A 49,473-nucleotide genomic window follows, 5' to 3' on the forward strand; every position below is an offset into this window, starting at 1 on the left:
GATCGCCGCCCGAACGGCGTCGTGAATGCATTCCCCGACTGCATCGTCTTCTACCTTTCAATAGGCAAAAGAAATCCATCCGCCCAAACGACGCCAAAATGTCTTGACACTGATTCCCGGAAATGCGATTCTCAAGTTACCACACTGTGAGAAGGGCTTCCGCGACGGCAACGTTCGGGAGCTTTTTTCTTTTGCGGTGTCTAGTCTCCTGTTTCCTTCCGGAATTCTTCAAACAAAGTCAGCAGCTTGCGCTCAACAAAAGCGCCGAACTGCGCGCCACTCCGTTTGTCGAAAGCTATACTAAGCGCCGTATCGGTCTCCTTGATCTTCGCCGGAGATGTTCCGTCAGGCGCAGTCCAGGCCGTCACACGCGGCTTGTCTTTGCTGATCTTGAGGAGATCAAAGATAATCTGAAAGCGGGCATCGCTCCTGACTGCGAGAAAATCTGCATCTTCGACGTGCTTGAGGGCCCGCATGCGCTTGGCCCTGTCCTCGACCATATCAGCGATCTCTGCCCATCGTTGCCGCCCAAAAGACGGAGCCGGGCCGATCGCTTCGATAAGTGGCGATGGCACACGCCTTACCAGGGCAATCATCCGCGACAGTGCCGCTTTATCCACGCCCAGTGACGACATGATCGTCTCGCGGCCGAACCCCTTGGTTTCCAGCTTTGCCGCAAAATAGCACCGTTCAATGAACGACAAGTCCGTGCGGGCGTTGTTCTCCTGGCCCTGCGAGACGATCAGTTGCTCGTCGGTGAGATCGCGTACAACAGCTTTGACCGTCCCGCCGATCTCCTTGATGGCAGCCAGACGCCTGTGACCATAGGCAACCTGAAACCTCCCTGCCCTTTCAGGATGCGGGCGCACCAGGATCGGGACCTGCTGGCCGTGTTCACGAATCTGGTCGACCAGACCGGATTGATCCTCCGCATCAACGCCAAGACGATCAACAACGAACGAGGCATCAACCAGCGAAGGATCAAGCTCGATGATCGCCTGCCCCTCGGCAAGGCGCTTTTCAATTTCTTCCGCGCGCTGCGCTTTGGCGGATATGCCGTCCAGCGATTGGGAGATTGCACCAACGGGGCTGGCCGGGCGCAATGGACGATCAAGGCCCAGCAAAGGCCGGCCGAGCGTTGTCCTCACAGGTGCCGCAGCTTCCGGTTCAGCGGTATCGGGCGTCATTTCAAACAGGTTCTTGCGCGCCATGGGTTACTTCCTTCCCCACGTTCTACGGAGCAGTTCTTCGATTTCACCATTGACCAATGTCAGGCTTTCCAGTGCGCGATCGTAGGTGCCGCGCGTGAACAGCGAACGGTCCACTTCGTAGAGCGTCTGCTTGGTCAGGCCGGCATCGGAAATCGCCGTGGATTTCAGCATTTCGTTCTCAAGAACGCGATTGCCGAAAATGGAACGCATGAAGCCCGCCATCTGGTTCTGCGGGCCATCATTCGGTTCAAAGCGCGTCACCAGATAGCGCATCCAGTCATAGTCGGTCTTGCCGCCGGCATTCTCCACCACGGCAAGCAGATCGCTGGTCATGTGCAGGAACTGCGACATCGACATCACATCCAGCATCTGCGGATGAACCGTGATCAAGATGGCGGTTGCCGCACAAAGGGCCGACAGCGACAGGAAGCCCAGCTGCGGCGGGCAGTCGAGGATGACCACGTCATAGGCGGATTCGATATCGGCAAGACATTCACCGATCCGCGAGAAAAACATCGTATCGGGGCGCTTGTCCGCCAGAACTTTCGGCGTTTCATGCTCGAATTCCATCAATTCCAGATTGCCCGGAATGATGTGCAGGTTCGGCGTATAGGTTGCACGAACGATTTCGGTGATATGCCTGCGGTCGGAGCCGTAGCGGATGGCGCCGTACAACGTCTCGTTCTGATCCACATCCAGTTCCGGCTGGTGCCCGAACATGGCGGAAAGCGAAGCCTGCGGATCGAGGTCGATGGCAAGCACGCGATATCCCCGCAGCGCCAGATACTGCGCCAAATGTGCGGATGTCGTCGTCTTGGCGCTTCCGCCCTTAAAGTTCATGATCGAAATGATCTGCAGCTTTTCACCGTCGCGACGATGCCGCACATATTTGGCAGCACTCTTGCCGTTGGCATCAAGCAGACGGCGCAGTTCTTCCAGGTCATTGACGGAATAGAGCCTGCGACCATTGGGTTGCGGCGCAGGGCCATGACCCTCCGCCACGATTTGGCGCAGATACCCCTCATGAATGCCGATGAAGTCTGCAGCCTCGGCCGGCGTGAAAAGACGAATTGTCTTCTGCGCCGTGGGCGGGAAAATGCGTGATTGATGAGCTTGCAGCTGCCGCGCCAAATCTTCAGCGTCAGATGCGATCAACGACCGCAACGTCGTTGCGGGCACATCTGCCGGGTTCTGATCAAGCATCTCAACCTCTCATCCGCGCATTTTGGTCCAAACTTTAAAAATATGCGCTGATTACAATATGGAGAGATTCTCTTTTTGTGGCAAACTGTTTTAGGTTAACCAACAGTTAAGTGGGCTGACGCCCCAGGAAGCCACCGCTGTTGTACGCGTACAACCAATTCCAGGAATGCTTGCCCGCGATTCCCCCACTGGCAGATGGCCGTCGTTGCCGATAAGTTGTACGCGTACAACGCCGGACAATCGCAACATTACCTGATCTTCGACAAATGAAATGGAATCACCATTCCTCGCATCATAACAGGTATCAGGCAATTCACCTCCCATGCAAAGACAACGGAGGTGAATTGCAGTTTCATCGCATCACAGGCAGCTTTCTTGCCTGCGGCCTTGCTTATGTAATTTTATCCCATACCGGAGCCAGACCGCTCGGGCTGACGATACGGCCGTCCGTGCGCGCAAGTCCATGGATGGCCGCCATATCCGCATCACTGAGCGCAAAGTCGAAAACGGCGAAATTTTCGATCGCACGTGCCTCGCTCACGGTCTTGGACAAAGCAATCACCCCACTCTGCTGCGCCATCCAGCGCAGCACAATCTGGGCAACGGTTTTTCCTTCGCGCGCAGCGATATCCTTGAGCACGGAATCGGCAAAGACAGCGCCGTCTGCCATCGCGTAATAGCCGGTCACCGACAGGCCAGCCTTTCGCGCCGCATCGATGACGGGCTTCTGGTCGAGATAGGGATGATACTCTACCTGATTGGTCACCAGCGGTGCATCGGTCAGCGCCACCGCTTCGGCCATCAGCGCCGTACTGAAGTTGCTCACTCCGATATGGCGCACTTTGCCCTCCGCCTTCACTTCGTTCAGGGCGCCGATCTGTTCGGCAAGCGGCACTGCACTGTTGGGCCAATGCAGCAACAGAAGGTCTACATAGTCGGTCTTCAGTTTTTTCAGACTCTCTTCGACCGAGACAACGAAGGCATCATGCCGATAATTGTCAACCCAGACCTTGGTTGTCAGAAATACATCACGGCGTGCAACACTCGAATTGAGAAGACCTTCGCCGACCTCGGCTTCGTTCCCATAGATCTGCGCAGTATCGATGTGGCGGAAACCCAGTTCGAGCGCATGCGGCACCATGCGCAGAACATCGGCACCGGGCATACGGAACGTGCCAAAGCCCAGAGCGGGTATCGAGGCACCATAGGCTGAAACGGAATGCATTGTATTCTCCTGTGTTATTCTACGGTTACTGACCGAGATATGGCGCAAACCCATTGCTGTTATAATGCAGTAAAATAAACTATGGTCTGTGAAATGAATTCATATGAATGGCCGAGGTGTTTGCCGTGAACAATCGCGCAGGCGAGATGGAGGTTTTCGTGGAAGCCGTTGAGCGCGGCAGTTTCACCGCCGCGGCCGAACGGCTTGGTCTGTCGCCCTCTGCCATCAGCAAGCTGATCACCCGGATCGAAGAGCGTCTCGGCACGCGCCTGCTTGTTCGCTCGACGCGGGCACTGCAGCTGACGCCCGAAGGCGAGGCCTATCATCAGCGCGCGGTGCGTATCATTGCCGAAATCGAGGAGACGGAACGGCTGATGACCTCGGGCGGCGCGGCCGTTCCGCGTGGTCTGTTGCGCGTCAACTCGTCGGTGGGTTTCGGGACGCGCTGCATTGTTCCCCTGGTGCCGGCTTTCCTGGCGCGTTATCCCGATGTCGAGTTGGACCTGTCACTCTCGGATGGTGTCATCGATATCATCGAAGAGCGCGCGGATGTGGCCATCCGCACCGGCCCGATGCGCGACTCGGGTTTGAAGGCGCGCAAACTGGGCGAGAGCCGCCGCGTGATCGTGGCTGCGCCGGACTATCTGGCCAAGCACGGTGTTCCGCAGACGCCGGACGAGCTGGCACAGCACAATTGCCTGACGTTCAACTTTCGCCGCAGCATGGATGAGTGGGCGTTCCGTTATCCGGGGGAGGAGCGCATTCGCCCCATCGCGGTGAAAGGCAACTTCAAGGCCAATAACGGATCGAGCGTGCGCCAGCTGGCGATTGCAGGACTGGGACTGGCGCGCATTGGCCAGTTTCACGTGCAGAAGGATCTGGATGCTGGTACACTCGTACCGGTTCTCGATGATTATAATCCGGAAGACACGGAGTTTATCCATGCCGTCTTCGCCGGACATGAGCATATGGCTGCCCGCATTCGCGCCTTCATCGACTTTCTAGTGGAAAGTAACCCCGCGGACATGACCGTATAAGAACTATCTTGTTTTAAAATCATATAGTTAAATGGTTAACCGAAATATGGGTTCAGCCGTGTGAGAGAATATTGACGATATTTCCGAAGGGATCGCAGACATAGAAGCGGCGCACGCCCCATGGCTCAATGGTTATATCGTATGGAATCTCCAGTCCGGCTGCTTTTGCCCGCTGATAGATGATGTCGACATCATCGACCTCGATGGAAAGGGAGGGGAGGGGGGTGCCTGAACCGCCTTCGCTTGCCACACTTACTTCCGGCCTGGAGGTCACGTCAGAGGCGAATGTCAGTATCCAGCCGTGATCCATGACCACGTCGAGATCGAGCAATTCCTGATAAAATTTCCTGGCAAGTTCAGGATCGGATGCCTTGAGATTTGGCACTATGCGTCGAACGGCCATCGCTTCCTCCCACGTATCGCCAGCCGCCTTCTTAGCGTTCAGCGCCGACTTGATCTATACGCCAAGTTCATTAAAAACTCTGCCCATGCGTGGCTCAACAATCGCCAAACCCGTTTTTCTCGCCGTGACGCTGATTCTCTTCGGAGTTTCAGGTTATTTGGCGATACACGCACATCGTTTCATCGTTCACGCGCAACAGGCTCAGGGGCGCGTCGTTGAAATGCTGATGGAGTCGCCCGGGAATGGGGGACCTGCTCTTTCTCGGCCCATGGTCGAGTTCATGACAACGGATGGCACCAGAATCGAATTCAAGTCGACAAGTGCTTCCTATCCACCATCCTTTGCTCGCAACGAAATCGTTACCGTCTTCTATGATCCCGATGAACCGCAATCGGCCGAGATCGATAGTTTCTTCTCCTTGTGGGGAGGGGTGGTCATCACAAGTGGGCTCTGCGTGGTCTTTGCGGGTTTTACGACCGCGTTCTATCTGCGCGTGCAAAAGTCTCGGCACAAGCAAACATCACAAGCAAAATCTTAACTGGAAAAAGAAAGCCCCCTCGATCCAGAGCGGGGAGGGGGCTTCATCTGCTACTCAGCTGGCGCCGTCGCCGGTTGCGTATCGGGCAGGGATGATTTCTTCTTGCCCGGGTCTTTCCAGGCGATAAGCCGATAGAACATCGGGATGAAGAATGTCGCGATAAAGGTCGCCGCCAGCATGCCGCCGATAACGCCCGTACCGATCGCATGACGGCTTGCCGAACCGGCACCTGAACTGATGGCCAGCGGCACAACACCCAGAATGAACGCGAGGGAAGTCATGACAATCGGCCGGAAACGCAGCCGTGCGGCCTCGATGGCAGCTTCTGCCGCCGAATAGCCTTCCTGGCGTTTCATGACGGCGAATTCGACAATCAGGATGGCGTTCTTTGCCGCAAGACCGATCAGCGTCACCATGCCGATCTGGAAGTACACGTCATTGGTCAATCCGCGCAGCATGGTCGCGGCCAAGGCACCGAAAAGTGCGAAAGGCACCGCCATGATGACCGCCAGCGGCAGGCTCCATTTTTCATACTGGGCCGCCAGGATCAGGAACACCATGATGATGCCGAAAATCATCGCCTGCGAGCCTGTACCGCTCGTTGCCAACTCTTGGAAGGAGGACCCAGTCCAGGCGATCTGGAAGCCTTCGGGCAGCGTCTCCTTGGCCACTTGCTGCATGGCCTTGATGGCATCGCCCGATGTGTAACCCGGTGCCGGATTGCCGGTCACCTTGGCGGCGCTGAAGGCATTGAACCGCTCGAGCTGATCCGGACCAACAATGCGCTTGACGGTCACCAGGGCGCTGAGCGGAATCATACTGCCGGAATTGGCACGCACAAACACCTGGCGCAGGTCATCGGGCGTACGGCGGAAATCCGCTTCCGACTGCAGGTTGACCTGATAGTTGCGGCCATACAGCGTGAAATCATTCACGTAGAGGCTGCCGAAGGACGCCTGCATGGCATCGAAGACAGAATTGATCGGGACATTCAGCGCCTTGGCCTTGTCGCGGTCGAGATCAAGCTGGTACTGCGGCACATTCGGATCAAACGTCGTTCTCACGCTCGTGAGTTCGGGGCGCTTGGATGCGGCCTCGACGATTTTATTTGTGGCGTCGGTCAGCTTGGCCACGTCGCTCCCCGTACGGTTCTGCACGTAAAGCTCGAAACCGCCCGTCGTGCTCAATCCCTGAATGGGCGGCGGGTTGAACGCCAGCACCATGGCGTCCTTGATACCCGCATTCATCCCCATGATCGGACCCGCCATATTGCGGGAATCGAGTTCCGGCGTCTTGCGTTGGCTCCAGTCCTTCAGGGTGAGGAAGGTGGTGCCGGCATTGGACTTCTGCCCGCCCGAGAGGAGATCGAAACCGGCGATGGCAAAGACGTTCTCGGCCGCAGGATGCTTCGCCAGATTCTGTGATGACTGCTCCATGGCCGCTTTGGTTCGCGTCAGGGAAGCCGCCGGCGGCAGCACGGCAACGCTGAGAAGCACACCCTGGTCTTCATCAGGGACAAGCGAGCCCGGTATCTTGTAGAACATATAGGCAGTGCCGCCGATCAGGAAGGCAAACAGCGTCAAGCCGATGGCGACCCGTTTGATCAGGAAGCGAACGCCCGAGGTATAGCCTGATGCCACGCGGTCAAAAGCCCGGTTGAAGATACGGAAGGGCAGGGCCGGTTCATGATGCCCCGGTTTTAGGATCAGACCGCAGAGCGCCGGCGTCAGCGACAATGCGACAATGCCCGAGATGGTCACCGACATGGCGATGGTAACGGCGAACTGCTTGTACATGGCGCCGGCAAGCCCGCCCATGAAGGAAACAGGCACGAACACTGCGCACAGCACCAGAACGATGGCGACAACGGGTCCGGTCACCTCGCTCATCGCCTTGATCGCCGCCTCGCGCGGCGGCAGCTTTTCTGTCGACATGATACGTTCGACGTTTTCCAGCACCACGATCGCATCGTCGACCACGATACCGATCGCCAGCACGAGACCGAACAGTGTCAGCAGGTTGATGGAGAAGCCAAGCACGTACATGCCGGCAAATGTGCCGATGATCGAGATTGGAACGGCAATGACCGGAATAAGCGTGGCGCGCCAGTTCTGCAGGAAGATGAAGACCACCAGCACGACGAGAATGATCGCCTCGATGAAAGTGGTCACGACTTCATCGATCGACGCCTGGATGAATTTGGTGGTGTTGTAAGGGATCGAATAGTCCATGCCTGTGGGGAAGGCGGCTTTCAGCTCATCCATGCGGCTACGCACGGCTTCCATCGTGTTGAGCGCATTGGCGCCCGGCTGCAGATAGACCGCAATAGGGATGGCTGGCGTTCCATTCAGCTTGCTGTCCACCGCATAGCTCTGCGCTCCGAGTTCCACCCGGGCCACATCACCCAGCCGCAGGGTTGCCGCATTGGGCGACGAACGCAGGATGATGTTTTCGAACGCCTTGGCATCGGGCAGGCGACCCATTGTTGTGGCGGAATAGGTGAAGGCATTGGACTGAGGATCGGGTTGATCCCCGAATTTCCCCGCGGCGAACTGGGAATTCTGCTCGCGAATGGCCGTTGCCACATCCGTCGGGGTCAAACTGTATTGTGCCAGCTTGTCGGGGCGCAGCCAGATGCGCATGGAATAATTGGGATTGCCGAGAACCTGCGCGTCGCCGACACCCGGAATGCGCTTCAGATCGTCGACAACGTTCAGCAGCGCATAATTGCCGATATAGGTGCGGTCATACTGGCCGCCCTCGGAAAACATCGCGACAAGGCCGAGAATGGATGTGGAGCGCTTGGCGACTGTCACACCCTGCCGGGTCACGTCCTGCGGCAGGGTCGATGTCGCGCGCTGCACGCGATTGTTGACGTTGATCGTCGCCTGGTCAGCATTGGTACCCAGCGCGAAGGTTACCGTCAGCTGCATCTGGCCGCTGGCCGAGTTGGTCGACTGCATGTAGAGCATGTTTTCGACGCCGTTGATCTGCTGCTCCAGCGGTGATGCAACGGTTTGGGCGATGGTTTCGGCGCTGGCGCCCGGATAATTGGCGCTGACCACCACCTGCGGCGGCGTCAGTTCCGGATACTGGGCAATCGGGAGCACCCTTATTGCGACAATGCCAGCGAGAACGATGATGATCGAAATGACGGCCGCAAAAACCGGCCGGTCGATGAAGAACCGGTTCATTGGGTCACCAGCGCCTGTTTCACACTGTCAGTCGCCGAAACCAGTTGTCCCGGTTTGACCTTGATGACACCTTCCGTGACCACACGGTCACCCGCGGCGAGGCCGGAAAGTACGATCCAGCCCTTGTTGACCTGCTGACCAAGATTGAGCGGCCGGACTTCCGCCTTGCCTTCATTGTTCACGATATAGACGAACTGGCCTTTGGGTCCCTGCATCAAGGCCGCTTCAGGAATGACGATCGTATCGTTCACCGTCACACCCGTCACCGTCGCACGGACGAACTGGCCGGGAAGGAGACGGCGATCCGGATTGTCGATGATGGCACGCACACCCAGCGTGCCCGTTTCCAGATCAAGACTGCTTGAGGTGAAATCGATGGTTCCGAGATGATTGTAAACCGTGCCGTCGCCAAAGGAGAGTTTGACCGCAAGCTTGTTGGCTTCGAGCCCCTTGGCCTTGCGCTCGTCCAGCAGACGGCGGATTTCCGCCGCTTCCGTATCGGTAAAGGAGAAGTTGATATAGACCGGATCGGTCTGGGTAATCGATGTCAGCAGGCTGGAAGCCGCATCTGTTCCAATCAGGCTGCCTTCCGAAACCTGCTCGCGTGTTGTCACACCGCTGATGGGCGCAGTCACTTTCGTATATTGCAGATTGAGTTCTGCTGTCCTGACCTGCGCCTTTGCCGCGGCAACCGCTGCAGCGTTCAAATCCCGTGTCGATACTGCCGTATCGCGCGCCGCGGTGCTCTGCACTTTTTGGTCCACCAGTGTCTGCGCCCGATCCGCATCCCGTATGGACTGGGCGTACTGAGCCTGAGCCTGCTGCAGCTGGGCCTGGACGCGGGCAAGCTCCGCTTCGTAAGGCGCCGGATCGATCTCAAACAGCAGATCGCCGGCTTTCACTTCCGACCCTTCGATGAAATTCCGCTTCAGGAGAATACCGCCAACGCGGGCACGCACCTGCACGTCACGGTATGCCGTAATCCGCGCCGCATATTGGTAGGACAGGTCCACTTCCTCCGGCTGAACGGCAACCGCCGTTACTTGTGGCGGGGGAGGGGCCTTGCCGCCTGCCTGCTGGGCGTTAGCCGGCAAATTGAGTGCCAGCGTCGCGCCTGCAAAAAAAACGAGACTGAGAAAACGGGTACCGAGCAAAGTCATGGGAGGGTTCGCTTGTCCGAGGAATATCTGGGTGCATGTACAAACATACATCCGTGATTGTAAATAAACGAAAGCGTGATATTGTGTCGGAAAATCGACCGGACGCGATCACGTTTGGGTTATCGAACCAGCGGTACGAATGGCCGCCATCGGATAGCTCGCTGACGATGTCCCGGCATCCCCGGAGGGATCACCCGAGCAAGGAGGCATTATGCGCAGGACCAAAGCCGAGGCAGGAGCAACGCGGGAAGCCATTCTGGATTCCGCGGAGACGGTCTTCTTGGAACATGGTGTCAATCGGTCAACCCTGAACCAGATTGCCGAACATGCCGGCGTAACGCGCGGCGCCATCTACTTCCACTTCAAGGACAAGATCGAACTCTATCAGGAAGTTGTCGAGCGTGTGCGGCTGCCACAGGACGATCTTCTTACCAAGGCAATCTATTGCGAGAACGCCAACCCTCTCGATATTGCCCTGGATGCCGGTATCTATTGTCTTGAGAATTTTGCGGGCGATCCGAGAAAACAGCGGGTTTTCACGATCATCACCCAGCGTTGTGAGTACGTCGGTGAAATGGCGCAGGTCCTGGAGCGGTTGCGTGCGCTCAACGACGAGGTTCATCACATGCTGTTGCGTTTGACGACATTGGCCAGGAAGCGCGGCATGCTGTCATCCGCCTGGCATCCGGACATTGCGGCGCGCGCCTTGCAAAGCACGATGTCCGGGCTGCTGTTCGAGTGGATGCGGCTCGAGAAGAATTTCGACCTGGTAGCCGCCGGGACAATGACGATGACCGCGATTGTCGACTCCTTCCGCAAGAAGGACACCCCTGTTGATGCGCCTGTCATCAGGGTCAAGAGGCAGTTGGTGGTGTCGTGATCATCCCATTGTCTCATGCTGCTTCCCCAGATAAATGGCCCCCAAGCCTAGTATCGGTGCCACATACGGAGTAAACAACGGCTCCCTTCCTGCGCTGTCGGTCTGCTTGGCAATCCGTATCGCTCATCAGGGCGAACACGAGAGGATTGAACATGGCCATCAAGTTTACCGCCAAAGACCCGGCAATCACCGAAAGCCCTGCACCAGCAAAAGTTGCCAAGCCTGAAAAGCTTGAATCGGCTGCGTCTTCTTCGGAAACCGAAACCGGATCAGGCGACAATGATCTCTTCAATGCGGCACCCAAGACGCCGGCGCGCAAACGCAAGGGCAAATAAGGCGTATGGAGGCAGGCGAGATTTTTGATTGCCAATCCTGCGGCGCCTGTTGCTGCTACTCATCCCAGTGGCCGCGATTTTCCACGGAAGACGACGCGCAGCTTGCGCTTATTCCAGCCAAATATGTTGCCAGTGATGAAAGCGGCATGCGATGTGTCGGTGTCCGTTGCTCCGCATTGACTGGTGAAATCGGCAAGACCACCGCTTGCGGAATTTACGACGTGCGGCCCGAAGTGTGCCGCTCCTGCATGCCGGGCGATCCGGAATGCCTTATGGCACGCAAGGCCCACAACCTCTGAGTTTGAACCTCGCAACATATGCCGCATCCAGCGCGGTGCGGAGACGTTAAAATTCACCGCATGATTTCCATCAATAAGATGTGATTCCGATGTGTCCGGATCGGTCAAAAACTTGCCCCGATTGCGGCGGTAACTCCCGCAGCCTTTCGAACTGTACTGCCTGCATCCAATTCAAACTATCCGGAGAGTCATCATGCATAGAAGCAATGTCGAGCGTGAACCGGAATATGTAAGGGAACGCACCGAAGGACCGCAAAATCTGGGGCGCATTTACCTGTTGAGTCTGGCACTGTGCGCCGCGCTGATTGCCACGACCGCCGTTGGATACGAATCCGAATGGCCAGATGTCATGACGATAACCGCTTCCACGGCAAATCCAGAATTTTACCAGAGGGCAGACGGCAAGACACCCCTGACCTTCTGCAACACCGCCGAGCACACACCAGGGGCCGATCCAAAGCCGGCATGGCGCACATTTGATATCTGATATCCGGCCGCTAGGGCCGGGCAGCGTTTATGCAGTCCACTGCGGGATGTCGTCGCGCTCGCCGATGAGCGCGAGCCCATGCGCGATCGAGAGCAGTTCGCCGCCTGTCTCGATCCGGTCCTGCGCGAAACGTTCAGTGAATATGCGTCGCACGGCTGGGACAAACGATGTCCCGCCCGTCAGGAACACTTTGTCAATTTCACCTGCCACCGTATTGGTCCGTTCAAGGACATCGTCAAGTGCGCCTTCGATGCGGGCGAGATCACCGGCAATCCATCCCTCGAATTGGCTGCGCTTGATGAGCTTGCGGCTGCCGCGGCCGAGCGGTTCGAAATTGAACTCAGCCTCGTCAGCAGTCGATAGCGCCATCTTGGTAGCCGATACGGCCTGATACAGCGGATAACCTTCATCATGGTCGACAAGATCGACGAAAGTCTCAAGTTTTTCCGGTTCCAGACTGGACCGCACCAGCTTCTTCAGTTCGGAAAACTCCCGGGATGTCTTGAAGATGGACAACTGGTTCCATCGGCCGAAATTGGCATAATAGGAGGACGGGACTTCGAGTGTCTTGTCGAAGCTCTTGAAGAAACTTCCCTTGCCGATCTGCGGAGCGACGATGCTGTCGATCATCCGGTAGTCGAAATGATCGCCGGCAATGCCGACACCGGAATAGCCGATGGGCGTTGCGCTGAGCTTTCCGCCGTGCGTCTCGAAACGAATGAGTGAATAGTCGGTCGTACCCCCGCCAAAATCCGCCACAAGAACGGTCGCATCGGCCTTAAGGTTCTGGGCAAAATAGAAAGCCGCCGCCACCGGCTCGTAGACATAATGGATTTCAGGAAAACCGAACCGGGTGAGCGCCTCGTTGTAACGCGCCGTTGCCAAGGCGGGATCCGGATTGGCTCCGGCGAAATGCACCGGCCGGCCGGTCACGATGCGTCTGACGTCCGTAGGCCAATCGTTACCGGCGTAGCTCCGCAACCGGCGCACAAAAATTTCCATCAGGTCTTCAAACGAATGGCGCTTTGCAAAGACAAGCGTGCCCTGGAAGAGGGCACTCGCGGCAAATGTCTTGATCGACTGCAGAAAGCGGCATTCGCCGGGGTTATCGATGAACTGCCGGATCGCCGCGTGCCCGGCCTCAACCTTCAATGCCGCCGCACCGGCAAGAGGGTCCTTCATGAAGGATAGTGCCGTGCGCATGCTATCGGCTGTGCCGGTCGCATTGGTGAAGGATAGCGAGCGTGTCTTTGTCCCATCCGCCAATGCCAAAACCGTATTGGTTGTGCCAAAGTCGAAACCCAGCGCCTGAGCCATTGCCGCGCTCCTTTATGCCATGAATGTCAGAAATCGGGACAAAGCCCGTCGAATGGGCCCAGCGCGCCCAAATCAAGGACGCGCGTCATGACATAGCAAACGTGCCGACGCAAGGTGCGTTTTATTCGGACAGGTTATTCCACGCTATCTGCAGCGCTGAACGGGGCATTGTCCCGGCTGTGCGAGAGAATTTCCCGCTTGCCGACATGATTGGACGGTCCGACAAGCCCTTCCTTTTCCATGCGCTCCACCAGCGATGCAGCTCTGTTGTAGCCGATCTGCAGACGCCGCTGGATATAGGACGTGGAGCACTTCTTGTCGCGCATGACCACCTTGACCGCCTGGTCGTAGAGTTCATTTCCGTCTTCCGCCGCAACAGCTCCCTTATCGAAAACCGCACCGCCGGTTTCCGCTTCCGGTTCTTCCTCTTCGCTCTCGTCGGCAGTGACCGTATCAAGATAATCCGGACGACCCTGCGCCTTCAGATGCGCGACCACGCGCTCGACTTCCTCGTCGGAGACAAACGGGCCATGTACGCGGGAAATGCGCCCGCCGCCCGCCATGTGCAGCATATCGCCCTGACCGAGCAACTGCTCTGCACCCTGTTCGCCCAGAATCGTGCGGCTGTCGATCTTCGAGGTCACCTGGAACGAAATACGGGTCGGGAAGTTCGCCTTGATCGTGCCGGTGATGACATCGACCGACGGACGCTGCGTGGCCATGATCAGATGGATACCCGCAGCACGGGCCATCTGGGCGAGGCGCTGAATGGCGCCTTCGATGTCCTTGCCCGCCACCATCATCAGGTCGGCCATCTCGTCGACAATGACAACGATATAGGGCATCGGCGTCAGATCCATGACTTCCTGCTCGTGAATGGGCTCGCCCGTCCCCTTGTCGAAGCCGGTCTGGACGGTGCACATCACCGTCTCGCCCTTTTCCTTGGCAAGGGCAGCGCGGGCATTGAAGCCGTCGATATTGCGCACGCCCAGCTTTGACATCTTCCGGTAACGGTCTTCCATTTCCCGCACAGCCCATTTCAGTGCCATGACCGCCTTTTTCGGGTCGGTCACAACAGGGGTAAGAAGGTGCGGAATACCGTCATAGATCGACAGTTCGAGCATTTTGGGGTCGACCATGATCAGGCGGCACTCTTCCGGCGTCAACCGGTAGAGGAGCGACAGGATCATGGTGTTGATCGCAACCGACTTGCCCGAACCCGTTGTACCGGCAACCAGCAGATGCGGCATCTTGGCGAGTTCAGCAATAACCGGCTCACCGCCAATGGTCTTGCCAAGGCAGAGCGCCAGCTTGAGCTTGGTACTCTCGAAATCCGGCGAAGCGATCATTTCGCGGAAGTACACGGTCTCGCGCGTCGCATTCGGCAGTTCAATGCCGATGACATTGCGTCCGGGCACCACCGCCACACGGGCAGACAAGGCCGACATCGAACGAGCGATATCATCGGCAAGGCCGATAACCCGAGAGGACTTGATGCCGGGTGCCGGCTCGAATTCATACAATGTCACCACCGGTCCGGGGCGCACATGAATGATCTCGCCGCGGATGCCGAAGTCCTCAAGCACGCTTTCAAGAAGTCCAGCATTCTGTTCCAGCGCTTCCTGCGTAATGATCACTTCCGCGCGTTCCGCCGGTTCCTGCAGCAACGACAGCGGCGGGCGCTCATACATCTCACCATAGGACTGTACGGCAGGCGGTGTAAGGCGGGTCGGCACGATAGCGGGCTTCTCCTGGCGCACCGTTACCTGCAGCCGCGACGGCTTTTCTTCAACGGCCGCTTCTTCCGGCGGTAATGGTGCCGCCGCAGCGGGAATAAGGGTCACTTCCTCTTGCACATCAATCGCAGGATTCATAACAGCGGCGCTTTCCGCGACCGGATCGGCCTGACGCTGCCGTGTGGCAGCTGCAACTGCCACCGGTGCAACCGGAATAACCGGTGCGGCAGGCAAGGGAGCCGGCGCTGCGGGCACTGTGGTCTCAGGAGCGGTGGTGGCGTGTGGCTGCCGGAGCTCGACAACACGGAACAGCGCGGTAATGGCATCGGGTGCGATCTTGCGTACAGCCTTCGACGCAGAGGCTGCAGGGGTAGCAACAAAGCCGCCCGAGAACTCCATCGATTCCCAGAATGCATAATCCGAGAGGTAGTCCAGCGTTCCGGATTTTTGTGGAATTGGCTGCGCACCGCTTGTTTGCAGGCTTGGCCGGGCCTCACGCGCAACGGGAGCGGCTGGTGCGTGCGTGACGACCGCCGGTGCATAATTTGTGTCGAATGCCGGGGGCCGCGGCAAACCGGACTGCGCCGGGGCAGGGGCCTTGCGAAGAACAGTCTCGCCAGCGACCGGCTTGGGAGCCGCCGGAGCAGCAGCAGGAATCTTCGGGGTTGGCGCCGGGATGGCCGCCTTTGGCGCGGCGATAGGCCTTTCCACTTTGGGAGCAGGTGCCGACGTTGCGCTTTCGGCCCCGTTGCGGTGCTTTTGCAGAACGGTATCGGGGGTGCGTGTGAAACGCACATTGGCCGACAGGGAGAACATCCGCTTCGAAATGGGAGCCGTGGGATCCATATCCGGCTCAAGTGTAATCGGCGCACGTGCAGGCGCGCGCATCCCACCGCTGGGCGTGGTTGACGCCGGGGCCTCGATGGAACGTCGGGTGGAGACCGGCTCATAGGGCGAAGCAGCAGGAGTGCGCATGTTTCCCGAACCGTTTGGCACACTATTTCGAGCCGCCTGGGCGGGAGCTGGCGGTTGCACCGCCTCCGGTACGGGGGGCTTTTGTGCCACAGGCGGTTGTGCAGACGCCGGCGATTCGTGCGCATCGCCATATTCGTCTACGTAATCGTCTGACTTCATTGAGAAATTTGTTCTTGGAATACGCATGATACCTGCAAGCGAAGCGATTGGATGTTGCTCGTAAACTTGCCTAATCGAATAGAAAATGAAGGTTAATAAGTTGCTACTGATGGCTGCAAACGCTCTCCCTGTTGCCGCCTCCTGACAGGGCAGCGACGGCCCGGATAACAAAAAAGCAGCCTGTTTGAGATCAGGCTGCTTTTTTGTCATGTATCAGCATGAGCCGTCAGGCGGCTTCTTCGGCAATCAGCTTGCCGAGACGGGAAATCCCGGTTTCGATTGCTTCCTTGTTGGGCAAGGAGAAGTTGAGCCGGATGGTATTCTTGCCGGTCCCGTCCGCATGGAATGCAAAGCCGGGAACGAACGCCACGCGCACCTTTTGCAGCGCTTGCGCGAGGAGCCCTGCGCCGTCCATGCCTTCCGGCAAGGTGACCCAGACAAACATGCCGCCCTCCGGCTTTGTCCACGTCACGCCTGGCGGCATGAAACGGGCAAGGGCATCGAGCATATAGTCGCGGCGCTGGCGGTAGCTGTTGCGCACCTTCTCGACCTGCTTGTCGAAATCCCGGGACGCCACGTGATGGATTGTCATCTGATTGATGGTCGGGCTGTGCAGATCGGCAGCCTGTTTGATCAGGACCAGCTTGGCAATCACAGGCTGTGCAGCGCAAATCCAGCCGACACGCAAGCCGGGTGTAAGGGTCTTGGAGAAACTGCCGGAGTAGACCACACGCGTGCGGTCGATATGTCCTTCACGTTCGCAATCGAGGGCAAGCATCGACGGCACGGGCTCTCCATCGAACCGCAAGGCCTGATAGGCCGCATCTTCGATCAGCGGTATGTCGAGTTCGTGCGCCAGCTCAATCAGGCGGATGCGGCCATCCCGGCTGACCGTTTCGCCCGTCGGGTTGCAGAAATCTGCCGTCAGATAGGCGAGCTTTACGTCACCGCCTGCAGCCTTTGCACTGTCGCGATAAGCGGCCGGTGTCATGTTTCCCTGTTCGGGGTTGAGGCGGTCATAGCGCGGCTCATAGGCGTTGAAGGCCTGGAGGGCACCAAGATAGGTCGGCCAGGTCGTGAGCACCGTATCGCCGGGTGATATGAACAACTTGCCGAGGTAGTCCAGTGCCTGTTGCGAGCCTGTGGTGATGATGATGTTGTCGATCGTGCAGGGCACGCCGAGCGACGCCATGTGCTGCACCAGCCATTCGCGCAGCGGGCGATATCCCTCGCTCACCGAATATTGCAGCGCGACGTCAGCATTCTGGCTGAGAACAGCCTCATAGGCTTCCCGTATCGCTTCCTTGGGAAAAAGGGCGGGGTCCGGAATACCGCCGGCAAAGGAAATGATGTCTGGCTGATCAAGCAGTTTCAGCAGTTCGCGTATTTCGGATGCACGCATGTTTTTCGTGCGTGTTGCGTACAGAGCATCCCACTCGCCCATTGTTTCCTCCCGTTTGTTCGCAGGTGCATAGCACCGTAAAACACCAGATATGTCAACAATACTGACATATCTGGTGCCGTTATTTTGCAAGGCTTGTTGACCGTACCAATCAAGATGCGGTGAGGGCGGGCAAAGCCAGCTGCTGCGCAATCCTATTCGCCGGGAGCCTTGACCATTTTCGTGTGACCGCTGATGTCGGCCCCTGCCGATTGTGAAAAGCGGAGATTCCAGATCGTCGCGGTGAGGGAGATTGCCGTTACAACAAGAAACGCCGCCGAGAAGTCGCCAAGTTCCGGTGTCGCATGGCTTCGAACCAGCATTGAACCCGAAAGGGCCAATGCGCCGACACAGATACCGAGCGACAACATGAGCTGTTGGAATGTCGTATAGAAACTGGTCGCAGAACTCATGCGCTCCCGTCCGATCTCGTCATAGGCCACCGTGTTGTAGGCCGTGAACTGGAACGACATGAAGAACCCGCAGCAAAGCAGAACAGCGAAGATGAGGGGCAGGGGCCAGTCCGGCCGGAAGGCTGCACAAAGCGCGTAACCAAACGTCGCAATGAGGCCATTGACAATAAGGCTTGCGCGGAAACCGAAGCGCCGCAGGATTTTCGGTGCAACGGCCTTCATCATCATGGAGCCCAGTGCCGTGGCGACAACGATGCCGCCCGCGCGCGCCGCAGAAAATCCGAAGCCAAGCTGCAGCATCAGGGGCAGCAGGAACGGCTGTGCTCCCTGGGTGATGCGGGTCAGCGAGCCGGCGATGACAGACGTGCTGAAGCTGCTGACGTGCATGAGCGAGAAATCGAGAATGGGCGAGGGATGCCGCTTGGCATGTGCGAGATAACCCGCACCGAAAACCATCCCCACAGCGACAAGAACGGCTGCCAGTTCACCTTCACCCGGGCGGCTTGCCATTTCGAAACCGAAAAGGAGAGAGCCGAGTGAAATGCCGGAAAGAAAAAGACCGCGAAAATCGAAGGGACCGTCGGACACCCCCTTCACCTCTTCGATGAAGCGCCTGACGAGAATGAAACCAATGCAGCCGATCGGCACATTGATATAGAAAATCCAGCGCCAGTCGAAATAGGTGACAATCAGCCCGCCCACGGGCGGCCCGAGAATGGGGCCGACAAGCGCGGGAACCAGCAGCCAGGACATGGCCGAAACAAGATCCTTGCGCGCGACGCTGCGCATTAGCACGAGCCGGCCGACCGGCATCATCATCGCACCGCCAAGGCCCTGAATGATGCGCGCGAGAACGAGAAAGCGCAGATCCGGGGCCTGCGCACAGAGGATCGAACCAAAGACGAAAACCGCGATTGCTGCGCTGAAAACGGTGCGGGATCCGAACCGGTCGGCAATCTTGCCGCTCGCCGGGATGAAGATGGCGAGACTGAGGAGATAGGAGGTGAGCGCCAGGCTCATGGCAGGTGGCTGAACGCCAAAATCGCGTGCCATGGTCGGCAACGCCGTTGCCAGCACCGTCGCGTCGAGCTGTTCCATGAACATGGCGCTGGCAATGATAAGCGCTATGGTGCGGAAGTTCGGACCTGTTGTTTTGTTGTCAGGCGTTTGGATCGTTCGTGGCCTGGCCTGGGAGGCCTGACTGATTTGGTCCGACATGGTCGGGTTCGCTCTCGGTAGCGCGTACATATCGGAAAGAAAATGTCGCGGATTTGCAAACGGCGGCTGGCCGTGGGGAAACGACCACCGATATAAACCCGCGATTATGTGATATCCATATACAATCTCGTGATTCATTGTACCTGGTACAAAATAATCGCCCGAAACAGTGCGCGTATCTTGGAAGCTAGCCTGAACCGACGTTGCACTTCGAAATAGAACCCACCCGGGTGCCCATCAAAATCGCATAACGTATCTTATGGAACTCAAATCATCCTTGGTGAATGAAGGGCGCGTAGCTTGCAGGATCAACCATAGCGGGACGCTGGTCCAAAGCGAGTGTGCTGATCCGCTTCGGCGTGCGCGCGATGACCTTGCCTGCCTTGATGACGGCAAGCCGCGTTGCCTTGAGGCGGATTGCTTCGATTGCATCGGCAGCCTGCAGCAGCACCATGTCCGCCTTGCAGCCGACTTCGAGGCCGTAATTTTCCAGATTGAGAATCTTGGCAGGCTCGGTAGTAACCGCGGCAAAACATTGGCGCATGGCGCTGCGGCTCGTCATCTGCGCCACGTGTAGACCCATGCTGGCAACATCAAGCATGTCAGCCTGGCCGAGTGAATACCAGGGGTCCATCACGCAATCATGGCCGAAGGCAACGGTAACACCATGGGCCAGAAGCTCCGGCACGCGGGTCATACCCCGACGCTTCGGATAGGTGTCGTGACGCCCCTGGATGCCGATATTGATCAGCGGATTGGCAATCGCCGCCACACCGGCCTCCGCAATCAACGGTAGAAGCTTGCTGACATAGTAATTGTCCATCGAATGCATCGAGGTCAGATGCGACCCCGTCGAACGGCCGCCAAGACCAAGGCGCCGGGTTTCATAGGCCAGTGTTTCGATATGCCGTGACAACGGATCATCGGTCTCGTCACAGTGCAGATCGACCATCAGGCCGCGATCCGCCGCAATCTCGCAGAGCGCTTTGACGCTCGCTGCGCCATCGGCCATGGTGCGCTCGAAATGCGGAATGCCGCCAACCACATCGACGCCGAGATCAAGCGCCCGCTTGAGCAGGTCGACAGCGCCGGGAAAGCGGTAGTAACCATCCTGCGGGAAAGCGACCAGTTGCAGGTCGATATAGGGCGCCACCTGTCTTTTGACGTCGAGTAGCGCTTCAACGCCCAGCAGGCGCTCGTCGCAGATGTCCACATGGGTCCGGATCGCCAGCAGCCCCTGTGTGACCGCCAGATCGCAATAGCGCAGGGCGCGCTCGATCACAGCTTCATGAGTGAGAAGCGGTTTCAATTCACCCCATATCTGGATTCCATCGAGCAGCAACCCGCTTTCATTGAGACGCGGCTGGCCGAGCGACAGCGTTGCATCCATATGAAAGTGACTATCGACAAAGGGGGGCGAAACCAGAAGACCGCCAGCATTGATCGTCTCCCCCGCCTCCCCGTCGAGATTGACGCCAACCGCAACAATGCGGCCGGATTGCACACCGATATCGAGACCTGTACGGCCGTCAGGCAAGGTTGCGTTGGTAACTTTCAGATCGAGCATGGAACCTCTTTGACTGCTTTGCCAGTTGCGCTGCCTCTACTTTAACAGGCAAACACCGGATAGCTGCAACGGGCAAACAGCACTGCAGGAAACTGCGATTGCCCCCCACGCATTCAACTCACGTTAGTTATTGAAGGACAACGGATTATCCCCATTCCAACCAAGTAATTATCCAATAGGGATAATCCTTTGAATATCAACTTTCTAATTTAGTTTTACCAGTGTATTATCCCTCCCACTGCCAATAATGCAATATTTGGGGATAAAATGAGCAAATTCAGAGAATTATCTTCAGATCAAATACGCCAGCTCATTGATACGGAACAGGCCTATGATGTCTACCGGACCAGTCTGAAGGAGTATGAACAGCGTTTTTCCGGGTCAATGTCGTGGAAGAAAAGCACGAATGACAAGGATTATCTCTACAAGAAGACACAGGGCATCTGGAAATCCCTTGGGCCCCGCTCCCCCGAAACGGAAGTGATCTTCGGGCAGTTTCATACGGGGCGTGAAAGCGCCAGGACCCGCGTTTCCCGTCTGGCAAAGCGGCTGGATGAACTCGCCCCCGTCAACCGTGCCATGGCTTTGGGCCGGGTACCGCTTCTGACAGCACGCATCATCCGCGCGCTCGGAAAATCCGGATTGATCGGCACGGCGGTCGATGTCGTCGGCACAAATGCGCTCTTTGCCTATGAACGCATGGCTGGTGTCCAGATTACCGGCGGGCTTTTATCGACACAGGATGTCGACCTGCTGTTCGACTCCCGGTTCAGCCTGCGGCTGATCAGCAAGGATTTTTCCCACAAGGGTTTGATCGGGCTTTTGCAAAAAATCGATCATTCGTTTGCACCGCTGGCGAGAAATGGGTATCGCGCCGCCAATCGCGACGGCTTTCTCGTCGACCTGATCAAGCCAACGCCAAAGGACCGCATGTCGACGCGGGAGAAAGCGCGCTTCAGCGCCGATGACGAGGATTTGCAGGCAATCGAAATCGAAGGCCTGACATGGCTGGTCAACAGTCCGAAAATCTCGACTGTCGTCATCGATGAAAAAGGCTACCCGCTGGACTATACCTGCCCCGATCCGCGTGCCTTTGCCTTGCACAAACTGTGGTTGTCGCGCCGCAGCGACCGCGATGCCGCCAAACGTATACGCGATGAACTGCAGGCAAAAACCGTTGCCGGATTGATCCGGGCACGACTGCCGCACCTGTCCTTCGAGGCGAATGACCTGCAGGCGCTCCCCCTGGCGTTGCGGCAGCTGGCACCGGAACTTGAGCCGATGCCCGATGGTGATGTCGGCGAAACTCTGAGCTTGACGCCGAACTGGTAAAAAAAGCCCCTCCCGGATGATCCGGGAGGGGCACTCTATTTTAGCTGTAGGCCTGCATGGGCGGGCAGGCGCAGACGAGATTGCGATCTCCGGCGACGTTGTCGATGCGCGACACCGGCGGCCAGTATTTCGGGTTCTCTTCGCTCTCGCCTGCCGGCAGGCTGGCTTCCCTGCGGGTGTAAGGATGCGACCAGTCATCGGCCAGCACATCACCGGATGGGTGCGGTGAATTGACGAGCGGGTTGTCGTCACGCGGCCAGACGCCACTGGCAACCTTCTCCGCTTCCCCGGCAATGAGGATCATCGCATCACAGAAGCGGTCGATCTCGCGCTTGGATTCCGATTCCGTCGGCTCGACCATCAGCGTACCGGCAATCGGCCAGGACATGGTCGGGGCGTGGAAGCCGTAATCGATGAGGCGCTTGGCGATATCTTCGACGCTGATCCCGGCACTGTCCTTCAACACACGGGTATCGAGAATGCACTCATGCGCCACGCGGCCGTTCTGTCCCGTGAACAGAACGGGATAGTGGCCCTTCAGCCGCTCCGCGATGTAATTGGCGTTGAGAATAGCCATCTCGGTTGCACGCTTGAGGCCCGCCCCGCCCATCATGCGGATATACATCCACGTGATGGGAAGAATGGATGCGCTGCCGAAGGGAGCCGCTGAAACCGCGTGCTGCGATCCCTTGGCCACATGACCGGGCAGGAAGGGAGCAAGATGCTTCTTCACGCCGATCGGACCAACACCCGGCCCGCCGCCGCCATGGGGAATGCAGAAGGTCTTGTGCAGGTTCATGTGGCAGACATCGGCACCGATATCGCCGGGACGGGCAAGCCCGACCAGCGCATTGAGGTTGGCGCCATCGAAATAGACCTGGCCGCCATGCTGATGAATGACCGTGCAGATATCCTTGACACCTTCTTCGAACACGCCATGGGTCGATGGGTAGGTAATCATCAGCGCCGCAAGATTGGCGCTGTGCTGGTCGGCTTTTGCCTTGAGGTCCTCAAGATCGATATCGCCAGCCTCTTCACATGCCACGACCACCACCCGCATGCCCGCCATATGGGCACTGGCCGGATTGGTGCCATGCGCCGATTCCGGGATGAGGCAGATATCACGATGCGCATCGCCCCGATCCAGATGATAGCGGCGAATGGCCAGGAGACCGGCATATTCACCCTGGCTGCCGGCATTGGGCTGCAGTGAAACCGCATCAAAGCCGGTGATCTCGGACAACCAGGCTTCCAGATCGTCCGTCATCGCCTTGTAGCCAAGCGCATGGCCGGCAGGAGCGAATGGATGCACATTGGCAACGCTGTTCCAGCTGACCGGCAACATTTCGGCGGCAGCGTTGAGCTTCATTGTGCACGAGCCGAGCGGGATCATGGCGCGGTCGAGCGCCAGGTCCTTGTCCGCCAGACGGCGCAGGAAACGCATCATCTCGGTTTCCGAGCGCTGCTGATGGAAAACGGCCTGGGTCATGAAACCCTCGGCCTGCCTTTCCCCGGGCAATGTTGCCTTTGCTTCCGCAGGCAGATCGGCACCGAAAAGTGCAGAGAGTGCCTTCAGGTCATCTTCCGATGTCGTTTCATCTACGGTGATGCCGAGGCGGTCCTGATCGACAATGCGCAGCAGACGTCCGCCCTTTTCAGCCTCCGCAGCAATGGAGGCTGCTTTGCCGGGAACAGTGGCCGTAACCGTATCGAAGAAATGCGATCCGGCGATGGAAAGGCCCGCCCCTGTCAGCGCAGCGGCCAAACGGGCCGCCTGGGCATGCACGCGGCGGGCGATGGCCTGAAGCCCCTGCGGACCATGCCAGATGGCGTAGGACACCGCCATATTGGCCAGCAGTGCCTGCGCGGTACAGATGTTTGATGTCGCCTTGTCGCGGCGGATATGCTGCTCGCGCGTCTGCAGGGCAAGGCGATAGCCGGCACGCCCCTTGCTGTCGACGGACTGGCCAACCAGACGGCCAGGTATAAGCCGGGTCAGCGTTTCGCTGACGGCGAGATAGGCGGCGTGCGGGCCGCCATAACCGATCGGCACACCAAAGCGCTGCATGGAACCGGCAGCAATATCGACACCAGCCTTGGCAGGCGGGGCGGTGATTGTCAGGGCCAGCGGATCGGCCACGGCGATTACCAGCACACCAGCGGCCTTGGCGGCCTGAATGACCGAAGCATGGTCACCATAGACACCGAATGTGTCCGGCCATGGAACGATGATCGCTGCAACGCTGGCATCGATCTCGCCTTCATCCACGGTCATGCCCAGCGGCTCGGCGCGGGTCTTGACCACATCGACTGTCTGCGGATGCAGGGCACCGGCGATCGCGATGCGGGTGCGCTTCTCGCGATGATGGCGATAGGCAATGCCGACGGCTTCTGCAACGGCCGTCGCCTCGTCCAGGAGCGACGCGGATGCAACCGGCAAACCGGTCAGTTCCGTCACCAGCGTCTGGAAGTGGAACAGCAGTTCAAGGCGACCCTGGCTGATTTCCGACTGATACGGCGTATAGGCGGTATACCAAGCCGGGTTTTCAAACAGATTACGCAGGATAACCGCGGGCACGTGGGTGCCGTGATAACCCTGACCGATAAAGCTCTTGTGGGTCTTGTTCTGGCTCATCTTGGCGGCAAGCTCGGCCAAAGCTTCCGACTCATTGACGGCCGCAGGAATGTCGAGCGGCCGTTCAAGCCGGATGGATTTTGGCACGGCCTGCGCAATCAAAGTTTCCAGCGACGGAATGCCAAGAGCCGCCAGCATGGCGCGGGAGCCTTGTATGCTCGGACCGATATGGCGGTCAGCGAACGGGAATATGGTGTCTTTCATCATCATGCCTTCAGCCAATGATTGCTTTGTAGCCTGCCTCGTCGAGAAGGCCGGTCAGCTGATCCGGATTGGACAGCTTCATCTTCCATAGCCAGCCGTCGCTTGCGGCGGCCGAGTTGACCAGCGACGGATCGCTTGCAGTTGCTTCGTTCACTTCCGTCACTTCACCGTCCAGCGGCGCATAGACGTCCGATGCCGCCTTGACGGATTCAACGACAACCGTGGCATCGCCTTTGGATAAGGATTGACCGACATCCGGCAACTGGACAAAAACCAGATCGCCGAGCTGATCCTGCGCGTGATCGGTAATGCCAACCGTCGCAATGTCATTCTCGACGCGGACCCATTCGTGATCTTCGGTAAAATAAGTGGCTGCCATCTCAATTATCCTTTGTGGTAGCGATGTGGAGTGAAGGGAAGTGAATGAATATCGACCGGGACGCGGTTGCCCCGCACCTCGGCGAAAACCTTGGAGCCCAGCGCGGACAGCTCTTTGCTGACGTACCCCATGGCAACGGGAAAACCTGCCGACGGTCCGAAACCGCCCGACGTGACCAATCCAACCTTATTGCCGTCGGCATCAAAGAGTTCGGCATCGGTGCGCACCGGCTGCCGGCCATCGGGCTTCAGGCCGACGCGCTTCATGGCCGATCCTGTTGCGATCTTGGCAAGAAGCGCCGCAGCGCCGATAAAGCCTGCGGTCTCACGCACCGGCTTGGCAATGGCCCAGAGCAGTCCGGCATCGACCGGATCATAATCCGGCGTTATGTCATGGCCGTGCAGGCACAGACCCGCTTCCAGGCGCAGACTGTCGCGGGCAGCAAGCCCGATCCAGGCGACACGCTCGTCGGCGAAAAGCTTTTCGACAAGCATACGGGCATCGGCTTCCGGCAGGCCGATCTCAAAACCGTCCTCGCCGGTATAGCCGGAGCGGCTCATGAACCAGCCCGGCTTCGGCTCAAATCCGTTCATGAAAGCAAGATCAGTTCCGGCAATACCGGCATCCCGCAACACATTCACTGCCTGCGGCCCCTGGATGGCCAGGAACACACGATCCAGCGCATCGATCTTGCAGTCGAAATCCTTGGCGACACCGCGCAGATGCGCTTCGTCAGCCGCGGCATTTCCGGCATTGGCAACGACCATGAAATGCTCATCCCCGAGACGGGTGACGATCAGGTCATCGAGAATGCCTGCCTTGTCATCGAGAAAGAAGGTGTATTTCGACTGACCCGCCTGAAGCGCAGACGCATCCAGCGGGCATGCGCGTGACAGCAGTGCCGCGGCCTGCGGCCCGACGACATCAAAGAGCTGCATATGCGAAATGTCGAAAATCCCGGCCTTCTCGCGCGTGTGAAGATGTTCCTTCATCACACCGAGCGGATAGGTGATCGGCATCGACCAACCGGCAAAACCGCCAAAGCGCGCATTGGCGGCCTTGTGCAGATCGTCAAGCGGCAATTGTTTCAGATTATCTTCCGTGCCCATTTTTACTCCAGAGACGTGCAAAGACCTCCGCCACACGACGGAACATTTCTTTGCCCCTCTGTCGGAAGCCTGAGAGACTCGCTCAATCAGGACCCCTGACTGAACTTACACCTTCGGCGCGGAGTTTCCCCCGACTTTCCAGAGTTGCCTTCCCGGTTTGCGGTTCCTGGTACCTGAGAGATTTCGGGCGATTTCCCCTTCGGTGGCCTGCACATTTCCATGCACGACACTCTCCCGCAAACTGACAGGGCCGAAGCCCTCGACAGGCTGGACCATAGCGCAACGGCCTCTGCCTGTCATCGTGCAAATGGCCGATTTGCCGCTTTGTGGACAGAAATTGTCTGAATGAGGATACTTCCACTGGGAGCGCCCGATGTCAGCGGGTCAGGGCCATCACCCCCAGCGCCTGCCCCCTGCCCTTGACGCCATGCATTCCAAGGTAATTTGCCTTGATTTCATTGGAGAAACTCATCCTCTGCGCCAATTCGCTGGAGATCAAAACCGGCGTGGCCAATGTGCGGCAGAGGCTTTCCAGCCGCGCCGTGGTGTTTACCGTATCGCCGAAATAGGTGATCTTGTGATGATCCACCCCGATCTCGGCCGTGATGATCGGGCCGCCATGCAGGGCCGCACGCAGGCGCGGCACCCTTCCGAATCGCTCAAGCCATTGATTTGCATTCTTTTCGATGCTGTCTAGAATATCGAAGACACAGCGGGCGCAACTCGCATCCTTGATGCCGCGCTCAATGGGCCATGTGATGATGGCGGCATCCCCGACATAATCGTCAATGGCTCCGCCGTGACGCCGGACAGGTTCAGCAAAGGCGGCAAAGAGCGCGCCGAGAAACTGCTGGGCCCGCAGATCGCCATGTTCTTCGGCAAACGAGGTCGACCCGACAAGATCGATGAAAAGAAACACTCGCTCTTCGGCCACCGGCTGGCGGTAGCGGCTCATCAGAAGGCTGGCAAAAATGTCGCGGCCGAGAAGATCGCGCACCCGCAGGATGAAAATCATGACGGTCAGGACGGCGAGCGTGTAGAGCAGCACCTGCGGTGACAGTGTTGCCGCGCGCCAGAAAGGGCCGTCAATCCAGCCGAAGCTCCACAGCGTTATCCCACAAACGGCATTGCCGATGCTGATCAGCACATAATCGGCTATCAATGCGGCGACGAGAAAACCCGCCGTCGGCAATGTGTTGATCCAGGCACGCAATTTCGGAAAGATGAGGCCGCGTTCGAACGCCAGGATCGGCACACAGATGGAAAGGGCAAACACGGCCCCTAAAAAATATCCCTGCCTATAGACCAGCCAGCTATAGAGATAGCCGCTTGCCGCGACTGCGCTGAGAAGGAATACCCACAATCCCACTGAATTTCTGCGCATATTCCCGTTCCGATCCATTTCAAATCTTCAGGGCGGGCCTCAATGCCGCGTCCCTCCGTGATTTCATTTATGCGCCGAACGATATTATCCAACCAACAGATATCCGCGATCTCGCGATATCCATGTGGAGAATTACACCAAGGATCATCCCATCAGACTCACTGCCGTGCAAATTGTCCATCGGATACGGTCAATTTAAGGCTCCAGATTGTTGGAGAATGACCATCGCTGAACAGGAGATCAACGATCAACCTCGTTCCTTGCATCCAAGCCACCAGGTTGATCCACGCCGTCAGCGCCAGGAATATTAATACAGTTTGCCCGCTGATTTTTAGCAAAGCGTTCTTTGACGGGTCTCGAAATCCGATAAAATCTGGTCGCCTCTGAAAACGGAGTCCGCGCTGCCTCTGGCGATGCGCGGCTTCAATCACATGGAGGCCATACCCTAACATGGGCTACGCACTGAGTTTGCTCGATAAAAGTCCTATCCACGATGGCGAAACGGCCAGCACGGCGCTGAAGCGGACGGTCGCGCTGGCCCGCCAGGCGGAACAGTGGGGCTTCCACCGGTTCTGGGTGGCCGAACACCACGATGCGCCGACGTTGGCAAGCTCGTCGCCGGAAGTGCTGATCGCCTTCCTGCTGGCCAATACGGCGCGTATTCGCGTCGGCTCCGGCGGGGTCATGCTGCAGCACTACAGCCCCTACAAGGTGGCCGAAAATTTCAATGTCCTGGCTGCGCTGGGGCCCGGCCGCGTCGATCTCGGCGTGGGCAAGGCTCCCGGCGGGCTGCCGTTTTCGACGCGCGCCCTGCAGGGCGTTGTCCCGCGGACGCAGAAGCAGGATTTTTCCGCCCAGCTCGCCCAGCTCAGCGCCTTTCTCGACAAAGGGCTGCCTGCGGATGACCCGCTTGCCGGCGTTCAGGCAACACCGCGTCCTGCCGTCACTGCCAACCGCTTCCTGCTTGGCGCCAGTGTCGACAGCGCGCTGCTTGCCGCCTCCCAGGGTTGGGATTTTGTCTTCGCCAGCCACCTCAACGGCGACGAAACGATCCTGCAGCAGACATTGGAGGCGTATCGGAAGGCAGCACCCGGCCGTGCGCCTCTCCTTGCCGTGGGGATCGTGGCGGCCGAGACGGATGCGGAGGCTGACCGGCTGGCTGGCAATATCCAGCATTTCAAGGTGCACGTGGACAATGGCCAGAGCGTCACCGTCGGCAGCGTGGAACAGGCCGAAGAATATGCGCGCCAGACAGGTGCTGCCAATTACCGGATCGAGAAGAAGACGCCCAATGTCCTGCGCGGCGCGGCCGGCACGGTTTCAGACCAGCTCGACCGGCTGCATGACCGATACGGCATCGGCGAATTCATCATCGACACCCCCATCAATGACGCTGCGAAGCGCCTCAGATCCATCGAACTTCTGGCTCAGGCGCAATTCGCCGCTGCCGCGTGATCAAGGAGATTGAACAATGTCCAAGCGACCCATTCCGTTCGGTGTGATGCTGCAGGGTGCCGGCGGCCACATGAATTCCTGGAAACACCCGAGTTCACCTGTTGATGCCAGCGTCAATTTCGATTTCTTTGTACGCAATGCCCGCAAAGCCGAGGAGGCAGGCATTGCCTTTGCCTTCGTCGCTGACGGGCTCTACATCAACGAAAAATCCATCCCGCATTTTCTCAACCGTTTCGAACCGATTGCCATTCTATCCGCGCTGGCCGCGACAACCTCGAAACTCGGTCTCGTCGGCACGGTCTCGACCTCCTACAGCGATCCCTTCACCGTTGCCCGGCAGTTCGGCTCGATCGACAAGATCAGCAACGGCCGCGCCGGCTGGAATGCCGTAACATCGCCGCTTGAAGGCTCGGCCAAGAATTATGGCCGCGACCATCCCGACCATGCCCTGCGCTATGAGATAGCGGACGAACATCTCGAAGTGGTCAAGGGCTTGTGGGACTCATGGGACGATGACGCCTTTGTCCGCAACCGCGAAACGGGCCAGTTCTTCGACAAGACCAAGCTGCATCGCCTGAACCATCATGGCCGGTTCTTTAATTCGGAGGGCCCGCTGAATATCAGCCGCTCCAAGCAGGGCCAGCCGGTCATTTTCCAGGCCGGATCGTCCGACGACGGTATCGACCTCGCCGGCAAGCATGCGGACGGCGTGTTCACCAACCACGTGCCGATCGAGGAGGCGCAAGCCTTCTATCGCCGGGTTAAACAAAGCGCGGTCGCGCACGGCCGCAAGCCGGGCGATGTCCTGATTTTCCCCGGCATCGCGCCGATCGTCGGTGCAACTGAGGAGGAAGCGGAGGCAAAGTACCGTGTCATCCGCGATCTTGTGACCGTTGACGAAGCGCTTGCCTATCTGGGACGCTTCTTCGATCATCACGATTTCAGCGCCTATCCCATTGATGCGCCGTTCCCGGAACTCGGCGATATCGGCAAGAACAATTTCCGCTCCACCACGGACCGCATCAAGCGCAACGCCAAGGAAAAAGGCCAGACCTTGCGCGAAGTTGCGCTGGAAGTCACGACGCCGCGCAATGCCTTCACCGGCACACCGCAGAAGATCGCCGACGAACTCATCCGCTGGGTCGAGACCGAAGCGGCCGACGGGTTCATTCTCGGTTTCCAGATCCTGACCGAAGGGCTCGAGGACTTTACGCGCGACGTGCTGCCGCTGCTCGATGAGCGCGGCTATCACAATAGGGTGCTTTCCGGCACGACATTGCGCGAAAACATCGGCCTGCCCTTCCGCGAAAGCCGCTACACCAAGGCCCATCAGGCCACGAAGGAACCCATCAAAGAGACGGCACTCTGATGGGCCGGCAGGCGGATCCGGTTGAGGCAAGAATCAGCGACTATCTCGATGAGATGGTCGCTCTTCGCCGCGACCTGCACCGGAATCCCGAACTGGGTTACAACGAGCACCGCACCAGCGCGCTCGTCGCCGACCGGCTGCGCGACTGGGGCTATCAGGTCACCGAGGGCATCGGCAAAACCGGTGTCGTCGGAACGCTGCAGAATGGCAACGGCCCCAAGCGGCTTGGCATTCGCGCGGATATGGATGCCCTGCCGATCGTCGAAGCGACGGGGCTGCCCTATGCCAGCACCATACCCGGAAAAATGCATGCCTGCGGCCATGACGGGCACACCACCATTCTTCTGACCAGCGCCCGCTATCTCGCCGAAACGCGTGACTTCTCCGGCACCCTCAACGTCATCTTCCAGCCAGCCGAGGAAGGCGGTGCCGGAGCCCGGAGCATGGTTCGCGATGGCCTGTTCGAGCGCTTTCCCTGCGACGCCGTCTTTGGCCTGCACAACTGGCCAGGTGTTCCCACCGGTCAGTTCGGGTTCATCACCGGCCCGGCGATGGCCTCGGTCGACAAGGTCACGGTCCGTATCATCGGCAAGGGCGGCCACGGCGCCCGCCCCCAGGAGACCATTGATCCCGTCGTCGCCAGCGCCTCCTTCATCATGGCGCTGCAAAGCATTGTCGCCCGCAACATCGATCCCCTCGACGCCGCGGTGATCACGGTCGGCACCATCCACGCAGGCATCGCTCCCAATGTCATTCCCGATAGTGCCGAGCTGGAACTGACGGTGCGCACTTTCCGCAAGGAGGTGCGGGAAGCCATCAAGTCCCGCCTGGTCACACTAGCCAAAGCGCAGGCCGAAAGTTACGGCGCTGTCGCCGAGGTGGCATATCCCAGCGGCTATCCCGTGCTGGTCAACCATGCCGATGAAACGGCGTTCGCCAGAAACGTGGCGCTTGAACATTTCGGCGACGCGCGGATCGAGAAGGATTTCCGGCCGATTTCCGCCAGCGAGGATTTTGCCTTCATGCTGCAGGAAACGCCGGGAAGCTATCTTTTCCTCGGCAATGGCGACAGCGCTCCGCTGCACAGCCCGCTCTACAATTTCAATGACGAGATCCTGCCGTCAGCCGCCCGTTACTGGGTGAAGCTGACCGAAACCTATCTCGCCAGGAATCCCTCCGACAGGCCCATCTGACAAGAACGCGAGACAATCATGACTGATGTTTTTGTTTACACGACACCGAACGATGAACGCTCACAGCCGTTGATCGAAGCTCTGATCATCGAATACGAAACGCGCTACGGCAACTTTTATGGTGAACCGGCGCGCAACGAATTGAGTCGCTACCCGGCCGAGCTTTTCGCCGCGCCCGACGGTGCCTTTCTGCTCCTGATCCGCGACGGGCAAACCATCGGCGGCGGCGCGTTCAAACGCTATGACGAGCAGACAGCCGAACTCAAACGCATCTGGACCCATGCGGATTTGCGCCAGCAGGGCCTTGCGCGCAAGGTTGTGACCGAACTTGAAGAACAGGCTGCGCGCCAGGGCTATACGCGGATTTACCTGACCACCGGCTTCCGTCAGCCCGAGGCAAAGGAACTGTATCTGCGTTCGGGATATACTGCTCTTTTCGATGTCAACGCCGATCCGGAAGTCTATCGGCACCTGCCCTTCGAGAAGGATATCAGTGCATTGGCAGCACAGTTGTCCAAGGTTCCCGCTTCTGTTTCGTCAGACCGTGATCTTCTGCGTCAGGCCGGGTGACTTCACCGGTATCATGATTGCCCGGACCGTGGGATTTCATGCTCAATAAGCCCGGTTCTTTGCAACAATGCTTCTCTAACCCCTTTGATTTCGCAGTCCGTCGTCTTTGACTGTTTCGCTTAAACACTACTAAATCAGTCGAGTAAAAACGAGCCCGCAGAAGATTTTCCGATACGGACTCGCTCGACTGAAAAGTGTTGCACAGGGGAATTTGCAAGCATGGCGATTACAGCAGACTATTCGGCTACACATTCCGTCCAGCCGCCCGCCGCCACAACCGAGGATTACACCCACTACAGGATTGTGAAGGCGAAATACCCGGCGCGTTTCTTCGGAACATTATTTGCCGCGCTGATCATTGCTGTCACGCTTCAATCCATTCTGACCAATCCGAAATGGGGATGGAACGTTTTTGCCGAATGGTTCTTTTCGGCTCCCGTTTTGGCTGGCCTGGCGCGCACCCTCCTGCTGACCGTACTCGCAACCATTCTCGGCTTCGCGCTGGGAACAGCGCTTGCACTGGCCCGCGTGTCGAAATCGCCCCTTCTGTCGGGGCTGTCCTGGGCCTATATCTGGCTTCTGCGCTCGATCCCGCTGATCGTGCTGCTCCTGATCCTCAACAATCTCGGCTATCTCTATGCGACGGTGCGCATTGGCGTGCCCTACACGGATATTCTCTTTGCCGAATATCCGACCATCTCGATCCTCAGCCCTTTTGCAGCGGCGCTCATCGGTCTCAGCCTCAATCAGGCAGCCTTCTCCTCTGAAATCATCCGCGGGGGTATCCTGTCCGTCGACCAGGGCCAGCTTGAAGCCGCGGCCGCGCTCGGCCTGCCCCGGCGCCGGCAGGCTTTCCGCATCGTCCTGCCGCAAGCCATGCGCACCATTCTTCCCACCGGATTCAACGAGATCATCGGCTTGGCCAAGGGCACATCCATGGTCTACGTGCTTGCCCTGCCGGAGCTCTTCTACACGGTTCAGGTGATCTATCGCCGCAACCTCGAAGTGGTCCCGCTGCTGATGGTGGCAACGGTCTGGTACCTGATCATCATGACTGTTCTGTCGGTCGCCCAGCACTATATCGAACGGCACTTCTCCAAGGGCGCCCTGCGTAATCCTCCTGCCCCGATTTTTCGCAAACTGTTTCGCCGGCTCTTCGGTGCCCCGATTCTTGCCCGTCCGCAGAGCGTAACCGTGTCAGCCCTGCAAAATGCGGCCGCGGCCAAAACCAGCGACCGCAGCATACCTCTCGCCACTTGGCGGGCGCCGGGATCGGTGAAAATCCAGGGCGTTTCCAAGAGCTTTGGCCAGCTTAAGGTGCTCGACGATATCCGGCTCGACATCAAGGCAGGCAGCGTCACCGCGATCCTCGGACCCTCCGGCTCCGGCAAGTCCACCCTGCTGCGCACCATCAACCATCTGGAACGCGTCGACGATGGTTTCATCACCGTGGACAACGAACTGGTCGGTTATCGCAAAAGTGGCCGGACACTCTATGAGCTGAAGGAGAAGGACATTCTCAAACGCCGCGCCGACATCGGCATGGTGTTCCAGAGCTTCAACCTGTTCCCCCACCTCACCGTTCTCGAGAATATCATCGAGGCACCGGTGTCACTCGGCCAGCTGACCCGCCCGGAAGCCATCAGCCTCGCACGGGAACTGCTTGCCCGCGTCGGCCTTAGCGACAAGATCGACGCCTATCCGCGGCAGCTCTCCGGCGGGCAGCAACAGCGCGTGGCGATTGCACGGGCGCTGGCCCTGCGGCCGAAAGTGCTGCTGTTCGATGAGCCGACGTCCGCACTCGACCCCGAATTGGTCGGCGAGGTGCTGGATGTCATCAAGGAACTGGCCCGCTCCGGCACGACTCTCATCATCGTCACCCACGAGATCGGGTTTGCCCGGGAAGTGGCCGACACGGTGATCTTCATGGATGGTGGCAAGGTCATTGAGACAGGGGCGCCCGAACAGGTCCTGAACCGGCCAAGGAATGCCCGCACCAGCGAGTTTCTGGCCAAGGTTCTCTAACCCCAGCGCCGGTTCCGGCATGCACACATCCAAGGAAAGCAGCATGATATTTCGCCCGTCCCACATCTCCTTCGCTCTGGCAGTGCTTATCGCCACCGTTTCCGGTCTCGCCATGGTTCATGCCGAAGGCTTTGACCTCAGCCCCGACCAGAGTGGCCGTATCCGCGCGGAAAAGAGCGAAAAGGTCATTGCCTCGATTCCGGCGACGTTCAAATTCGTCAGGGACGATACACTGACCGTCGGCATCAGCGTCGCGCACCCGCCGCTCAGCACCTACGCAACGGATGCCAAGACTGTGGTCGGCTATGATCCCGACTTCGCCCAGCTGATTGCCGATATCCTGGGCAGGAAGCTGGAACTGGTGCCGGTCGCCTGGGCGGATTGGCCGCTCGGCCTGGAATCGGGAAAGTTCGATGCCGTTATTTCCAATGTCGGCGTGACCGAGCAGCGCAAGGAGAAATTCGATTTCTCCACCTACCGCCTCGGCCTGCATGGTTTCTACGTCAAAGCCGATAGTCCGATCGCATCGATCAAGGAGCCAAAGGATATTGCCGGGCTCAGGATCATCACGGGATCGGGCACCATCCAGGAAAAAATCCTGCTCGAATGGGACAAGCAGAATGCGGCAAAAGGGCTGAAGCCTGTTGAGCTCCAGTATTATGACGATGACGCGGTCAGCGCGCTTGCCATCCAGTCGGGCCGGGCCGATGCGGAGTTCAATCCCAATGCGCCCCAGGCCTATCGCGCGGCGATCGATCACAAGATCAAACTGGTGGGAACGGTGAATGCCGGATGGCCGCTCATCGCCGACGTTGCAATCACCACCCGCAAGGGGAGCGGCATTGCCGATAGCTTGACCGCAGCAATCAATGAACTGATCGCCGACGGTAAATATGCCCAGTCGCTGGAGCGCTGGAAACTCGGCCCCGAAGCCCTCGACAAATCGCGGACCAATCCTCCCGGCCTGCCGAAAATCTGACGCCACGATTGGTTCACGAACAAGCAACAAGGGCTTCTCCCATGACGAACACATCCCTCGCCATCAATCACGTCGGCTTCCTCACACCAGGCAATTACCGGGATGACAATCCATATGAAGGATTGGAAAATACGCTCCAACTGCTGGAATTCGGCGAGAAGCTGGGATTTGACAGCGGCTGGGTACGGCAGCGCCACCTCGAACACGGCATATCCTCCGCGGGCGTATTTCTTGCAGCAGCAACCCAGCGCACCAGCCGCATCCAATTGGGGACAGCCGTCATCCAGATCGGTTATGAGAGTCCCTACCGGCTCGCCGAGGATCTTTCCACCGTCGATGTCCTGGCGCGGGGACGGCTCAACGTCGGCCTGAGTGCCGGTACGCCAGCCCATGCGGAGTTGCTCGGCCCGCGGGTGTTTGATGGCAACTGGAAGGAATACGACCTTTCCCACGAGCGGGTTATTCGCTTCGCCGACAATCTGCGCGGTGAATTTCTCGCCGATCCCCAGACGTTCATCGCAACGCCGGGCGGGCCGCAACGGCCGCGCCTGCAACCGCATGCCGAGGGGCTGGTCAACCGGATCTGGTATGGCGGCGGGTCGCTGCGATCCGTTGGATGGGCCGGCAGGAATGGCTTCAATCTCATGATCGGCAATGTGACCGCCGGTGAAAACACCGATGATTTCTACGAAGCCCAGGGTCGTCAGCTCGACGCTTACCATCACAATCTCGACGGCATCTTCCGCCGCGTGTCGCTTGGACGTGTCATCGTCCCGACTGACAGCGCGGATGCTGCAACCCGGAAGAAATATGCCGACTATGCCGCGAGCCGTCATGAGCGCACCCTGAAGCCGCAGGGCGAGCGTCGTACCCTGTTTCCCAAGGATCTTGTGGGAACATCCGAGCAGATCCTCGAGCAGCTCTTCAATGACCCGATCGTGGCGCGCGTCGGGGAGCTGCGCCTGGAACTGCCTTACGAGTTCCAACAGCACGAATATCAGCAAATCCTCTCCGATTTCATCTCCCACATCGCTCCGGAAATCGGCTGGGGCAATCAGCCCGTGCGCATCAGTGCGGGGGCACGGCGCTGAAAAACAACCACAAACCACACTCAAGGGGTTATCCATGACAACCAGACTGCGACTTCTATCCTTTGTGGCCGGGGCATTTATTGCCGCCACAACCCATCTCGCCTTTGCAGCCGGGGACGGCTTCGATCTCAGCCCGGACCAGAAAGACCGCGTGCGGGCCGAGAAAAATCAGAAGGCAATTGAAGCTGTCTCCAAGAACTTCAAATTCGTCAGCGACGGCAAGCTTACCATCGGGCTGCATCCGTCCAACCCGCCGCTCAGCACCTATGCCAGCGATGCCACCACCGTCGTCGGCTTTGACGTCGATCTTGCCCAACTGGTGGCGGACAGCCTCGGACGCGAACTGGTACTGGTACCGGTCGCGTGGGCCGATTGGCCGCTTGGGCTTGAATCCGGCAAGTTCGATGCGGTGATTTCGAATGTGACGGTTACGGAACAGCGCAAGGAGAAGTTCGATTTCTCCACCTATCGCAAGGATGAGCTTGGCTACTACGTCAAGGCGGACAGCGCCATCAAGGCCATCAAGGAACCCAAGGATATCGCCGGGCTGAAGGTGATTACCGATGCCGGCACCAATCAGGAGAAAATCCTGCTGGCCTGGGACAAGGAAAATGTCGCCAAGGGCCTGAAAGCCATCGAAGTCCAGTATTATGACGATGATGCGGTGAAGTATCTGGCCATCGAATCCGGGCGTGCCGACGCCGTCTTCAGTGTGAACGCAACCCAAGCCTATAAGGCCGCTGTCAACGGCAAGACCAAGCTCGTCGGAACCGTCAGCGGCGGCTGGCCGATCACCGCTGAAGTTGCAGTCACCACCCGCAAGGGCAGCGGCGTGGCGGACGGTGTCACAACGGCGCTTAACGCCGTCATCGCCGATGGCAAATATAAAAAGGTGCTCGATCGCTGGAATCTTGGTTCGGAAGCCATCGACAAGGCAACCACCAACCCGCCCGGTCTGCCAAAGAGCTGAGACCGTTCACATCGAAAGGCCGCACCGGTATAAACCGGTGCGGCCTTTTGCTTGGCCTATTCGCCGTAAGGGACCCAGATGTTCTTCACCTGGACGGCGCGGCGCAGATAATCCTTGCCCTGCCCCTGCTGCGTGTTCGCCCAGTCGCGCTGGCGGCCATTGTTGACCCAGGTGGCTTTCAGATTGCCGCACGATGCCTTTTCAACCATCGCGCTGCCTTCTTTCGAGCCCACGTACCACAGTGCATCCACTTCGTCGTGTTCAGCCAGGGTCTTCGCCAGAACATCGCGTTCGCCGGTGACGATATTGACCACGCCGCCCGGAACATCCGACGTGTCCAGCACCTGATAGAGATTGGCTGCGAGCAGCGGATGCCTGGCGGATGGTACGGCCACGACACGGTTGCCCATGGCAATGGCAGGCAGAACCAGCGAGATGAACGCCAGCAGCGGCTGGTCGTCCGGGCAGACGATACCGACGACACCCCATGGCTCGTTCATTGCCAGCGTCACATGGCGTGACTTGGTGGAATGCACCGCGCCGTCATATTTGTCGGACTGAGCAGCATAATAGAATATGCGGCGAAGCGCAGTTGCGAATTCTTCTGCCGCCGTCTTTGCCGAAATACCGGTGCTCTCCACCAGCAATGCTTCAAACTCGGCCTGCCGCGCGCTCAAGTTTTCGCCGAGATAGTACAGCACCTGTGCCCGGTTATGCGCCGTGACACCACCCCAGGAACCGGCCTTTGCAGCCGCTTCCACGGCATTGCGGATATCCTTGCGATTGCTGATGCCGGCCTGACCGATGACTTGGCCGCCTTTGCCGACGACCGAATAGCTGTAACCGCCGTCGGGGCGTGCCTGCTTGCCGCCGATATAGTTCTTGACGGTGCGATCAATTGAACCGCCAAGCGCCATTTTCGCCTCGCCGTCCGGCGCTGCCGATGGCTTGAATGCCTGTTCGGCCTTGCCGGCTGGCAGACGCTTCTCCCAATCTGCGGTCAGGTATTCGTATAACCCTTCACGCCCGCCTTCACGGCCGTAGCCGCTTTCGCGGTACCCGCCAAAACCGGCACCCGCATCGAGCAGGTTGGTGGAATTGATCCAGACCACACCCGCCTTGACGCGGGCGGCCATATCGAGGGCCAGATTGATGTTTTCCGACCAGACGGAAGCCGCCAGTCCGTATTTGGTATTGTTGGCAAGGGCGATGGCTTCATCGGGTGTGCGGAACGTCGTTGCGGTGGCAACCGGTCCGAAAATCTCCACTTCGCACACGGTCGACGCCGGTTCCACATCGGTGAAGAAACCCGGTGCAAAGAACGCGCCTTTGCTGGGCAGCGTTACCGGCGCCTGCCAGAGCGTACCGCCCTCTGCCTTGCCCTGCTCGACCAGCGATGTAATGCGCTTCAGCTGTCCCTTGGAGACAATCGCGCCGACATCCATGGTCTTGTCGAGCGGATCACCGACCCTCAGAGTTTCCATGCGCTTGCGCAGCTTTGCATAAAACCGCTCGGCAATGCCTTCCTGGATGAGAAGACGCGAACCGGCACAGCATACCTCACCCTGGTTGAACCAGATGGCATCAACCACGCCCTCGACAGCGCCGTCGATATCGGCATCTTCGAACACGATGAAAGGCGATTTGCCGCCAAGCTCCAGTGACAGCTTCTTCTCCGAACCGGCAATCTGCTCGCGGATGATACGGCCAACTTCGGTCGAACCGGTGAAGGCCACCTTGTCGATGTCGTCATGGCCGCAGATCGCTGCACCCGTCGCGCCATCGCCGTGGACGATGTTGACGACACCAGCGGGCAGGCCGATTTCATGACAGACTTCGGCGAAAGCAACCGCTGTCAGCGGTGTCAGTTCAGCCGGTTTGAGAACAACCGTATTGCCGGCGGCAAGCGCCGGCGCGATTTTCCACGCCAGCATCAGCAGCGGGAAATTCCACGGGATCACCTGGCCGCAGACACCCACGGGTGAAAAGCCTTCGAATTCTGTTTCCACCATCTCCGCCCAACCAGCGTGATGGTAGAAATGCCGGGCGACCAGCGGAATATCGATGTCGCGGGTCTCGCGGATCGGCTTGCCATTGTCCATGGTCTCCAGAACGGAGAAGAAGCGCTCGCGCTTCTGGATATGGCGGGCAATCGCGTAGAGATATTTGGCGCGTTCGTGACCCGGCAGCTTCGACCATTTGCCGAAGGCTGCGCGGGCCGCCTTCACGGCCGCGTCGACATCGGCTTCCGTGCCGTGTGCCACCTTCGCCAGAACGGCATCATTGGCCGGATTGATGACGGCAAATGTCTCGCGGCCCTCGGTGCCGGTGAACTTGCCATTGATGAAGTGACCAAAACCCGCCTTGTTGGCATCAAGCCAGCTCTGGACGTCGGTATTGCTCTCTGGTGCCGGGCCATATTCCATCGTGCGAAGAATATCCTTGATCTGTCCCATATTCCTGTTCCTCAAGCGAGTGCGTGGCGCGAAGACGCGGCGTAGCGACCCGTCACATAATGTTCCAGCTGCCGTTCGATATCGCCAAGCATCGAGCTGGCTCCGAGCCGGAACAGATCCGGCTGCATCCACGGCAACCCCAATTCTTCCTTCATCAGGATCAGCCAGTTCATGGCATCCTTGGCCGTCTTCATGCCGCCCGCAGGCTTGAAGCCAACAGTCTGGCCGGACAGTTCACCGTAGTCCCGCAAGGCGCGCAGCATCACCAGGCTGACGGGCAGCGTGGCATTGACATCTTCCTTGCCGGTCGACGTCTTGATGAAATCGGCACCCGCCTGCATCGCAACCATCGACGCACGGTAGACGTTACGCAGCGTGTTGAGATCGCCTGTTGCCAGAATGGCTTTCATATGCGCCTCGCCCGAAGCCTCGCGCATTCGGGAAATCTCATCATAAAGCGCCGACCAGTTCTGGGTGAGAACGTGTTCGCGTGTTATGACGATATCGATCTCTTTGGCACCCTCGCCCACCGCATAGTGAATCTCGGCAAGGCGCTGCGGCAGCGGGGTCAGGCCAGCGGGAAAACCCGTGGCAACGGATGCAACGGGAATGCCCGAACCTTCCAGCGCCTTGACCGCATGGGGAACCATCGTCGGATAGACGCAGACCGCACCCGTTGTGATATGCGCATCGGCAAGCCCGAGCGCTTCCAGAATGTCATCACGCACCGGCTTTTTCGCCTTGGCGCACAGGCGGCGGACGCGGCCAGCCGTATCGTCTCCGGCAAGAGTCGTCAGGTCGATGCAGGTGATCGCCTTAACGAGCCAGGCTGCCTGATACTCCTTCTTGACCGTTCGCCTGGTGGTCAGTGTTGCCGCCCGGCGCTCCGTTGCCGAACGGTTGACCGCGATGTCCTCGAACCAGTCCGGCAGAAGTTTCGTACCGGTATTGCGCGCGTGGGAATGTGGCATTTGGATTTCCGTGCCCTTTTGGACCAATGGTTGTTGCGTGTTCATCCCCGACCCTTCCTATGATCGATGAAGCGATTGAGCAGGATGGCTGCAACGATGATAATACCGGTGACAGTCATCTGGTAGAAGGAGCCCAATCCCAGAAGATTGAATATGTTGCGGAGAACCTGCAGCAGCATCACGGCAAAAAAGGTACCGAGCACGCCGCCACGTCCACCGAAAAGACTTGTACCACCCAGCACAACTGCAGCGATGGCGTCAAGCTCAAGCCCCTGCGCCGCTGTAGGCTGGCCAATGCGCAGGCGCGATGTCAGAAGAATACCGCCCAATGCCGCCATGAACCCTGACACCGCGAAAACCGCCGTGATCATGAAGCGGGTCGGCAGGCCGGACAGCCGGGCTGCTTCAGGATTGCCGCCCGTCGCGAAGACATATTCGCCGAACACGGTGAAGCGCAGCACCAGCCCGGCGACAATGCACAGGACAACGAAGATCAGACCCATCGATGACAGGGAGAAGCCGGGCAGAAGCGGAATCATCGTCGAGCTGATCGACGCGAAACCCTGCGGCAGACCGCTCACGGGTACACCGTCGGTCATCAGATAGGTGATGCCACGGAACGAGACGAGCCCGGCCAAAGTCACAATAAAGCTCGGCACCTGGGCAAGCGCGCTGATTGCCCCCATCCCGGCACCGCAGGCCGTCCCCACCAGTGCCGTTATCGCAACCGCCACGAAGGGATCAAAGCCGTGCGACATCAGCACGGCAACCAGCATGCCGCAAAGTGCAACGACACTGCCGACAGACAGGTCGATATTGCCGGTCAGGATGACGAAAGTCATGCCGATCGCAACCACGCCAACAACCGCAGCCTGCTGAAACAGATTGGCAATATTGGTAAAGGTCAGGAAGTTGCTCGACAGCGAGGTCGCGATAACAACCACTGCCAGAAAGATGACGATGAAGTTGTACTCGATCGCCAGATCGACAAGACGCTTGCCCAATGCCGGCGTATCGGCTGGCGGCAAGGCGGTTTCAGTGTTGGACATGATTTTCACCCAGAATTGTTGCCCTCAATATTGCGTCGCGGTCCGCAACCGAGGGATCGTATTTGCCGATGTTGCGGCCTTCATGAAAGACCCAGATCGTGTCGCAGGCGGCATAAAGCTCATCGAGCTCGCTGCTGGCAACGATGACGGCAGCCCCTTCCCGGGCGAGCCTGTCGACCAGATTGTAGAGATCCGCCTTGGCGCCGATATCGAGGCCACGGCTGGGCTCATCGAGAAGCAGCACGCGCGCGCCGTTGATGATCCATTTTGCCAGGACGACCTTCTGCTGGTTGCCGCCGGAAAGCTGCACGACAGCCTGCTCCGGCCGTCCATATTTGGTCGACAGGCTTTTCAGAACCGGCGCCGTCTTTTGCTTTTGCAGCGAATGGCGCGTCAGCCAGCTCTCGCGCATGGATGGCAGTGTTGCATTCTTGTAGATCGGAGCGTGCAGGACGAGGCCTTCCGTCTTGCGGTTTTCCGGCACCAGGCCGATACCGCTGCGGATGGCGTGAGCCGGGTGACGCGGATGGAAGGACTTGCCTTCCAGCTTGATGTCACCGTCGAAACGGTTGGCGCCGAAGAGGGACTTGAGGAACGAAGTGCGACCAGAGCCATTCAGCCCGGTCAAGCCGACGACCTCACCCCAGCGCACGTCGAGACCGCTGATATCAAGTCCTTCCGGTCCGCGCAGTCGGTTGACGCGGAGCGCGACATCGCCGGTCACCGGCTCGCGGGTTTTCCGTTCGATCAGCGAGCGCTGTTTGCCGATGATCGCTTCCACCAATGCGCCATCCCCGGTGCTCTTGACGTCGAATGTCTCGATGGTCCTGCCGCCGCGCAATACGGTGACCCGGTCGCCGATTTCGCGCAGTTCACCCAGCCGGTGGCTGACATAGAGTATGGCAACCCCCTGCCTGACGAGTTCGCGAATGACCTTGAACACGCTCTCAAGCTCGGTTTCATTGAGCGATGCCGATGGCTCGTCCATGATGATGATCTTGGCATCCATGGTCAGCGAGCGGGCGATCGCGGTCAGTTGCTGGTTGGCGACCGAAAGGGTCTCGACCCGCGCTTCCGGTTTGAAATGCGCGCCCACGCGCTTCAAAGCTGCGGCTGCCCGTTCCCGGCGCTCCCTGTGATTGATCAATCCAAACCGGCCCGGTGCATGGCCGAGAAACAGGTTCTGTTCGACGGTCAGTTGCGGGACGAGATCGAGTTCCTGATAGATCATCGAAATGCCAAGCCGCGCGGCCTGAGACGGAGAATGCAGGTCAACAGGCTTGCCATCCAGCAGAAGCGAACCGTCGGTCGGGCGGAAAGCTCCCGCTATGATCTTGAGCAGTGTCGATTTGCCCGCGCCATTGGCGCCAAGAAGACAATGCACCTCTCCGGCACGGACATTCAGCGAAGCCGACTCCAGAGCGGTGATATTGGGCGGGAATTTCTTCGACACCTGCTGGACGGTCAGAACATCAGTCGTCACTTGCGGCCTCCAATGCATAGCGGGCCGTGGCTTCGTCTGTAACGATGACCGAGACAAAACCGGCCTTCAGGGCAGCCAGGGCTATCTGCAATTTTTCCTCGCCCGCAACGACCCCTATCGAGCGCTGCTTGGTCTTGAGGTAATCAAGCCGAAGCCCAACCGTGCGGTCGTCAATCGTCTGATCAACGATGTTGCCATCCTTGTCGAGGAAACGGCCAAGAATGTCTCCGACGGCGCCCGCATCTTTCAGCCGGTCGATATCGGCCTCTTCAAGATAACCGGAACTGAGCAGCACGGATTCGTGTGTAATGCCGCCCATGCCGAAACAGACCACATCCGCCTGCATCGCAAGTTTGAGAACACGCTCGATGATTGGATCTTCTTCAAGCACTTCGCGGGTGCTTTTCTTGCCCAATATGGCAGGAACCGGCAAAAGCGTGGCGATGCCGTTGCCTGCCTTGGCGAATTCCTCCGCAACGGCACTTGTATGAGTTGAGGTCGAACGCAAATTCGTCGAGCCGTTCACCAGAACCACATGCACGCCCGGGTTCCAGTTGTTCGGCAGGAATTTGGCAACCGCGGACATGGTGCGGCCCCAGGAGACACCGATCAGATCGGCCTTGGGATTGAGGCCGGCCAGGTATTTCGCCGCTGCCTGCGCCACACTTTCCATGAGAAGGGCTGAATCCGTCGTTCCGCCCGATGGGACGACGATGGCGTCGCGCAGGCCGAATTCCTGTTGCAGGCGCACCTCGAGCTCCGTCCGCCGATAGGCGCGCGGCGTGATCTCGATACGCACAACCCCCAATTCCTTGGCTTCGATGAGCAGTCGCCCTACCTGCCAGCGCGTCAGACCGAGTTCCGTGGCAATCTCGCTCTGGGTACGCTCAAGATCATAATAAAGCTTGGCGACGCGCACCATCAGGTGCTCCCGCTGCTCGTCGGAAGGCAACCGGACAGATGGATTGATCCGTGCGTCGCTCATTGTGCAGCCCCCGCCAATTGCCTTGCGCTCAATGCATGCAGCGCCGGTGTCAATGTTTCGGTCGTATCCCGATAGAGCGCCATCGTATCCCGATAGCGCCGGCTGCGCACGGGGTCAGGCTGCACTTCCCGCGCCGGAGCAGCGCAGGCTTCCGACGCTGCGATGAGGTCGGGAAACAGTCCAAGCGCATGGGCGGAACACACGGCCGTTCCGATGAGAGAGAGATTGTCATCACTCGCCACGTGAACGGGCCGATCGATTGCGTCGATTGTCGCCTGCAACCACAGCGGGTTCTTGCAGATGCCGCCAGCCATGACGATCCGCTCGACGGAAACGCCGCGTTCTTGCAGAACCGCAACGACATTGGCGGAACCAAGCGCAATGGAATCCACCGCCGAGGAATAGATGTCTGCCCTATCATGACTGAGCGACAGGCCGAGGATTGCCCCGCGCAGATCCGCATCCCGGTAGGGTGTGCGGTTGCCCATCCAATAATCGAGCGTCAAAAGGCCTGAATCCTGCTCCGACACCACGGACGCTTGGCGGATCAGATCGCCGTGGCCCTGCTCGTCCAATCCGAAAATCGTGCTGCTGAACCAGTTGAGGATTGACCCGGCCGAAACCTGCCCCGCCTCCACCAGCCACAACCCATCGACGAGTGCATTGGGATAAGGTCCCCAGAAGCCGGTGACATTCCCCTGTTCCTTCAGATGTGTCAGATGCACAACGGATGTCCCGCCGATGATCAGCATGCCACCCGCAGCAACGGTTCCCGCACCAAGCACACCGATATGCGCATCGATGCCACCCTGGGCAAGAAGCGGTTGCGAAGCGATGCCAAGGGCTGCAGCAACGTCCGGTTTCAATGATCCGATAGCATCGCCAACCGGAACGATCCTTTGCGGCAGCTTGTCCCGCAACGTGGGAATACCGAGCGCTTCATAGATCTCTGGAACAAACGTGCTATTCTTTGAATCATAATTCCACTTGCAGGCGGCATTCATGCGCGAGCCTACCCACGCGCCGCACAGCCTGTAGTTGATGAAATCCAGCGCTTCGCAAATGATATCAGCCTCGGCAAAGATGGCTGGTTCGTGTTCGGCCAGCCACATCGCCTTGGGAACCAGCCATTCGACGGCATCGCCGCCGCCGCTATAGGCCATGACGGGATGATCAACCTTTTCCGTGGCGCGAGCCTCTTTGGCCGCCCGGCAGTCCATCCAGAGAATGGCCGGATAAAGCGGCGTGCTTTCCCTATCGCAAATCACAACGGAGGAAGCAGTCGTGGCAACACAAACCGCAGCTATTTCAGTCGATCCGCATTGCTCGACGGCCTGACGGCCGGCCCTCAGAAGCGCGTTCCACCATTCCTCGGGTTGCTGTTCTGCCCAGCCTGCACGGGGATATATGGTGGAATAGCTGGCTTCCGACAGCGAGAGCATGGTCCTGCGCTCGACATCGTAAACACCGGCGCGGACTCCTCCCGTGCCAAGATCAAAGTTCAGGACAAGTGTCATCCTGCCGTCTCCTCCCTCGATTCCCTGCCTCTTTCCGAAGTCTTTCAGGGCCGGAACATGACCTTCGAAAAGAACATGCTCCTGTCAGTCCGGAACTTTTCGAACATTCCCGGCAACTCGGCAAGGTCGAGATCATGAGTTATCATGAATTCCCATTCCAGTGCGCCGGATCCCAGCTTTTCCAGCGTCACCGTCCATTGCGGTCCCGGATAGGGCGCGCCGAACGAATTCCACGAGCCATGCAGCGATACCTCCTGCCGCAGGAAATGCTGGAATGTCTTGTTGTCCAGGGTTACCTCCGCAACCGGAATCCCGATGAAGACCACATGACCGCTCGGTGCGGCCATCTTCACCGCCATGTTGATCGACGACGGATGTCCAGCGGCTTCGATAATCGTATCGCAAAGCAAGTTGGCGGGAATGTCCGCACCGGACAGGAATGTGTGCGTTGCACCGGCACGCCGCGCCATGGCCAGCTTTTCCTCCGATACATCGACGGCAACCACATCGCTCGCGCCCATCAGCTTGAGCCATTGAATGGCAAACAGGCCAATCGGGCCACAGCCGATGACGCCGCCGCGCTGACCCATTCCGATACCGCCGGCTTTCCAAATTGCGTGAATGGCAATCGACGCAGGATCAGTCATGGCGACCGCTCTTGGGTCAATCCCCTTTGGTGTCTTCAAAAGGTTGGAAACGGGAACGCAGACGAATTCCGCATAGGCGCCGTCCCGGCGCGAACCGAAATAATCATAGTCATGGCAACGTGAAAACTGCCCCTTCTGGCACTGGTCGCATTCGAAGCATGGCAGCATCGGCGGAATGGCCACCAGTTCGCCGAGGTCAAAGCCTTCAACGCCTTCGCCAAGCTCAGTGATATGACCGGAAAACTCATGGCCGCAGATGAGCGGCATCCTGTGCGCGCCCTTGATCAGCATGCGCGGCAGATCTGACCCGCACACACCCACCGACGCGACGCGGACAATCACGTGTCCCGGTTTGATCTGTGGTTCCGGGACGTCTTCAAGGCGAATGTCGCCCGGGGCATAGAGAACTGCTGCACGCATCATGGTATCCTGTGGGTCTATAATAATGGGAGCTGCGGAACAGGTCTGCTCCGCAGGCTCGGGAGGAGGCCTTACTGGCCGAGAACGTGCGGGCGATATTCGGCAAACAGTCCGGCGCGGGGGAAATCTGCAACATTCTTGGACGTTACAAGCGCCGTGCCCGCATCGACAAAGGACGAAACCGGCTTCTTGGCCGCCGCTTCGCGGGCAACCTGAATTGTCACATCACCGAGATATTTGGGATCATTCAGCGCCGAACCGATATAGTTGCCGCCGTCGGCAATGATGGTGAGCGCTTCCGACAAACCATCCACACCGGCAACCAGCACATCGTTGCGGTTGTTTTCCTTCAGGACCTGCAGGGCGCCCAGCGCCATATCGTCATTGTGCGCATAGACAACCTTCACATCCGGATTGGCCTGAAGCAGGTCCTGCATGGCAGTGACCGCATTGGCGCGGATGTATTCCGCATAGGGACCTTCAACGATGGTGTGACCCGATCCTTCAATGGCGCTGTGAAAACCGTCGCGCCGGTCCATCATGACCGCGCCGCCGGCATCGCCCTGGATCTCGATGATCTTGGCTTTCTCGACACCGTCAGCCTTCAGGCGCGCGACAACCGCTTCGCCGACTAGCTTGCCCATGTTCTTGTTGTCGCGGCCGACATGGGCGGTAACGCCCTTGCCGTTGACGCTGCGGTCTACCGTAATGACCGGAATACCGGCAGCAACGGCTGCTTCGAGCGATGGCACGACCGCATCGGGATTGACCGGGTTGATGATCAGCGCGTTCACGCCCTGGGTAATCAGATCCTGAATGTCATTGTTCTGCTTGCTGACATCGCCATTGGCATCGAGGAAAACCAGTGTATCGCCGCCGGCCTTGGCGGCCGCTTCCGCTCCTGTCTTGAGCTGCACATAAAAGGGCGACTGCAAGGTCACCTGACTGAACCCGATTTTCAGGCCTTCCGCATTGGCTGCGGTCATGCCCAGACCTGCCACCAATGAAATGGCGGTTCCGGCAAAGGCGAATCTGAACAAAAAGCTGCGACGGTTGAGCATGGTTTTCCTCCCCAAAGACTCATTTTTCTGGTAAATCTACATTTGAGCAAATATCGCTCATTTGTTATTTTAGATAATCAGAAGTTGCCGAATGAGTCAACGCGGTTGACAAGATCGCCGGAGAAAACAAATAAGCATTTGAAATATATGTGATATTCATCCACCCCACGTGGCGTCTGTCCGGCAAATGCAGAGGGATCAGTGTGAACAAAGGATCTGCAGCAAACCACAAAAGTTGCATTTGCAGGTGAGAGCGCTCTAAGTTGGGCTCTTCGCATCGTGAGTTTGCACCATGTCCAGCCCAATACAGATCACGCCGGAACGCATTGTTGAAACCGAGCGTCTCATCCGGCCGCACATCCGGCATACTCCTGTTATACGGGCCGATCTCGGTGACTTCGGCCTGCCACCGCGCGGCGTCGATTTCAAACTTGAATTTCTGCAGCACTCTGGTTCGTTCAAGGCGCGCGGCGCCTTTGCCAACCTGCTCACCCGCCCAGTGCCGGAAACGGGCGTTGTTGCCGCGTCGGGCGGCAATCATGGTGCTGCCGTCGCCTACGCGGCCATGCGGCTTGGCATACCCGCAACCATATTCGTGCCCGGCGTCACCGCATCTGCCAAGGCGGACCGCATCCGCAGTTACGGTGCAAACCTCGTTGTTTCCGGAGACCGGTATGCCGATGCCCTGGCGGCGAGCGAGCAGTTCGTGGCAGAACGCAGGGCCATGCCGGTACACGCCTTCGATCAGCCGGAAACCCTGCTCGGCCAGGGAACGCTTGGCCTGGAAATCGAAATGGACCTGCCTGCCACCACGACCCTGTTGGTCGCGGTGGGTGGCGGCGGCCTGATTGGCGGGATTGCCGCCTGGTTTTGCGGCCGCGTCAAAATCGTCGCTGTCGAACCGGAGGGGGCACCGACCCTGCGCAGGGCATTCAGCGCAGGCAGACCCGTCGATGCGCCGACGGAAGGCATCGCCGCCGATTCCCTGGCGCCCAGGCGCGTCGGAGAACTGATGTTCCCGTTTGCCCGGGATTTTGTCGCACAGTCCGTGCTTGTCTCGGACGATGACATTCGTGCTGCGCAGTCCGCCCTTTGGGAGCGGCTGCGCATTGTCGCTGAGCCCGGTGGCGCCGCCGCATTTGCCGCGCTTCTGGCGCAGAAATATGTTGCCGGTCCGGACGAACGTGTTGGCGTTCTCCTGTGCGGCGCAAATACGGGCGCTGTGCAGTTTTAAGAGGGCTGCTCCGGCCTTCCTTAAACGACAAAGCCCCGCCGGAGCGGGGTTATGTTTGTGTTTTGAGATTGTTTTGTGAAAAGTTTGTTTTGAGATGTATCTGAGAGATTGGTTGCGGGGACAGGATTTGAACCTGTGACCTTCAGGTTATGAGCCT

The 49,473-nt window shown here is 58.6% G+C and carries 39 protein-coding genes and 1 riboswitch; of the genes, 16 read left to right on the forward strand and 23 right to left on the reverse strand.

From position 1 onward, the window contains the following. Positions 1–200 precede the first annotated feature (200 nt). From repB to AC1Q5O_RS26345, 3 genes are all read right to left on the reverse strand, one after another. Positions 201–1,211, reverse strand: a complete 1,011-nt coding sequence (gene repB / locus AC1Q5O_RS26335; protein ID WP_492566986.1) for a plasmid partitioning protein RepB — start codon at positions 1,209–1,211, stop codon at positions 201–203. Positions 1,212–1,214: 3 nt separating this feature from the next. Next, positions 1,215–2,414 (reverse strand): plasmid partitioning protein RepA, encoded by a 1,200-nt coding sequence (gene repA / locus AC1Q5O_RS26340; RefSeq protein ID WP_492566988.1) that lies wholly within the window; start codon positions 2,412–2,414, stop codon positions 1,215–1,217. 391 nt (positions 2,415–2,805) lie between these two features. After that, a complete protein-coding gene (locus AC1Q5O_RS26345) occupies positions 2,806–3,639 on the reverse strand; it encodes an aldo/keto reductase (RefSeq protein ID WP_492566989.1) in 834 nt (277 codons plus the stop codon). 125 nt (positions 3,640–3,764) lie between these two features. Between AC1Q5O_RS26345 and AC1Q5O_RS26350 the strand changes: the two genes are divergently transcribed. Continuing rightward, complete coding sequence (locus AC1Q5O_RS26350) at positions 3,765–4,676, forward strand: LysR family transcriptional regulator (RefSeq protein ID WP_492566991.1); 912 nt, start codon at positions 3,765–3,767, stop codon at positions 4,674–4,676. Between the two features lie 52 nt (positions 4,677–4,728). Here the strand turns inward: AC1Q5O_RS26350 and AC1Q5O_RS26355 are convergent, their stop codons facing one another. Next, positions 4,729–5,079, reverse strand: a complete 351-nt coding sequence (locus AC1Q5O_RS26355) for a VOC family protein (RefSeq protein WP_464663418.1) — start codon at positions 5,077–5,079, stop codon at positions 4,729–4,731. Here AC1Q5O_RS26355 and AC1Q5O_RS26360 point away from each other — a divergent pair. Next, positions 5,063–5,617 carry a DUF3592 domain-containing protein gene (locus tag AC1Q5O_RS26360; protein WP_464663417.1) on the forward strand — a complete coding sequence of 185 codons (555 nt, stop codon included), beginning with the start codon at positions 5,063–5,065 and terminating at the stop codon, positions 5,615–5,617. The genes AC1Q5O_RS26355 and AC1Q5O_RS26360 overlap by 17 nt on opposite strands. Before the next feature lie 50 nt (positions 5,618–5,667). Here AC1Q5O_RS26360 and AC1Q5O_RS26365 read toward each other — a convergent pair whose 3' ends face one another. Together AC1Q5O_RS26365 and AC1Q5O_RS26370 are read right to left on the reverse strand one after the other, a co-directional pair. Further along, the gene (locus tag AC1Q5O_RS26365) at positions 5,668–8,811 is read right to left on the reverse strand and encodes an efflux RND transporter permease subunit (RefSeq protein ID WP_492566993.1); all 3,144 of its coding nucleotides are present in this window, start codon (positions 8,809–8,811) and stop codon (positions 5,668–5,670) included. Then, a complete protein-coding gene (locus tag AC1Q5O_RS26370; protein ID WP_403185040.1) occupies positions 8,808–9,971 on the reverse strand; it encodes an efflux RND transporter periplasmic adaptor subunit in 1,164 nt (387 codons plus the stop codon). Before AC1Q5O_RS26370 ends, AC1Q5O_RS26365 begins: the two co-directional genes overlap by 4 nt. 211 nt (positions 9,972–10,182) lie before the next feature. Between AC1Q5O_RS26370 and AC1Q5O_RS26375 the strand changes: the two genes are divergently transcribed. From AC1Q5O_RS26375 to AC1Q5O_RS26390, 4 genes are all read left to right on the forward strand, one after another. Next, a complete protein-coding gene (locus tag AC1Q5O_RS26375; RefSeq protein ID WP_492566995.1) occupies positions 10,183–10,851 on the forward strand; it encodes a TetR family transcriptional regulator in 669 nt (222 codons plus the stop codon). A gap of 152 nt (positions 10,852–11,003) precedes the next feature. Further along, entirely contained in the window at positions 11,004–11,186 is a 183-nt protein-coding gene (locus tag AC1Q5O_RS26380; protein ID WP_492566997.1) for a hypothetical protein, read from the forward strand. 5 nt (positions 11,187–11,191) lie between these two features. Continuing rightward, positions 11,192–11,485, forward strand: a complete 294-nt coding sequence (locus AC1Q5O_RS26385; RefSeq protein WP_223616087.1) for a YkgJ family cysteine cluster protein — start codon at positions 11,192–11,194, stop codon at positions 11,483–11,485. Positions 11,486–11,678: 193 nt separating this feature from the next. Next, entirely contained in the window at positions 11,679–11,972 is a 294-nt protein-coding gene (locus AC1Q5O_RS26390) for a hypothetical protein (RefSeq protein ID WP_472460170.1), read from the forward strand. A gap of 27 nt (positions 11,973–11,999) precedes the next feature. Here the strand turns inward: AC1Q5O_RS26390 and AC1Q5O_RS26395 are convergent, their stop codons facing one another. From AC1Q5O_RS26395 to AC1Q5O_RS26415, 5 genes are all read right to left on the reverse strand, one after another. Further along, on the reverse strand, positions 12,000–13,289 hold the full coding sequence (locus AC1Q5O_RS26395; protein WP_492567000.1) for an Hsp70 family protein: 1,290 nt from the start codon (positions 13,287–13,289) through the stop codon (positions 12,000–12,002). 134 nt (positions 13,290–13,423) lie between these two features. Next, positions 13,424–16,000 carry a DNA translocase FtsK gene (locus AC1Q5O_RS26400; protein WP_492567001.1) on the reverse strand — a complete coding sequence of 859 codons (2,577 nt, stop codon included), beginning with the start codon at positions 15,998–16,000 and terminating at the stop codon, positions 13,424–13,426. A 385-nt stretch (positions 16,001–16,385) separates the two neighbouring features. Further along, positions 16,386–17,603: an aminotransferase-like domain-containing protein gene (locus tag AC1Q5O_RS26405; RefSeq protein WP_492567003.1), complete on the reverse strand. Its 1,218-nt coding sequence runs from the start codon at positions 17,601–17,603 to the stop codon at positions 16,386–16,388. A 152-nt stretch (positions 17,604–17,755) separates the two neighbouring features. Beyond that, a complete protein-coding gene (locus AC1Q5O_RS26410; protein WP_492567004.1) occupies positions 17,756–19,231 on the reverse strand; it encodes an MFS transporter in 1,476 nt (491 codons plus the stop codon). 271 nt (positions 19,232–19,502) lie between these two features. After that, on the reverse strand, positions 19,503–20,798 hold the full coding sequence (locus AC1Q5O_RS26415) for an amidohydrolase family protein (protein ID WP_492567006.1): 1,296 nt from the start codon (positions 20,796–20,798) through the stop codon (positions 19,503–19,505). A 267-nt stretch (positions 20,799–21,065) separates the two neighbouring features. On the opposite strand from AC1Q5O_RS26415, the gene AC1Q5O_RS26420 reads away from it, so the two are divergent. Further along, complete coding sequence (locus tag AC1Q5O_RS26420) at positions 21,066–22,130, forward strand: GSU2403 family nucleotidyltransferase fold protein (protein WP_492567008.1); 1,065 nt, start codon at positions 21,066–21,068, stop codon at positions 22,128–22,130. 40 nt (positions 22,131–22,170) lie between these two features. On the opposite strand, the gene gcvP is transcribed toward AC1Q5O_RS26420, so the two are convergent. The 4 genes from gcvP to AC1Q5O_RS26440 all read right to left on the reverse strand — a co-directional run bounded on the left by gcvP (position 22,171) and on the right by AC1Q5O_RS26440 (position 27,841). Then, a complete protein-coding gene (gcvP, locus tag AC1Q5O_RS26425) occupies positions 22,171–24,969 on the reverse strand; it encodes an aminomethyl-transferring glycine dehydrogenase (RefSeq protein ID WP_492567010.1) in 2,799 nt (932 codons plus the stop codon). Between the two features lie 10 nt (positions 24,970–24,979). Then, a complete protein-coding gene (gcvH, locus tag AC1Q5O_RS26430; RefSeq protein ID WP_223616047.1) occupies positions 24,980–25,348 on the reverse strand; it encodes a glycine cleavage system protein GcvH in 369 nt (122 codons plus the stop codon). Positions 25,349–25,353: 5 nt separating this feature from the next. Further along, positions 25,354–26,457: a glycine cleavage system aminomethyltransferase GcvT gene (gcvT, locus tag AC1Q5O_RS26435; protein ID WP_492567012.1), complete on the reverse strand. Its 1,104-nt coding sequence runs from the start codon at positions 26,455–26,457 to the stop codon at positions 25,354–25,356. A gap of 150 nt (positions 26,458–26,607) precedes the next feature. Next, positions 26,608–26,704: riboswitch (glycine riboswitch) on the reverse strand. Between the two features lie 129 nt (positions 26,705–26,833). Further along, positions 26,834–27,841, reverse strand: coding sequence for an adenylate/guanylate cyclase domain-containing protein (locus AC1Q5O_RS26440; RefSeq protein WP_223616045.1), 1,008 nt, complete (start codon positions 27,839–27,841; stop codon positions 26,834–26,836). Between the two features lie 450 nt (positions 27,842–28,291). Here AC1Q5O_RS26440 and AC1Q5O_RS26445 point away from each other — a divergent pair, with 450 nt between their 5' ends. The 8 genes from AC1Q5O_RS26445 to AC1Q5O_RS26480 all read left to right on the forward strand — a co-directional run bounded on the left by AC1Q5O_RS26445 (position 28,292) and on the right by AC1Q5O_RS26480 (position 37,493). Beyond that, positions 28,292–29,296 carry an LLM class flavin-dependent oxidoreductase gene (locus AC1Q5O_RS26445; RefSeq protein WP_492567014.1) on the forward strand — a complete coding sequence of 335 codons (1,005 nt, stop codon included), beginning with the start codon at positions 28,292–28,294 and terminating at the stop codon, positions 29,294–29,296. A gap of 16 nt (positions 29,297–29,312) precedes the next feature. Next, a complete protein-coding gene (locus AC1Q5O_RS26450) occupies positions 29,313–30,665 on the forward strand; it encodes an LLM class flavin-dependent oxidoreductase (protein WP_492567016.1) in 1,353 nt (450 codons plus the stop codon). Then, positions 30,665–31,858, forward strand: coding sequence for a M20 aminoacylase family protein (locus AC1Q5O_RS26455; RefSeq protein ID WP_492567018.1), 1,194 nt, complete (start codon positions 30,665–30,667; stop codon positions 31,856–31,858). Before AC1Q5O_RS26450 ends, AC1Q5O_RS26455 begins: the two co-directional genes overlap by 1 nt. A gap of 18 nt (positions 31,859–31,876) precedes the next feature. Further along, the gene (locus AC1Q5O_RS26460) at positions 31,877–32,428 is read left to right on the forward strand and encodes a GNAT family N-acetyltransferase (RefSeq protein WP_492567020.1); all 552 of its coding nucleotides are present in this window, start codon (positions 31,877–31,879) and stop codon (positions 32,426–32,428) included. Positions 32,429–32,647: 219 nt separating this feature from the next. Continuing rightward, entirely contained in the window at positions 32,648–34,453 is a 1,806-nt protein-coding gene (locus AC1Q5O_RS26465) for an amino acid ABC transporter permease/ATP-binding protein (protein ID WP_492567022.1), read from the forward strand. A 43-nt stretch (positions 34,454–34,496) separates the two neighbouring features. After that, positions 34,497–35,432 carry an ABC transporter substrate-binding protein gene (locus AC1Q5O_RS26470; protein WP_492567023.1) on the forward strand — a complete coding sequence of 312 codons (936 nt, stop codon included), beginning with the start codon at positions 34,497–34,499 and terminating at the stop codon, positions 35,430–35,432. A 41-nt stretch (positions 35,433–35,473) separates the two neighbouring features. Beyond that, positions 35,474–36,523, forward strand: a complete 1,050-nt coding sequence (locus tag AC1Q5O_RS26475) for an LLM class flavin-dependent oxidoreductase (protein WP_492567024.1) — start codon at positions 35,474–35,476, stop codon at positions 36,521–36,523. Between the two features lie 34 nt (positions 36,524–36,557). Then, the gene (locus tag AC1Q5O_RS26480; protein ID WP_492567026.1) at positions 36,558–37,493 is read left to right on the forward strand and encodes an ABC transporter substrate-binding protein; all 936 of its coding nucleotides are present in this window, start codon (positions 36,558–36,560) and stop codon (positions 37,491–37,493) included. Between the two features lie 56 nt (positions 37,494–37,549). On the opposite strand, the gene AC1Q5O_RS26485 is transcribed toward AC1Q5O_RS26480, so the two are convergent. From AC1Q5O_RS26485 to AC1Q5O_RS26520, 8 genes are all read right to left on the reverse strand, one after another. Continuing rightward, positions 37,550–39,949: an aldehyde dehydrogenase family protein gene (locus tag AC1Q5O_RS26485; protein WP_492567028.1), complete on the reverse strand. Its 2,400-nt coding sequence runs from the start codon at positions 39,947–39,949 to the stop codon at positions 37,550–37,552. An 11-nt stretch (positions 39,950–39,960) separates the two neighbouring features. Further along, positions 39,961–40,920 carry a deoxyribose-phosphate aldolase gene (gene deoC, locus AC1Q5O_RS26490; RefSeq protein ID WP_223616036.1) on the reverse strand — a complete coding sequence of 320 codons (960 nt, stop codon included), beginning with the start codon at positions 40,918–40,920 and terminating at the stop codon, positions 39,961–39,963. 41 nt (positions 40,921–40,961) lie between these two features. Beyond that, on the reverse strand, positions 40,962–41,969 hold the full coding sequence (locus AC1Q5O_RS26495; protein WP_492567030.1) for an ABC transporter permease: 1,008 nt from the start codon (positions 41,967–41,969) through the stop codon (positions 40,962–40,964). Then, positions 41,956–43,452 carry a sugar ABC transporter ATP-binding protein gene (locus AC1Q5O_RS26500; protein ID WP_492567031.1) on the reverse strand — a complete coding sequence of 499 codons (1,497 nt, stop codon included), beginning with the start codon at positions 43,450–43,452 and terminating at the stop codon, positions 41,956–41,958. Before AC1Q5O_RS26500 ends, AC1Q5O_RS26495 begins: the two co-directional genes overlap by 14 nt. Beyond that, a complete protein-coding gene (locus tag AC1Q5O_RS26505; protein WP_346305145.1) occupies positions 43,442–44,437 on the reverse strand; it encodes a sugar-binding transcriptional regulator in 996 nt (331 codons plus the stop codon). Before AC1Q5O_RS26505 ends, AC1Q5O_RS26500 begins: the two co-directional genes overlap by 11 nt. Continuing rightward, positions 44,434–45,954, reverse strand: a complete 1,521-nt coding sequence (locus tag AC1Q5O_RS26510; RefSeq protein WP_492567034.1) for an FGGY-family carbohydrate kinase — start codon at positions 45,952–45,954, stop codon at positions 44,434–44,436. Before AC1Q5O_RS26510 ends, AC1Q5O_RS26505 begins: the two co-directional genes overlap by 4 nt. A gap of 44 nt (positions 45,955–45,998) precedes the next feature. Beyond that, a complete protein-coding gene (locus AC1Q5O_RS26515; RefSeq protein ID WP_492567036.1) occupies positions 45,999–47,021 on the reverse strand; it encodes a galactitol-1-phosphate 5-dehydrogenase in 1,023 nt (340 codons plus the stop codon). Between the two features lie 71 nt (positions 47,022–47,092). Further along, positions 47,093–48,082 carry a substrate-binding domain-containing protein gene (locus AC1Q5O_RS26520; protein WP_492567038.1) on the reverse strand — a complete coding sequence of 330 codons (990 nt, stop codon included), beginning with the start codon at positions 48,080–48,082 and terminating at the stop codon, positions 47,093–47,095. Positions 48,083–48,374: 292 nt separating this feature from the next. On the opposite strand from AC1Q5O_RS26520, the gene AC1Q5O_RS26525 reads away from it, so the two are divergent. After that, complete coding sequence (locus AC1Q5O_RS26525; RefSeq protein WP_492567040.1) at positions 48,375–49,316, forward strand: threonine/serine dehydratase; 942 nt, start codon at positions 48,375–48,377, stop codon at positions 49,314–49,316. Positions 49,317–49,473: the final 157 nt, after the last annotated feature.

This window comes from Phyllobacterium sp. MT110 (assembly GCF_058792715.1).

What these genes read in the sequence shown, in the direction of transcription:
- AC1Q5O_RS26355 (WP_464663418.1), bottom strand. Translation starts at nt 5,079, where the DNA reads ATGGCCGTTCGACGCATAGTGCCAAATCTCAAGGCATCCGATCCTGAA.
- AC1Q5O_RS26485 (WP_492567028.1), bottom strand. Translation starts at nt 39,949, where the DNA reads ATGGGACAGATCAAGGATATTCTTCGCACGATGGAATATGGCCCGGCA.
- AC1Q5O_RS26455 (WP_492567018.1), top strand. Translation starts at nt 30,665, where the DNA reads ATGGGCCGGCAGGCGGATCCGGTTGAGGCAAGAATCAGCGACTATCTC.
- AC1Q5O_RS26415 (WP_492567006.1), bottom strand. Translation starts at nt 20,798, where the DNA reads ATGCTCGATCTGAAAGTTACCAACGCAACCTTGCCTGACGGCCGTACA.
- AC1Q5O_RS26510 (WP_492567034.1), bottom strand. Translation starts at nt 45,954, where the DNA reads ATGACACTTGTCCTGAACTTTGATCTTGGCACGGGAGGAGTCCGCGCC.
- AC1Q5O_RS26475 (WP_492567024.1), top strand. Translation starts at nt 35,474, where the DNA reads ATGACGAACACATCCCTCGCCATCAATCACGTCGGCTTCCTCACACCA.
- AC1Q5O_RS26525 (WP_492567040.1), top strand. Translation starts at nt 48,375, where the DNA reads ATGTCCAGCCCAATACAGATCACGCCGGAACGCATTGTTGAAACCGAG.
- repA (WP_492566988.1), bottom strand. Translation starts at nt 2,414, where the DNA reads ATGCTTGATCAGAACCCGGCAGATGTGCCCGCAACGACGTTGCGGTCG.
- AC1Q5O_RS26480 (WP_492567026.1), top strand. Translation starts at nt 36,558, where the DNA reads ATGACAACCAGACTGCGACTTCTATCCTTTGTGGCCGGGGCATTTATT.
- gcvP (WP_492567010.1), bottom strand. Translation starts at nt 24,969, where the DNA reads ATGAAAGACACCATATTCCCGTTCGCTGACCGCCATATCGGTCCGAGC.
- deoC (WP_223616036.1), bottom strand. Translation starts at nt 40,920, where the DNA reads ATGCCACATTCCCACGCGCGCAATACCGGTACGAAACTTCTGCCGGAC.
- AC1Q5O_RS26370 (WP_403185040.1), bottom strand. Translation starts at nt 9,971, where the DNA reads ATGACTTTGCTCGGTACCCGTTTTCTCAGTCTCGTTTTTTTTGCAGGC.
- AC1Q5O_RS26390 (WP_472460170.1), top strand. Translation starts at nt 11,679, where the DNA reads ATGCATAGAAGCAATGTCGAGCGTGAACCGGAATATGTAAGGGAACGC.
- AC1Q5O_RS26395 (WP_492567000.1), bottom strand. Translation starts at nt 13,289, where the DNA reads ATGGCTCAGGCGCTGGGTTTCGACTTTGGCACAACCAATACGGTTTTG.
- AC1Q5O_RS26495 (WP_492567030.1), bottom strand. Translation starts at nt 41,969, where the DNA reads ATGTCCAACACTGAAACCGCCTTGCCGCCAGCCGATACGCCGGCATTG.
- gcvT (WP_492567012.1), bottom strand. Translation starts at nt 26,457, where the DNA reads ATGGGCACGGAAGATAATCTGAAACAATTGCCGCTTGACGATCTGCAC.
- AC1Q5O_RS26445 (WP_492567014.1), top strand. Translation starts at nt 28,292, where the DNA reads ATGGGCTACGCACTGAGTTTGCTCGATAAAAGTCCTATCCACGATGGC.
- AC1Q5O_RS26465 (WP_492567022.1), top strand. Translation starts at nt 32,648, where the DNA reads ATGGCGATTACAGCAGACTATTCGGCTACACATTCCGTCCAGCCGCCC.
- AC1Q5O_RS26420 (WP_492567008.1), top strand. Translation starts at nt 21,066, where the DNA reads ATGAGCAAATTCAGAGAATTATCTTCAGATCAAATACGCCAGCTCATT.
- gcvH (WP_223616047.1), bottom strand. Translation starts at nt 25,348, where the DNA reads ATGGCAGCCACTTATTTTACCGAAGATCACGAATGGGTCCGCGTCGAG.
- AC1Q5O_RS26515 (WP_492567036.1), bottom strand. Translation starts at nt 47,021, where the DNA reads ATGCGTGCAGCAGTTCTCTATGCCCCGGGCGACATTCGCCTTGAAGAC.
- AC1Q5O_RS26365 (WP_492566993.1), bottom strand. Translation starts at nt 8,811, where the DNA reads ATGAACCGGTTCTTCATCGACCGGCCGGTTTTTGCGGCCGTCATTTCG.
- AC1Q5O_RS26460 (WP_492567020.1), top strand. Translation starts at nt 31,877, where the DNA reads ATGACTGATGTTTTTGTTTACACGACACCGAACGATGAACGCTCACAG.
- AC1Q5O_RS26450 (WP_492567016.1), top strand. Translation starts at nt 29,313, where the DNA reads ATGTCCAAGCGACCCATTCCGTTCGGTGTGATGCTGCAGGGTGCCGGC.
- AC1Q5O_RS26385 (WP_223616087.1), top strand. Translation starts at nt 11,192, where the DNA reads ATGGAGGCAGGCGAGATTTTTGATTGCCAATCCTGCGGCGCCTGTTGC.
- AC1Q5O_RS26400 (WP_492567001.1), bottom strand. Translation starts at nt 16,000, where the DNA reads ATGCGCACTCCTGCTGCTTCGCCCTATGAGCCGGTCTCCACCCGACGT.
- AC1Q5O_RS26380 (WP_492566997.1), top strand. Translation starts at nt 11,004, where the DNA reads ATGGCCATCAAGTTTACCGCCAAAGACCCGGCAATCACCGAAAGCCCT.
- AC1Q5O_RS26375 (WP_492566995.1), top strand. Translation starts at nt 10,183, where the DNA reads ATGCGCAGGACCAAAGCCGAGGCAGGAGCAACGCGGGAAGCCATTCTG.
- AC1Q5O_RS26405 (WP_492567003.1), bottom strand. Translation starts at nt 17,603, where the DNA reads ATGGGCGAGTGGGATGCTCTGTACGCAACACGCACGAAAAACATGCGT.
- AC1Q5O_RS26360 (WP_464663417.1), top strand. Translation starts at nt 5,063, where the DNA reads ATGCGTCGAACGGCCATCGCTTCCTCCCACGTATCGCCAGCCGCCTTC.
- AC1Q5O_RS26470 (WP_492567023.1), top strand. Translation starts at nt 34,497, where the DNA reads ATGATATTTCGCCCGTCCCACATCTCCTTCGCTCTGGCAGTGCTTATC.
- AC1Q5O_RS26410 (WP_492567004.1), bottom strand. Translation starts at nt 19,231, where the DNA reads ATGTCGGACCAAATCAGTCAGGCCTCCCAGGCCAGGCCACGAACGATC.
- AC1Q5O_RS26345 (WP_492566989.1), bottom strand. Translation starts at nt 3,639, where the DNA reads ATGCATTCCGTTTCAGCCTATGGTGCCTCGATACCCGCTCTGGGCTTT.
- AC1Q5O_RS26505 (WP_346305145.1), bottom strand. Translation starts at nt 44,437, where the DNA reads ATGAGCGACGCACGGATCAATCCATCTGTCCGGTTGCCTTCCGACGAG.
- repB (WP_492566986.1), bottom strand. Translation starts at nt 1,211, where the DNA reads ATGGCGCGCAAGAACCTGTTTGAAATGACGCCCGATACCGCTGAACCG.
- AC1Q5O_RS26520 (WP_492567038.1), bottom strand. Translation starts at nt 48,082, where the DNA reads ATGCTCAACCGTCGCAGCTTTTTGTTCAGATTCGCCTTTGCCGGAACC.
- AC1Q5O_RS26440 (WP_223616045.1), bottom strand. Translation starts at nt 27,841, where the DNA reads ATGCGCAGAAATTCAGTGGGATTGTGGGTATTCCTTCTCAGCGCAGTC.